This is a genomic window from Idiomarina tyrosinivorans (genome assembly GCF_003987475.1).
Classification (GTDB): Bacteria; Pseudomonadota; Gammaproteobacteria; order Enterobacterales; family Alteromonadaceae; genus Idiomarina; species Idiomarina tyrosinivorans.
In genome coordinates, this window is the sequence record NZ_PIQH01000001.1 from 1 (window position 1) to 57,671 (window position 57,671).

At 48.8% G+C, this 57,671-nt stretch carries 53 protein-coding genes (1 of these 53 running past the window's edge); 37 read left to right on the forward strand and 16 right to left on the reverse strand.

The features are described from left to right. The first annotated feature begins 271 nt into the window (after positions 1 to 271). From tyrR to CWI84_RS00030, 6 genes are all read left to right on the forward strand, one after another. Positions 272 to 1,855 carry a transcriptional regulator TyrR gene (gene tyrR / locus CWI84_RS00005; RefSeq protein WP_126840539.1) on the forward strand — a complete coding sequence of 528 codons (1,584 nt, stop codon included), beginning with the start codon at positions 272 to 274 and terminating at the stop codon, positions 1,853 to 1,855. 222 nt (positions 1,856 to 2,077) lie between these two features. Next, positions 2,078 to 3,151, forward strand: a complete 1,074-nt coding sequence (gene hppD / locus CWI84_RS00010; protein ID WP_126840540.1) for a 4-hydroxyphenylpyruvate dioxygenase — start codon at positions 2,078 to 2,080, stop codon at positions 3,149 to 3,151. Continuing rightward, positions 3,144 to 4,277 (forward strand): homogentisate 1,2-dioxygenase, encoded by a 1,134-nt coding sequence (locus CWI84_RS00015; RefSeq protein ID WP_126840541.1) that lies wholly within the window; start codon positions 3,144 to 3,146, stop codon positions 4,275 to 4,277. Before hppD ends, CWI84_RS00015 begins: the two co-directional genes overlap by 8 nt. Before the next feature lie 3 nt (positions 4,278 to 4,280). Next, a complete protein-coding gene (locus CWI84_RS00020) occupies positions 4,281 to 5,306 on the forward strand; it encodes a fumarylacetoacetate hydrolase family protein (RefSeq protein ID WP_126840542.1) in 1,026 nt (341 codons plus the stop codon). Beyond that, positions 5,303 to 5,944, forward strand: coding sequence for a maleylacetoacetate isomerase (maiA, locus tag CWI84_RS00025; RefSeq protein WP_126840543.1), 642 nt, complete (start codon positions 5,303 to 5,305; stop codon positions 5,942 to 5,944). Before CWI84_RS00020 ends, maiA begins: the two co-directional genes overlap by 4 nt. A gap of 103 nt (positions 5,945 to 6,047) precedes the next feature. Further along, positions 6,048 to 8,540, forward strand: a complete 2,493-nt coding sequence (locus CWI84_RS00030) for a S9 family peptidase (RefSeq protein WP_126840544.1) — start codon at positions 6,048 to 6,050, stop codon at positions 8,538 to 8,540. On the opposite strand, the gene CWI84_RS00035 is transcribed toward CWI84_RS00030, so the two are convergent. Beyond that, positions 8,541 to 9,122 carry a rhomboid family intramembrane serine protease gene (locus CWI84_RS00035; RefSeq protein ID WP_126840545.1) on the reverse strand — a complete coding sequence of 194 codons (582 nt, stop codon included), beginning with the start codon at positions 9,120 to 9,122 and terminating at the stop codon, positions 8,541 to 8,543. A gap of 75 nt (positions 9,123 to 9,197) precedes the next feature. Here CWI84_RS00035 and ggt point away from each other — a divergent pair, with 75 nt between their 5' ends. The 3 genes from ggt to CWI84_RS00050 are packed head-to-tail and all read left to right on the forward strand — an operon-like array spanning position 9,198 to position 12,308. Beyond that, positions 9,198 to 10,952, forward strand: coding sequence for a gamma-glutamyltransferase (gene ggt / locus CWI84_RS00040; protein WP_126840546.1), 1,755 nt, complete (start codon positions 9,198 to 9,200; stop codon positions 10,950 to 10,952). 3 nt (positions 10,953 to 10,955) lie between these two features. Continuing rightward, on the forward strand, positions 10,956 to 11,387 hold the full coding sequence (locus tag CWI84_RS00045; RefSeq protein ID WP_126840547.1) for a hypothetical protein: 432 nt from the start codon (positions 10,956 to 10,958) through the stop codon (positions 11,385 to 11,387). Then, the gene (locus tag CWI84_RS00050; protein WP_126840548.1) at positions 11,388 to 12,308 is read left to right on the forward strand and encodes an RDD family protein; all 921 of its coding nucleotides are present in this window, start codon (positions 11,388 to 11,390) and stop codon (positions 12,306 to 12,308) included. Between the two features lie 6 nt (positions 12,309 to 12,314). Here the strand turns inward: CWI84_RS00050 and CWI84_RS00055 are convergent, their stop codons facing one another. The 3 genes from CWI84_RS00055 to metG all read right to left on the reverse strand — a co-directional run bounded on the left by CWI84_RS00055 (position 12,315) and on the right by metG (position 15,196). After that, a complete protein-coding gene (locus CWI84_RS00055; RefSeq protein ID WP_126840549.1) occupies positions 12,315 to 12,680 on the reverse strand; it encodes a histidine triad nucleotide-binding protein in 366 nt (121 codons plus the stop codon). A gap of 82 nt (positions 12,681 to 12,762) precedes the next feature. After that, a complete protein-coding gene (hspQ, locus tag CWI84_RS00060) occupies positions 12,763 to 13,077 on the reverse strand; it encodes a heat shock protein HspQ (RefSeq protein ID WP_241968682.1) in 315 nt (104 codons plus the stop codon). Positions 13,078 to 13,159: 82 nt separating this feature from the next. Next, positions 13,160 to 15,196: a methionine--tRNA ligase gene (gene metG, locus CWI84_RS00065; protein WP_126840889.1), complete on the reverse strand. Its 2,037-nt coding sequence runs from the start codon at positions 15,194 to 15,196 to the stop codon at positions 13,160 to 13,162. Between the two features lie 122 nt (positions 15,197 to 15,318). On the opposite strand from metG, the gene apbC reads away from it, so the two are divergent. Then, entirely contained in the window at positions 15,319 to 16,347 is a 1,029-nt protein-coding gene (gene apbC, locus CWI84_RS00070; RefSeq protein WP_241968683.1) for an iron-sulfur cluster carrier protein ApbC, read from the forward strand. Positions 16,348 to 16,367: 20 nt separating this feature from the next. After that, a complete protein-coding gene (gene dcd, locus CWI84_RS00075; RefSeq protein WP_126840550.1) occupies positions 16,368 to 16,955 on the forward strand; it encodes a dCTP deaminase in 588 nt (195 codons plus the stop codon). Here the strand turns inward: dcd and CWI84_RS00080 are convergent. After that, a complete protein-coding gene (locus tag CWI84_RS00080; protein WP_126840551.1) occupies positions 16,952 to 17,839 on the reverse strand; it encodes a gluconeogenesis factor YvcK family protein in 888 nt (295 codons plus the stop codon). The genes dcd and CWI84_RS00080 overlap by 4 nt on opposite strands. A gap of 122 nt (positions 17,840 to 17,961) precedes the next feature. Here CWI84_RS00080 and CWI84_RS00085 point away from each other — a divergent pair, with 122 nt between their 5' ends. The 8 genes from CWI84_RS00085 (at position 17,962) to CWI84_RS00120 (ending at position 26,141) form a co-directional block, all read left to right on the forward strand. After that, a complete protein-coding gene (locus CWI84_RS00085) occupies positions 17,962 to 19,347 on the forward strand; it encodes a protein adenylyltransferase SelO family protein (protein ID WP_126840552.1) in 1,386 nt (461 codons plus the stop codon). A gap of 90 nt (positions 19,348 to 19,437) precedes the next feature. Further along, positions 19,438 to 20,433 (forward strand): DUF4382 domain-containing protein, encoded by a 996-nt coding sequence (locus CWI84_RS00090; protein WP_241968684.1) that lies wholly within the window; start codon positions 19,438 to 19,440, stop codon positions 20,431 to 20,433. A gap of 108 nt (positions 20,434 to 20,541) precedes the next feature. Then, positions 20,542 to 21,054: a DUF192 domain-containing protein gene (locus tag CWI84_RS00095; RefSeq protein WP_126840553.1), complete on the forward strand. Its 513-nt coding sequence runs from the start codon at positions 20,542 to 20,544 to the stop codon at positions 21,052 to 21,054. 19 nt (positions 21,055 to 21,073) lie between these two features. After that, positions 21,074 to 22,747 carry a M28 family metallopeptidase gene (locus tag CWI84_RS00100; protein ID WP_126840554.1) on the forward strand — a complete coding sequence of 558 codons (1,674 nt, stop codon included), beginning with the start codon at positions 21,074 to 21,076 and terminating at the stop codon, positions 22,745 to 22,747. 113 nt (positions 22,748 to 22,860) lie between these two features. Beyond that, positions 22,861 to 24,240 carry a cytochrome ubiquinol oxidase subunit I gene (locus tag CWI84_RS00105; RefSeq protein ID WP_198674469.1) on the forward strand — a complete coding sequence of 460 codons (1,380 nt, stop codon included), beginning with the start codon at positions 22,861 to 22,863 and terminating at the stop codon, positions 24,238 to 24,240. A 5-nt stretch (positions 24,241 to 24,245) separates the two neighbouring features. Further along, the gene (gene cydB / locus CWI84_RS00110; protein ID WP_126840556.1) at positions 24,246 to 25,247 is read left to right on the forward strand and encodes a cytochrome d ubiquinol oxidase subunit II; all 1,002 of its coding nucleotides are present in this window, start codon (positions 24,246 to 24,248) and stop codon (positions 25,245 to 25,247) included. A 13-nt stretch (positions 25,248 to 25,260) separates the two neighbouring features. Continuing rightward, positions 25,261 to 25,767: a YgjV family protein gene (locus tag CWI84_RS00115; protein WP_126840557.1), complete on the forward strand. Its 507-nt coding sequence runs from the start codon at positions 25,261 to 25,263 to the stop codon at positions 25,765 to 25,767. Positions 25,768 to 25,817: 50 nt separating this feature from the next. After that, on the forward strand, positions 25,818 to 26,141 hold the full coding sequence (locus tag CWI84_RS00120; protein WP_126840558.1) for a hypothetical protein: 324 nt from the start codon (positions 25,818 to 25,820) through the stop codon (positions 26,139 to 26,141). A gap of 75 nt (positions 26,142 to 26,216) precedes the next feature. Here CWI84_RS00120 and CWI84_RS00125 read toward each other — a convergent pair whose 3' ends face one another. From CWI84_RS00125 to CWI84_RS00150, 6 genes are all read right to left on the reverse strand, one after another. Beyond that, positions 26,217 to 29,318: an efflux RND transporter permease subunit gene (locus CWI84_RS00125; protein WP_126840559.1), complete on the reverse strand. Its 3,102-nt coding sequence runs from the start codon at positions 29,316 to 29,318 to the stop codon at positions 26,217 to 26,219. 11 nt (positions 29,319 to 29,329) lie between these two features. Continuing rightward, on the reverse strand, positions 29,330 to 30,493 hold the full coding sequence (locus CWI84_RS00130) for an efflux RND transporter periplasmic adaptor subunit (protein WP_126840560.1): 1,164 nt from the start codon (positions 30,491 to 30,493) through the stop codon (positions 29,330 to 29,332). A gap of 78 nt (positions 30,494 to 30,571) precedes the next feature. After that, positions 30,572 to 31,579 (reverse strand): zinc-binding alcohol dehydrogenase family protein, encoded by a 1,008-nt coding sequence (locus tag CWI84_RS00135; protein ID WP_126840561.1) that lies wholly within the window; start codon positions 31,577 to 31,579, stop codon positions 30,572 to 30,574. Positions 31,580 to 31,595: 16 nt separating this feature from the next. Beyond that, positions 31,596 to 32,609 carry an ArsA family ATPase gene (locus CWI84_RS00140; RefSeq protein ID WP_126840562.1) on the reverse strand — a complete coding sequence of 338 codons (1,014 nt, stop codon included), beginning with the start codon at positions 32,607 to 32,609 and terminating at the stop codon, positions 31,596 to 31,598. 27 nt (positions 32,610 to 32,636) lie between these two features. Further along, on the reverse strand, positions 32,637 to 32,909 hold the full coding sequence (locus tag CWI84_RS00145; RefSeq protein WP_126840563.1) for a cory-CC-star protein: 273 nt from the start codon (positions 32,907 to 32,909) through the stop codon (positions 32,637 to 32,639). A gap of 26 nt (positions 32,910 to 32,935) precedes the next feature. Continuing rightward, complete coding sequence (locus tag CWI84_RS00150) at positions 32,936 to 34,612, reverse strand: carbon starvation CstA family protein (protein ID WP_126840564.1); 1,677 nt, start codon at positions 34,610 to 34,612, stop codon at positions 32,936 to 32,938. Positions 34,613 to 34,817: 205 nt separating this feature from the next. On the opposite strand from CWI84_RS00150, the gene CWI84_RS00155 reads away from it, so the two are divergent. Genes CWI84_RS00155 through CWI84_RS00165 form a run of 3 tightly spaced genes read left to right on the forward strand, consistent with a single transcriptional unit; the run spans position 34,818 to position 37,329 of the window. Beyond that, positions 34,818 to 35,462 carry an SDR family oxidoreductase gene (locus CWI84_RS00155; RefSeq protein WP_126840565.1) on the forward strand — a complete coding sequence of 215 codons (645 nt, stop codon included), beginning with the start codon at positions 34,818 to 34,820 and terminating at the stop codon, positions 35,460 to 35,462. A 34-nt stretch (positions 35,463 to 35,496) separates the two neighbouring features. After that, positions 35,497 to 35,673, forward strand: a complete 177-nt coding sequence (locus CWI84_RS00160; protein WP_126840566.1) for a DUF1328 domain-containing protein — start codon at positions 35,497 to 35,499, stop codon at positions 35,671 to 35,673. Between the two features lie 12 nt (positions 35,674 to 35,685). Next, entirely contained in the window at positions 35,686 to 37,329 is a 1,644-nt protein-coding gene (locus CWI84_RS00165; protein ID WP_126840567.1) for a diacylglycerol kinase family protein, read from the forward strand. 24 nt (positions 37,330 to 37,353) lie between these two features. On the opposite strand, the gene CWI84_RS00170 is transcribed toward CWI84_RS00165, so the two are convergent. Beyond that, entirely contained in the window at positions 37,354 to 38,751 is a 1,398-nt protein-coding gene (locus CWI84_RS00170) for a sigma-54 interaction domain-containing protein (protein WP_198674457.1), read from the reverse strand. Positions 38,752 to 39,015: 264 nt separating this feature from the next. On the opposite strand from CWI84_RS00170, the gene CWI84_RS00175 reads away from it, so the two are divergent. Then, positions 39,016 to 39,513, forward strand: a complete 498-nt coding sequence (locus CWI84_RS00175) for a hypothetical protein (protein WP_126840568.1) — start codon at positions 39,016 to 39,018, stop codon at positions 39,511 to 39,513. Here the strand turns inward: CWI84_RS00175 and CWI84_RS00180 are convergent. After that, a complete protein-coding gene (locus CWI84_RS00180; RefSeq protein ID WP_126840569.1) occupies positions 39,503 to 40,372 on the reverse strand; it encodes a LysR family transcriptional regulator in 870 nt (289 codons plus the stop codon). The genes CWI84_RS00175 and CWI84_RS00180 overlap by 11 nt on opposite strands. Positions 40,373 to 40,472: 100 nt before the next feature. Between CWI84_RS00180 and CWI84_RS00185 the strand changes: the two genes are divergently transcribed. The 5 genes from CWI84_RS00185 to CWI84_RS00205 all read left to right on the forward strand — a co-directional run bounded on the left by CWI84_RS00185 (position 40,473) and on the right by CWI84_RS00205 (position 45,660). After that, positions 40,473 to 41,756: an NADH-quinone oxidoreductase subunit L gene (locus CWI84_RS00185; RefSeq protein ID WP_126840570.1), complete on the forward strand. Its 1,284-nt coding sequence runs from the start codon at positions 40,473 to 40,475 to the stop codon at positions 41,754 to 41,756. Further along, the gene (locus tag CWI84_RS00190) at positions 41,753 to 43,987 is read left to right on the forward strand and encodes a putative inorganic carbon transporter subunit DabA (RefSeq protein WP_157980973.1); all 2,235 of its coding nucleotides are present in this window, start codon (positions 41,753 to 41,755) and stop codon (positions 43,985 to 43,987) included. The genes CWI84_RS00185 and CWI84_RS00190 overlap by 4 nt, the downstream gene beginning before the upstream one ends. Further along, entirely contained in the window at positions 43,960 to 44,859 is a 900-nt protein-coding gene (locus CWI84_RS00195; RefSeq protein ID WP_126840572.1) for a DUF6671 family protein, read from the forward strand. The genes CWI84_RS00190 and CWI84_RS00195 overlap by 28 nt, the downstream gene beginning before the upstream one ends. 112 nt (positions 44,860 to 44,971) lie before the next feature. Further along, a complete protein-coding gene (locus CWI84_RS00200; RefSeq protein ID WP_126840573.1) occupies positions 44,972 to 45,376 on the forward strand; it encodes a DUF3224 domain-containing protein in 405 nt (134 codons plus the stop codon). A gap of 17 nt (positions 45,377 to 45,393) precedes the next feature. Next, positions 45,394 to 45,660, forward strand: a complete 267-nt coding sequence (locus CWI84_RS00205; RefSeq protein ID WP_126840574.1) for a DksA/TraR family C4-type zinc finger protein — start codon at positions 45,394 to 45,396, stop codon at positions 45,658 to 45,660. Here CWI84_RS00205 and CWI84_RS00210 read toward each other — a convergent pair. After that, a complete protein-coding gene (locus tag CWI84_RS00210; protein WP_126840575.1) occupies positions 45,657 to 46,265 on the reverse strand; it encodes a DUF502 domain-containing protein in 609 nt (202 codons plus the stop codon). The genes CWI84_RS00205 and CWI84_RS00210 overlap by 4 nt on opposite strands. Positions 46,266 to 46,345: 80 nt before the next feature. Then, positions 46,346 to 46,798 carry a YaiI/YqxD family protein gene (locus CWI84_RS00215; protein ID WP_126840576.1) on the reverse strand — a complete coding sequence of 151 codons (453 nt, stop codon included), beginning with the start codon at positions 46,796 to 46,798 and terminating at the stop codon, positions 46,346 to 46,348. A 95-nt stretch (positions 46,799 to 46,893) separates the two neighbouring features. On the opposite strand from CWI84_RS00215, the gene CWI84_RS00220 reads away from it, so the two are divergent. Continuing rightward, positions 46,894 to 47,145: a DUF4282 domain-containing protein gene (locus CWI84_RS00220; RefSeq protein ID WP_126840577.1), complete on the forward strand. Its 252-nt coding sequence runs from the start codon at positions 46,894 to 46,896 to the stop codon at positions 47,143 to 47,145. 36 nt (positions 47,146 to 47,181) lie between these two features. Further along, positions 47,182 to 48,186: a helix-turn-helix transcriptional regulator gene (locus tag CWI84_RS00225; protein ID WP_126840578.1), complete on the forward strand. Its 1,005-nt coding sequence runs from the start codon at positions 47,182 to 47,184 to the stop codon at positions 48,184 to 48,186. Between the two features lie 21 nt (positions 48,187 to 48,207). Here CWI84_RS00225 and CWI84_RS00230 read toward each other — a convergent pair whose 3' ends face one another. Then, positions 48,208 to 48,810 (reverse strand): outer membrane beta-barrel protein, encoded by a 603-nt coding sequence (locus CWI84_RS00230; protein WP_126840579.1) that lies wholly within the window; start codon positions 48,808 to 48,810, stop codon positions 48,208 to 48,210. A gap of 224 nt (positions 48,811 to 49,034) precedes the next feature. Between CWI84_RS00230 and CWI84_RS00235 the strand changes: the two genes are divergently transcribed. The 7 genes from CWI84_RS00235 to CWI84_RS00260 form a co-directional block, all read left to right on the forward strand. Further along, entirely contained in the window at positions 49,035 to 50,600 is a 1,566-nt protein-coding gene (locus CWI84_RS00235) for a type I restriction-modification system subunit M (protein WP_126840580.1), read from the forward strand. Beyond that, positions 50,597 to 51,772 carry a restriction endonuclease subunit S gene (locus CWI84_RS00240; RefSeq protein WP_126840581.1) on the forward strand — a complete coding sequence of 392 codons (1,176 nt, stop codon included), beginning with the start codon at positions 50,597 to 50,599 and terminating at the stop codon, positions 51,770 to 51,772. Before CWI84_RS00235 ends, CWI84_RS00240 begins: the two co-directional genes overlap by 4 nt. Position 51,773: 1 nt before the next feature. Next, entirely contained in the window at positions 51,774 to 51,947 is a 174-nt protein-coding gene (locus CWI84_RS11750) for a hypothetical protein (RefSeq protein ID WP_198674458.1), read from the forward strand. Then, the gene (locus tag CWI84_RS00245) at positions 51,937 to 52,926 is read left to right on the forward strand and encodes a virulence RhuM family protein/type II toxin-antitoxin system death-on-curing family toxin (protein WP_126840582.1); all 990 of its coding nucleotides are present in this window, start codon (positions 51,937 to 51,939) and stop codon (positions 52,924 to 52,926) included. Before CWI84_RS11750 ends, CWI84_RS00245 begins: the two co-directional genes overlap by 11 nt. Before the next feature lie 104 nt (positions 52,927 to 53,030). After that, positions 53,031 to 56,129 carry a type I restriction endonuclease subunit R gene (locus CWI84_RS00250; protein ID WP_126840583.1) on the forward strand — a complete coding sequence of 1,033 codons (3,099 nt, stop codon included), beginning with the start codon at positions 53,031 to 53,033 and terminating at the stop codon, positions 56,127 to 56,129. A gap of 235 nt (positions 56,130 to 56,364) precedes the next feature. Then, a protein-coding gene (locus CWI84_RS00255; protein ID WP_126840584.1) for an IS3 family transposase occupies positions 56,365 to 57,452 on the forward strand; the annotation gives its coding sequence in 2 pieces (ribosomal slippage) (positions 56,365 to 56,626 and positions 56,626 to 57,452; 1,089 coding nt in all). Between the two features lie 32 nt (positions 57,453 to 57,484). Continuing rightward, positions 57,485 to 57,671: the 5' end (the start) of a HipA family kinase gene (locus CWI84_RS00260; RefSeq protein ID WP_338034251.1), read on the forward strand. It continues 266 nt past the right edge of the window; 187 of the gene's 453 nt are visible here — the first part of the coding sequence; it begins with the start codon at positions 57,485 to 57,487; its stop codon lies off the right edge, out of view.

Sequence of the window (57,671 nt, forward strand, 5' to 3'; positions counted from 1 at the left end):
TGAATCGCGTAGCGCGCGGCTGAGAGACATAAAAAAACTCCAGTGACAGTTACTATCACTGGAGTTTGACAGCTCCACTTGATCGGTCAATGGATCGCTAAATTATTTCTTAACTGATCAGCATTGCGCTATAGCAGCGGGCTTTTTTGTAAGGTGAGTCTGCTCGCGCTGAATAGCCAAGAATCTGCGCTTACTTGAGCAGAAATGGCTATTCAAGTGGGGCGAAAACCTGTATTATTTAGTTTACATATTCATTTGTTTTGAGTGGGACATGCGTCTAGAGATCACCTGTGAAGATCGCCTGGGGCTATGTCAGGATGTACTACAAATTCTGCGAGCTCATGAAATTGACCTACGTGGCATAGAGGTCGATACCAAAGGCAAGATTTACTTAAACTTCCCCGAGTTAGCGTTTGAAGATTTTCGCCATTTAATGCCCGAAATTCGCCGTATCCCCAACGTACAAGACGTCAAAACCGTCCCTTATTTACCCTCTGAACGTGAACACTTTGAATTTAACTTGCTGTTATCGACCTTGCCCGACCCGGTGTTGTCTGTCGATAGCAAAGGGCGTATCGATATCATTAACGACGCCGCCAAAGATCTGCTGACCGGCAAACAAGAAAATATCCAAGGTGAACAGGTTAGCCAATACGTAAACGGCTTCTCCATCGCGCGTTGGTTAGAAAAGTCACCGACCGATCCAGTGGTTGAACAAGTGAGCATTGGTAGCAGCCAATATTACGCAACGCTGTTGCCGATTTGGGTGAACGACGACACCGGTAAAGATGCGTTCGCCGGTGCGGTACTAACCTGTCAGTCGGAACCCGTGACCGAGCAGTGGCAGCGTGGGGAAAACTTTGACGCCTTTAACCATCTGATTTGCGATCACCCCAGCATGCGTAACCTGCTAAAAGACGCAGCACGGATGGCGGAGCTCGATGCCGCCTTGTTAATCGAAGGTGAAACGGGCGTCGGTAAAGAGTTGCTTGCTCGTGCCTGCCATTTTGCCAGCGCGCGCCATGATTCACCGTTACTGGCGATCAACTGTGCCGCGTTACCCGATAACGTGGCAGAGAGCGAATTATTCGGCCATGCTGCTGGCAGTTTGACGCATCACAGTGAAGCAAAGAAAGGCATTCTCGAGCAAGCTGAGGGTGGCACCGTTCTACTCGACTCTGTAGGCGAAATGTCGATTGGCCTACAAGCCAAGTTATTGCGCTTTTTAGAAGACGGAATGTTTCGTCGTATTGGTGAAGAACGTGAAGTCAGCGTTGATGTGCGAATCATCTGTACAGCGCAAGGCAGCCTTTACGAGCAAGTCGAGCAGGGGCGTTTTCGCGAAGATTTATACTACCGCTTAAATGTATTGGCACTGGCTATTCCGCCGTTACGAGAGCGCAAGAGTGACATTATTTTACTGGCCGAACATTTTGTTGCGGAAGCCTGCAAGAAACTCGGGCGTAGTCAGGTTACGTTGACTCGGAGTGCCAAAGACACGATCAAACGTTATCAATGGCCGGGTAATGTGCGGCAATTAGAAAACACACTGTTCCGCTCTATTTCGATGCTTGAGGGTGACCGCTTAGAAGCGGCGCATCTGCGCCTGCCAGAATTGCCCAGCGAAGAAGATAAACTGGCGGTCGACTTAGAAGATGGCACCTTAGATGAGGCGGTCCGCAAGTTTGAGAGTACCATTTTACGACGTTTGTACCCCAGCTATCCCAGTACTCGTCAATTGGCGCGAAAATTAGGGTTATCGCATACTGCGGTCGCCAATAAACTGCGTGAGTACGGTATTGGCAAACAACGGCAGCGCAATAAGCGTAAACCTGAGCAGACAAAAAGCACCTAATGTAGTGTTTTGTTTACATAAAAATTGATGCAAAGGCCGCTAGTTAGCGGCCTTTGTTTTATCGTAGTGAAAATTTTACAGTTGCGATTGCAAGCTAGGCTCTGACTGGATGCGCAAGAAACTAGGCAGTTCAGGCGCTAACGCGCTAAATTTATAGCGATAACGAAAAACCGCGAGGCCGCAAACTAAGCAGCGGCCCGATGAACACAAGAGGAAAGTAGTATGAGCGAGCAAAATTATAACCCGTTAAACACCGACGGATTCGAATTTGTTGAATACACCGCGCCTGACCAAGCGGGTATTGATGCATTGAAAGATTTGTTCGATAAGCTGGGCTTTACTGAAGTTGCCAAGCACAAGAGCAAGCAGGCTTGGTTATTCAAACAGAATGACATTAACTTTGTGATCAACGCTGAACCTCACGGTCAAGCCGCAGAGTTTGCTAAAGCCCATGGTCCAAGTGTGTGCGGTATGGCATGGCGCGTAGCTGATGCGAAACAGGCATTGCAACATGCGGTAGATAATGGTGCGAAAGCATTCGACGCCGAACAAGGCGTGGTAGAGACCGCTCCAGCCGTGTATGGCATTGGTGAGAGCGTGTTGTACTTCATCGACAATTACAAAAATCACGATGTCTACAAAGAGACCTTCGACTTCTATGAGAACTGGGAAGCGAAGATGAAAGACCACGCTGCGGGTCTGTATGAAATTGACCACCTGACCCACAACGTTTTCCGTGGCAACATGGACACTTGGGCAGGCTTTTATGAACGTATCGGTAACTTCCGTGAAATCCGCTACTTCGACATCGAAGGTAAACTGACAGGCCTATTGAGCCGCGCAATGACCGCGCCTTGTGGCAAAATTCGCATTCCAATCAACGAATCCCACGACGATAAGTCACAAATCGAGGAATACCTGCGCGAATACAACGGCGAGGGTATCCAGCATATCGCCCTAACTAGCGATAACATCTACAAAACCGTGAAAGACTTGCGTTCAATCGGTATGGAGTTCATGGACACGCCAGAAACTTACTACGAGAAAATCGATGAGCGTGTGGAAGGCCACCAAGAAGATGTCGCGGCATTGCGTGAACAACGCATTCTGATTGACGGCGCGCCAATGAAAGATGGCATCTTGCTGCAAATCTTCACCCAAACGGTGATTGGTCCGGTGTTCTTTGAGATCATTCAGCGTAAAGGCAATGAAGGCTTTGGTGAAGGTAACTTTAAAGCCTTGTTTGAGTCGATTGAAGAAGATCAAATCCGTCGTGGAGTGTTAAGCGATGCGTAAATGGATCAGCTTTCCGAAACAGGTTGGGTCTGCCTCACGGCAGGCTCACGCCGACTTTCCGGAGCAAGCGATCTATGAACGTGAAGCGGGCCGTAGTGGTTTTTTCGGGCCCGCTACTCACTTCCATCATCAGCATGCTCCTACCGGTTGGAGCGAGTGGGAAGGGGAGTTGCGCCCACGCGCCTTCGACTTTAACCAGTTAATGGCGATCGATCTGGCTAGCCCTTGGGCGGTGCCATTGTTATTGCACAATGCACACTGCAAATTCCGCTTGTGGCACTGCAAAGAAAACATGTCCGCTTTAGTGCGCAATGCCGACGGTGATGATTTACTGTTTGTGCATGAGGGCAGTGGTCATTTGTACTGTGATTACGGGCATATTGCATTAACCAAAGGCGATTACTTCGTTATTCCACGCTCTACCATGTGGCGTTTAGAGCCTAATGGCACCATGGAATTGCTAATGATCGAGGCCACCAATGGTTCTTACCGATTGCCAGAAAAAGGCTTAGTAGGTAACCACGCGATTTTTGATCCCGCGGTGCTCGATACCCCAGAAATCGACGATGAATTCAAAGCGCAGTACAGCGAAGAGCAGTGGCAAGTGCAGGTTAAACGGCATGATACCGTTTCAACCATCACTTACCCATACAATCCGCTCGACGCGATTGGCTGGCATGGCGATTTAGCACCAGTGCGGTTGAATTGGCGAGACATCCGGCCGTTGATGAGCCACCGCTATCACTTACCACCATCGGCGCACACCACTTTTGTGGCAGAGCGCTTTGTGGTTTGTACCTTTGTGCCGCGTCCCATCGAATCTGACCCAGGCGCACTCAAAGTGCCGTTTTACCACAACAACGACGATTACGATGAAGTGCTGTTTTATCACGAAGGCGATTTCTTTAGCCGTGATAATATTGACCGTGGCATGGTAACCTTCCATCCGGCTGGATTTACCCATGGTCCGCACCCGAAAGCGTTTAAAGCAGGGCGTGAGCATAAAAAGACATTCACTGACGAAGTGGCGGTTATGTTAGATACCCGCGACGCACTGACGATGGGCGAAGCGGCATTAGCCGTGGAAAACCCAGATTACGTCTACAGTTGGCAGGAGAAAAAATAGCTTATGAAATTGGCGACTTATAGAAATGGAACACGTGACGGCCAGTTAATGGTAGTCAGTCGCGATTTACGCAAAGCCGTTGCTGTACCAGCAATTGCCTCGTGCATGCAGGAAGTGTTGGACGACTGGGATGGCTGTGCACCACAGCTTGAAAAAGTCTACAACCAATTAAATGACGGTGCGGTTAACGATGCCGTAGCGTTCGACGAAACCCTGTGTGAATCGCCGTTACCACGCGCTTACCAATGGGCTGACGGCAGCGCTTACGTGAACCACGTAGAGCTAGTTCGCAAGGCTCGTGGTGCCGAAATGCCGCCAAGTTTCTGGGAAGACCCGTTGATGTACCAAGGTGGATCGGACGACTTTTTAGGGCCGCGCGACGACATTGAAATGGGCAGCACCGACTGGGGCATCGACTTTGAGGGCGAAATTGCCGTTATTACCGATGATGTACCTATGGGCATTGATGCTAAATCGGCGGGTCAACACATTCGTTTGTTGATGTTGGTGAACGACGTTTCTCTGCGCGGTTTAATCCCAGGAGAATTGGGCAAAGGCTTTGGCTTTTTCCAGTCTAAGCCGTCTTCAGCATTTTCTCCGGTTGCGGTAACACCGGACGAGCTAGGTGCCGCATGGCAAGACAACAAAGTACATCTGCCACTGTTGTCAGAATACAACAATAAAGCCTTTGGTAAACCAAACGCGGGTGAAGACATGACCTTTGACTTTGGTCAGTTAGTTGCTCACGCGGCCAAAACTCGCCATTTAGGTGCGGGCGCTATTATTGGCTCAGGCACGGTGTCGAATAAACAGGGCACCGAACACGGTACGTCGATTGCGGAAGGTGGCGTGGGCTATAGCTGTATCGCGGAAGTGCGTATGATCGAAACGATTCGCGATGGCAAGCCGACCACCCAATTTATGCAATTTGGCGATCGTATTCGGATTGAAATGAAAGATGCCGATGGTCAATCGATTTTTGGAGCGATTGACCAAAGCGTAGTCAAATACGACGGTCCACAGTCATGAAGCTATATGGATACTGGCGCTCCAGCGCCAGTTATCGGACGCGTATCGCGCTTAATCTCAAAGGATTAGGTTACGATTACGAGCCGGTACATCTGGTTAAAGATGGTGGGCAGCAAAAGCAGCCTGCTTATCAGCAACTAAACCCGGCACAGCTGGTTCCAACCTTGGTCGACGGCGACGTGGTATTAAACCAATCGCTGGCGATCATTGAATACCTAAACGAGGAATACCCTGATCCAGCGTTGCTGCCAACTGCGGCGAAAGACAAAGCCCTAGTTCGCGCGATGGCGTACGATGTCGCTTGTGAGCTACAGCCGCTGACGAATCTACGGGTGTTGCAGTATTTAACCGGACCACTGGGGTTAGCGGAAGAGCAGAAAATCGCGTGGGTAAAAAACTGGTTTGCGACCTGTTTTAGCGGTTTAGAAAAGCGTTTACAGAAGCATTCCGGTGAATATTGCTTTGGCGATGCAGTGACGTTGGCCGATGTCTGCTTAGTGCCACAGATGTATAACGCCGAGCGTTTTCAGGTGGATTTGTCAGACTATCCATTAATTGCGACCATTAGTCAGCGCTTGAAAGCTTTGCCGGCCTTTGCCGAGGCGGCACCAGAACGCCAGCCAGACGCGCAAATCTAATTAAGTCGTTGGAATTAGACCGCTCGTCGTGTTGTGACTCGCAACCACGAGCGGTTTTTGTTTTAATGCGGATAGCATAACAACCGAATGAAGGATTATCCGCATGATCAAATCACGCCTTGTGGTTGCTGTAAGCTTAGCGCTGCTTACCGGGGCTTGTGCTTCAACCTCGACCAGCACAGCGTTGGAAAACCAGCCGCAAAACACGCCGAAACCTGCCACTGTGCAGACCGAAGCGCTAGCCTCAGCGACCGGTACTGCTGACCTAACCATTGAACAAATCATGGCTGACCAAGATTGGATTGGTCGGGAACCGCAGTCGGCGTTTTGGAGCCCTGATGGCAAAGACATCCTGTTCTACCAAAAGCAACAAGGCAGTGAGTTACGCGATCTGTATCGTATCGCTAATGCCAGCGGCGCGGCAGTAAAAGTCCCACTGAGCGAGTGGCACCAATATGCTTATGACGACATTGTACGCAATCGTGCAGCGGGGTGGGTAGCGTACACTTTCGAGGGCAACATTCTTGTGCTTGATAACGCCGGCCAACTGAAGCAGTTGACGCGTGACGATGAACGCCAGTATCAGTTAGCCTTGCTGGCTGATGGTCGCTTAGCTTACCGTGAGGGTGACGCCTTATTCGCGATGGATGTCACCACAGGCAGCCGTCAGCAGCTATTAAGTGTAAAAATGGCGGATCAGCCAAAAGCCAATAAAGCCCCAGACGACTATATTGCCGAAGAGCAACAAAAGCTCATTCAATTTATTCAAAAGCAGCGTCGCGATAGGGCTGAACGGTTTGAACGCGAGCAACAACTGCGGCAACAGAACGCGTCGATGACGGCAGCTCCATTCTATTTGGGTGATAATCAAGAGTTGGTCGCGCTGAGTTTATCGCCAAATGCAAAATATGCGCTAGCAGTAATTAGCGAACCTACCAGTTGGCGCGATGATGGCGACATCATGCCAAACTATGTGGCAGAAGATGGTCGCATTGAAATTGAGCACGTGCGTCGTCGCGTTGCAGATGCTAAACCGGTGAATCAGCAATTGGTATTGCTAGACCTTACTACGCATCAACAGACCCCGTTAACCTACAATACGCTTCCAGGCTGGAACGAAGATGTATTGGCGGCAGTCAAACGCGAAAACGCCAAAGCGCAAGGTGAGAGTTACCAGAGCCATAAAGCGCCGCGCGCTATCCAGTTAATGCAAGACTGGTATTGGGACCAAAGTGCAATTCAATGGACTGCAGATGGTAACCAGGTTGCAGTGATGCTGGAAGCTTGGGACAACAAAGACCGATGGATCGCCACGGTAGACTTTGCCGGCAAGCGCTTAGATTCGCAGCACCGCCTGCATGACGATGCGTGGATCAATTACGATCACAATCAGTTTGGTTGGTTACCCAACAGCAAAACGCTGTGGTTCCAGTCCGAGCAAGACGGCTATTCGCACCTGTATACTAAGGCCATTGGCGGTGACAGCAAGCAACTCACCAAGGGCTCGTTTGTGGTGGAAAACGCGACCTTGTCAAACGATGGCAACACGCTGTATTTCAAAGCCAATAAGCCGCACCCCGGTAACTACGAGATTTATTCGGTAGCTACCAATGGCGAGAGCGGGATCAAGGCAATTACCGATTTAGGCGGCTTTAACGATTTCCAGCTCAGCCCGGATAATCAGCGGCTCATTATCACCCATTCTGCCGCACTTCAGCCGCCTGAGCTATACAGTAAGGCGCTGAGCGATAGCGGCAAAGCCAAGCGCTTGACCCATACGGTATCGGAAAAATTTGAGAGTATTGACTGGACTGCGCCAAGTATTGTTGCAGTACCCTCTAGCCACGTTGATCGACCCATCTATTCACGCGTGTACTTCCCGAAAGATTTTGACCCCAACCGTGCACAGCAGTATCCAGCGGTGGTCTTTATTCACGGCGCGGGCTATCTGCAAAATGCCCATATGGGTTGGTCGTTGTACCAGCGTGAATTCATGTTCCACAGCTTTTTGAATAAACACGGCTATGTAGTTTTAGACCTCGATTATCGCGGTTCTAAAGGTTATGGTCGCGATTGGCGCACAGCTATTTATCGGCAAATGGGCACGCCAGAAGTTGAAGATTTGGTCGATGTAGTCGATTGGTTGGGCGACAACGCGCATGTTGACACGCAACGTGTTGGCACCTACGGCGGCTCATACGGTGGTTTCCTGACGTTTATGGCGTTATTTAAAAAGCCAGGCCTATTCCAAGCGGGTTCAGCGTTACGTCCGGTAACGGACTGGGCGCACTACAATACAGGCTATACCGCGAACATCCTTAATTTGCCGCAGAACGACCCGATTGCTTACCGTCGCTCATCACCCATTTACTTTGCCGATGGTTTGCAAGATGCGTTGTTGATCAACTCGCCGATGGTGGATGACAACGTGTTCTTCGAAGATGGTGTGCGTTTGGTTCAACGCTTGATTGAGTTGGAAAAACAAGATTGGGAAACGGCGATTTATCCTGTCGAGCCACATGGTTTCCGCCAACCGTCGAGCTGGCTTAACGAGTATCGCCGTATCTTTAAATTATTTGAAGAAAACCTTAAATAATCATTGTTGGCCAAATGCAGAGCGCAGGGTGCGCTTGCCAATAACGTAATAGGCTAGACCGGCAAGTAAACCTGCGCCATGCAACCAGCCCACTTTGTCGCCGACAAAGTGGCTGGGTTGCCAGCCTAGAATTTCTGCCAACACTTTTACGCAAATCACCGTAATGGCTGCTATCGCTATCCATCTGCGGTCGTCCGCTAAACGTAATACGCTGCAAATAAATAACCCATGCAATACCGCCGAGAGGCCGACAAAGCTAATTACCGAACCAGAAATCCAAGCCAAGCCCCAAACAATTAAGCCACTAATCGCTGAAATAATGATCAGGCCGTTGATGAGATCGCGAGCGCTCCAGTAGTCCATGGTCAGTAACACCAGCAAGCACAGTGCGGCACTGTTCATGGCAACGTGGCTCCATGAGAGGTGTACCCAGGGGGTAGTGATAAGGCTCCACACCTTAAAGCGGGCAGGGTCAGAATAAAACACCAAGACATCCTGCCATTGGTCTTGTTGTTGTAACCAAAATGCCAGAACGACTAATCCAGCCAGTAAAGCAATTAATGCAATGCGCGACCTTGTCATTATGTTATCTCGTTGCGTTCAAAGAAGAGGCTTCGTATGATAACGACAAACGCTTGCTGAACACAAAGAGGATCTATGAAGTTTCGTATTGCGAGTTTAGTGGTATTGATGCAGCTCAGTGCATGCTCTCCAGCACCGCAGCAAAGCACGCCTGAGCGTGAAGTAAGAGAACCTGAAGCAGCAACGGGTTTTGCCGACAATGAAGCGGTAGAAACCGAAAAATTTATGGTGACCGCGGCTAATCCGCATGCGGTAGAAGCCGGTTATCGTGTGCTCAAGCAGGGCGGAAGTGCGGTTGATGCCGCGATTGCGGTGCAAGCGATGTTGGGCCTTGTGGAACCGCAATCTTCCGGTATTGGTGGTGGTGCATTTATTCTCTACTGGGACAATAACGAACACAAGTTGTATACCATTGATGCGCGTGAAAAGGCGCCGAAGGCTGCGACACCCGCGTTGTTTTTGGATGAAAATGGGGTAGCACCGAAATGGATCGAAGCCGTTGTTGGCGGTCGCTCAGTGGGTGTACCTGGGGTTTTACGAGGGCTAGAATTAGCCCACAACAAATGGGGTAAGATGCCATGGGAACCCCTATTTAAAGACGCGATTGCGCTCGCTAATAAAGGCTTTGAAGTGTCCCCACGGCTGTCGAAACTCGTCTCTATGGTAATGAACCCGGGCTTACCTAAAATGCCGGTGGCCAGCGCCTACTTCTATCCCGATGGAGAGCCGTTGCAGGCGGGGGATATTCTGGTAAACAAACCCTATGCGCGTAGCTTAACCATGATTGCAGAGCAGGGGGCCGATGCGTTTTACACAGGTCCGCTGGCTAAGCAAATTGCCGATGCGGTGCAAAACAGTCCAATTCATCCAGGACTGCTCTCGGTCGAAGATTTGGCCAACTATCACGCCAAACTGCGCGAACCCGTGTGTGGTGAATATCGGCAGTATACTGTCTGCGGTATGGGACCACCGAGTTCTGGCGGCATTACCACCCTTCAGACGCTGGGAATTTTAGAGAATTTTGCAGTGCCCGACATGCCCGTCAATGGTGAACAGTTTGCTCATGTATTCACCCAAGCTTCGCGCTTAGCGTTTGCCGATCGCAACCAATGGATTGCGGATACCGACTTTGTTGATGTGCCAATCGATAAAATGCTGAATAAAGATTATCTGGCACAGCGAGCCACCCTGATCGGCGAAAAAGACATGGGCAAAGCACAGCCAGGTGAGTGGTTGGAACCAGAAAAAGCGCAAGATGTTGCCTATGAACTGCCAAACACCAGCCACATAACGATTGTCGATGCTGAAGGCAATGTGTTGTCAATGACCACCAGCATCGAGATGGGTTTTGGCTCGACGGTGATGACCGGTGGGTTCCTGCTGAATAACCAATTAACCGATTTCTCATTGAACCCGAAAATCGATGGCCATTGGATTGCCAACCGGGTTGAAAGTGAAAAACGTCCACGTAGTTCTATGTCACCTACCATTATTCTGAATAAGGATGGCAGTAAAGTATTGCATGCCCTAGGTTCGCCAGGCGGTAGCCGTATTATCAACTACGTAACGCAAACGGCGATTGGGTTGATGGACTGGAAATTAAATATGCAACAGGCCATAGACTTAGGGCATATTACTAACCGTAACGATTATACGGCGCTAGAGCAGGGTACTGACGTCGCTAAGCTGGCGGAAAAGCTCAAAGCTCGTGGTCATGATGTGAAAGTGATGGATTTAAACAGTGGCTTGCACGGTATTAGTTTGCTCAGTAATGGCAAATTGCAAGGTGGCGCCGATCCCCGCCGTGAAGGCATTGTGATGGGAGAATAATGGATGAAAAAGCTATGGACTGTATTGGCATTGGTGACGATGCTCGCCGCCTGCTCAAAGGATGAGGTTCCATTAGCACCGCAGTCGACACCATCGCTGGCTGCGGTCAATTTCTTTGATGCTCTGTATAACCAGCGCGATTTAGCTGTGGCCGAAGATTTTGCCACTGGTGAAGCCAAAGAGTTGCTCGAACATTATGGCTCGGTGAGCTCGGTGCAGCGCTATGTCATGAGTCAGTATTACGACGATGTTCATTTGGAAGTGGACGAGTCGAGTGTACAACCGTTTCAGGACAGTGGTGATAGAACCCAACTCACCATGATGTTCGATGGATACCATAATGGTGACCACATAGAAGAAATTCGTGAAATCGTCCTGATCGAATATAAAGGTAAGTGGTACGTACAAAAAATCCTGGACAAGCGATATCACTAAATGAACCCAAAACAACAACAAGAAGCGCTGGCGAGTGATGTCGATCCGCGCCATATCGTTACCGAAAAAGCCTTTCAAGTGCATCCGCGGTTGCTGGGTAAGCCCTTAGCGGGTCCTTGGCGCCGTCTTTTCGGTATCTGTATCGATGGTTTGGTGGTAGTGACGCTATCTAACTTAGGTGAGTCCTATCAGCTAACTGTTGCGGGGATTTTACTCTGGTGGTTGGGGCGAGCGCTTTATGGTCGGCATAAGCGGCCGAAGCTCAGCCGTACGCTGCGAATTATAGGCCCTATTATTTGTTTAATCGGTGCACTTGCTTTGGTTGGCGGTGACTGGCAGTGGTTTATGCCGAGCCTGCAGCAAAAATCAGAACAGCTTGAACAAGCGCTGCAACAACAACCGGTACAACAATCCGACCGCACTGAAGCCGCGCAAACGGATATTAGCAAAGATCCTTCCACAATGACTGAGGATGAGAAAAACGCTGAACTTGCGAAACAGTGGCAGCAAGCACTGAAGCAAGTTGCTGAACAGCAAAAACAAGAGGCCAATGAAAATGATGAACAGCAAGGCGCTGCGCATAGCGTTATTGCTTGGATAAAAGGTATTTTGTCCGATTTAGGCATCGGCTTTGGTTGGGCGGCGTTTTACTTCACCATTTTAACCTCGTTAACCCAAGGTCAGACGTTAGGGAAAAAATTATTGGGTATGCGTGTAATTCGCTTGGATGGCCGCTACTTAACGTTATGGGATGCGTTTGGACGATATGGTGGGTATGGTGCCGGAATTGCGACAGGTTTACTCGGCTTTCTGCAGATATTTTGGGACCCAAACCGTCAACCCATTCACGATAAAATCTCTTCGACGGTAGTGGTGTTATCTGATCGTCAGGCCAAGCAGGTTGACCTGACGGAAGAATAATGTCGATTAAACTTTCTTTTTATCGGTGTAAGGTGGCCAACCCATCGCTTTACCTGCTAATAAGTGCAGGTGAAGGTGGTAAACGGTTTGACCGCCATCTTCATTGCAATTCATCACTAACCGGTAACCATCTTTAGCAAAACCGTATTGGCTCGCAAGTTTGCTGGCAACAACGTATAAATGGCCGACAAGGTGAGCGTTGTCTTCGTTAACGTCGTTAACGGTTGCAATGGCTTGCTTTGGAATAATTAAAAGGTGAACGGGCGCTTGTGGGTTGATGTCTTTAAATGCCAGCGAGAGCTCGTCTTCGTAGACGATATCCGCAGGAATTTCGCGCCGAATAATTTTGCTGAATAAGGTGTCTTCCGCCACGGCAATATCCTTTACTGTTACCGATTAAAACGAAAGATTACCATACTATTGGAGCTGATTAATGTCATCTGCCAGAGTAGGCTTAGTTCACTTTTTCTAGCAGTTGATAGGTATCGGCTTGGCGCCCAGCAAAGATGACATCGATCAGTGGATGTTGGATGTCCGCCTGACTGCCATCATGTTCCAGCAGTTCTTCACTCACATAGGTTTGAATAGAGGAATTATTTACCAGTACCTGGTACCAAGGTTGGCTTTTGTCTGGCCGGGTGGTCGCCATTTTGTCGTACCAGTTGTCAGATAACGAAAACTCGGCATCGACGTCGATGATCACGCCACGATAGCCGTAAAGGCTGTGTCGGACCACTTCACCTATTGCATGTTTCGCATAAACCACCATCAGCTCCCCCTCATCGCGGTTTTTGGTTACTTTCGAACCTTATCGGCAATAAAGGGGGAATCTGTAGGATATTTACACGATTTTACATCACCCGCATGCCGGGTTCTGCACCATTGTGCGGATTCAAAATATAAATCTCTTCACCGCCAGGCCCTGCGGCTAACACCATGCCTTCAGACACTCCAAAGCGCATTTTCCGCGGCGCTAGGTTAGCCACCATAACGGTCAGTTGACCAATCAATTTTTCTGGTTGATAAGCCGACTTGATACCCGCAAACACTTGCCGCGTTTCGCCACCTAAGTCTAGGGTCAACTTTAATAACTTATCGGCACCTTCAACGTGTTCTGCGTTAGCAATACGAGCAACACGTAGATCCACTTTGGCGAAGCTGTCAAAATCAATAGTATCGGCAATCGGTTCTTCGCTCAGGTGTTTATTCGTTGCCACCGCTGCTTCGCTGGTGGCGGGCTGTTGTTCTTTCGATGCGTCAATCATGGCTTCAATATCTTTCATGTCGATGCGCTGCATGAGCGCTTTAAATGGATTAATCGCGTGGTTGGTGAGCACTTGTTGTGCACTTGCCCAAGTAAAGCGATCGTTTAAGAAAGCTTGTACACGTTCGGCTAGTTCCGGCACAACAGGTGTTAAGTACACCATCAGAATGCGGAATAAATGGATACCTAGTGAGCAAATGTCATGGACCTCTTGCTCTGCACCTTCTTGTTTAATCAGTTGCCAAGGCTCTTTGTCGGCTATGTATTGGTTGGCACGGTCTGCTAATGCCATGATTTCACGCATAGCTTTGGCAAATTCGCGTTGTTCGTATGCCGTAGCGATACTATCTTGGGCCTTTTGGAAGTCTTCTAACAAGGCCGAATCAGCGACATCAGCGGATAACTTACCGTTGAATTTTTTCTGAATAAAGCCGGCGCAGCGTGAGGCGATATTAATCACTTTCCCGACCAAGTCAGCATTCACGCGTTGGGCAAAGTCAGTGAGGTTGAGATCCAAATCGTCAATACGATTGGTTAACTTGGCAGCATAGTAATAGCGCAGGTATTCTGGATTTAAATGGTCCAGATAGGTCCGTGCCATAATGAAAGTGCCTTTCGACTTCGACATTTTGGTGCCGTTGACGGTGATAAAACCGTGCGCCCAAACGTTAGTGGGTTGGCGGAAGTCAGCACCTTTCAGCATCGCTGGCCAGAACAGACTATGGAAGTAAATAATGTCTTTGCCGATGATGTGGTATACCTCGGCATCGCTGTTAGGCTGCCAAAAGTCGTCCCAATTGGCTAGGCCTGTGCTATCACAGTAGTGTTTAAAGCTACTCATGTAGCCGATAGGCGCATCCAACCAGACATAAAAGTACTTGCCGGGCGCATCAGGAATCTCGAACCCAAAGTAAGGCGCGTCGCGAGAAATATCCCAACGCTGCAAACCTTGTTCAAACCATTCATTGAGTTTATTAGCCATTTCATCTTGCAGCGACCCGGAGCGAGTCCATGCCTTCAACATGTCTTCAAAGGCCGGCAAGTCGAAAAAGTAATGTTCAGACTCGCGCAGTTCTGGAGTAGCGCCTGATACTACCGAACGAGGGTTCTTCAATTCAGTGGGGGCATAAGTGGCGCCGCAAACATCACAATTGTCGCCGTATTGATCGTCAGCACCACACTCAGGACAGGTTCCTTTAACAAATCGGTCTGGTAAAAACATCGACTTTTCAGGGTCGAATAACTGCTCGATGGTTTTCGTTTTAATGTGGCCCGCATCGCGTAAGCGCGTATAAATGGTTTCGGCTAACTCGCGGTTCTCAGGACTGTGAGTAGAGTAATAATGGTCAAAGTTTACGTGGAAATCGGCGAAATCGGCCTCATGCGCTTGCTGCATGTCGGCAATCATTTGCTCCGGTTTAATCCCTAATTGCTGTGCCTTCAGCATAATTGGCGTGCCGTGAGCATCGTCGGCGCACATGTAATGGCATTCATGGCCACGCAGTTTTTGAAATCTTACCCAGATATCCGCTTGCACATAGCCTAACATGTGGCCTAAGTGGATAGGGCCGTTGGCGTATGGAAGGGCGTTGGTCACCAATATTTTTCGTTTCGTTTGGCTCATCAATTGGTCTGCTTCTTCTGATTCGCAAAAGTGATAATTTTTATGCCGTTTTTGTGCGGCGAATTGGCTATGCATGTTACCATAGCCCTGCGTAGATACGAAGCCTATGGAGGGACAAAACCGTGACATCAGTTGGTTCGACAGAGCAGCAATTCTGGCAAGCACTGAACGAGGTATCGGCACCCGAATTAGGCGGTCAAGTTGCTGCTGAATGGGTCAGTGTGGAGGGCAAGCAAGCGACCTTAACAGTGCCGTTCGCGGTCACCGACGAGAGTTTGCAACCCTTGCAACAGCACGCGGTGTTAGGCCAATGGCAATGGCAGAAGCAAATAAAGGTCGCCAAGTTACGCAATTCTCAGCCTGATCTGCCAATGACGTTTGGTAATGTCATTGTCGTTTCGTCCGGCAAGGGCGGCGTGGGGAAGTCTTCTGTTAGTGTCAATTTAGCGCTTGCATTGCAGCAAATGGGCGCTAAAGTCGGTTTGCTCGATGCCGACATCTACGGTCCTTCAATCGCCACCATGATGGGCGGCCAAGACAGTCCGTTAGAATTTACCGAAAACAATAAGATGTTGCCCAAACAGCGTTGGGACATTGCGGTTAACTCATTGGGCTATCTAGTGCAGCCCGGGGATGCCACGATTTGGCGAGGTCCCATGGCAAGTGGGGCACTGCAGCAGCTTTTCAATGATACGCGTTGGGGCAGCTTAGATTATTTGATCGTTGATATGCCGCCAGGCACGGGAGATGTGCAACTTACCTTAGCGCAGAAACTGCCGGTAACCGGTGCAATCGTTGTTACTACACCGCAAACCATTGCCTTAGCTGACGCCGAGAAAGGCATCGCCATGTTCAATAAAGTCTCGGTACCGTTAGTTGGCATCATCGAAAATATGAGTTATTTTTCTTGTCCGAGTTGTGGCCATGAAGAGCCGATATTTGGCAGTGAAGGCGGCCTAAGAGTCGCTAAAGAACATAATATCCCATTGTTAGGGCAGTGGCCGTTGCAACGGCAATTGCGCGAAAGTTTAGACGGTCAACAACCGTTTATTCGGCAACATCCTGAGCATCCGCTGGCACGCGAAATTTTTGCGACTGCGCAGCGTACCGCTCGGCACTTGTATTTTCAGCGTCAGGCCGAGAGCCAATAACGGCCGTTTTAAGGAACACCATGCGATTAACAGATAGACAAATAAAACAGCATTTAGCCGACGGCATTATTGGTGTTGAACCAAGCCCTGACGCGGCTGACATTTCTGGGGTGACTCTCGATATTCATTTAGGTAATCAATTCCGCGTATTGCAGGATCACGCTGCCCCTTATATCGATATCAGTGGTTCGCGAGAAAGCATTGAAAGCGCTATCGAAGAAGTGATGAGCGATGAAATTGTCTTAACCGATGATCGCGCGTTCTTTATTCATCCGGGTGAGTTTGCGTTAGCGGTGACGGCGGAATCCATTACCTTGCCAGACAACATGGTTGGTTGGCTAGACGGCCGTTCTTCGCTGGCGCGTTTAGGTTTGATGGTACACGTGACCGCGCACCGCATTGATCCTGGTTGGTCTGGACAAATCGTGCTGGAATTCTTCAACAGCGGAAAGTTGCCGTTGGCGTTGCGGCCAAATATGAAAATTGGCGCAATTAGCTTTGAACCGCTGAGCGAGTCTTGCGAACGGCCATACAACAAACGCTTAGATGCGAAATACAAAGGCCAGCAAGGCGCTGTTGCGTCGCGTATTTCTGCGGACGGCGCTTAGCGGTAAAGCGTCTGTACGGCACGGTCCAGCGCTTGCAACAAAGCAACGCGCTGGTGCCGATGGGGCATTCCTTCTTCGCTAACAACACCTGTAATAATCGGCAGTTTCACCGAACTATCGGCATTCGCAGAAACCACCACATCAACCAATTGATGGCCGACTTGCTGTGCCATCCAGTCGAGCCGTTCGGCCAAGGTTAAATCGCCAGCAGGGCCGTATTCGGCGACCAAATTATCCACAAAAACCACTTTCGCTTTGCTGTCAGCGATGGCTTGTGCAATTTCAGGCACCAGTAGCGGCGGCATTACCGAAGTCATAAAGCTGCCGGGTCCAAGAATGACTAAGTCACTTCGTTGCAGATGATGAATGGCTTCTGGTGTGGCTTTAACATCGCCCTGCAAACGCAATTGGTTCGGCATTTTAGTCAACGCATCAATATGGATTTCGCCGTAACACTCAAGCCCTTCGTGGGTATCCGCGATTAAATCAGTGGGAGTTTCCGACATTGGTAACAAGCGATTATCGATATTGAGTAAGCCACTGAGTAGTTTAATGCCGTCCAACGGACGCGCTGAAAGCTGATCCAACGTATATAGCAATAGGTTGCCAAAATTGTGTCCGGCCAGCGATGTTCCTTCAGCAAAGCGGTAATTTAGTACGTCGGTTGCCAGTGGCTGTTCGGCTAATTGCGACAAACAGTTGCGAATATCGCCCCAAGCTATGCAGTGATGTGATTCTCGCAACAGGCCCGTCGCACCGCCGTTATCAGTTGTTGCTACAATGCCAACCAGTTTGTGCTTCATAAATGACAGCGTCGACAATAACCGACCTAAGCCATGGCCTCCGCCAATGGCGGTTACTCGACGTAACGACTCTAATTGCATGTCAGCTCCTGCTGCAGTTTCAGGGCAAGAAGATAGCGAAGTTGAGGCTATCATGGCAAGCCTTGGTATACGCTTTGCGCTCACTATGTGACAATAAACGGAGTTTCAAGCGGAGTTAAGCTATGCAGTTGGAAAGCCAATTTGCTTCAGAGTTCCCAGAGTTGTGCGATACAGATTGTCCGCGCGATGCGGTCCCGATCGCTGAAACGGTATTGAGCAATTCCCGATTGAGTCAACAGTGGCAGCTTAGCGATATCGATTGGGCTAGCTTTTGCCAACAGCGAGTCAGTGACGGTAGCGTGATTGCACAAAAATACGCGGGGCATCAGTTCGGTCATTTCAACCCTTACCTGGGAGATGGCCGTGGGCTCTTATTGGGCGAATATAAAGCCCCATCAGGAGAGTGGTTTGACTGGCATTTAAAAGGTGCTGGAACCACCGCTTTTAGTCGCGGCGGAGATGGCCGAGCGGTATTGCGCTCCTGTATTCGTGAATGGCTGGGCAGCGAGGCCATGGCATCATTGGGCGTGGCCTCAACACGCGCCCTCGCGTTACTCAGCTCCGGTGAAGCTGTACAACGCGAGCGAGTAGAACCTGGTGCGCTGTTATTGCGAGCGACGCCTACCCATATTCGTTTTGGTCACTTTGAACATTGTTTGTATCGCAACTTAACGGACACCGCGGAGCGCCTTTATCGCTTTACTATTCGTCAGAATTGGCCTGATCTCGAAGTGGATGATCATCAGGCGTGGTTCAATAGAGTGGTTGATAACACGGCAAAAATGATCGCGGGTTGGCAGGCGTTTGGGTTTGTTCATGGGGTAATGAATACCGACAATATGAGCATTCTCGGCGAGACGTTCGATTATGGTCCTTATGCGTTTTTTGATCGCTACCTTCCCGAAAAAATCTTTAATCATACTGATCAAAACGGTCGTTACCGTTTCGATCGTCAACCCTCCGTTGCGTTGTGGAATTTACAACGCTTAGCCCAGGCATTGGCGCTATTCATGGATGGTGAGGTGTTAAGTGCTGGCTTAGCCAGTTTTGAGACACGCTTGCAACAGCACTATGCCGCTATTATGAGTCAACGTTTAGGCTTACCGAGTGAACTAGAGAGCCACGTACAGAGCAAACTGATCGCCGGATGGTTAGCATTGTTAGAGCAGCAACAGGCTGACTATACGCAAAGTTTCTGGTTGTTAGAGCACCCCTATAGCGATGCGGCACTATTTACTGATGAGTTCGGTCGTTATTGGTTATCAGAATACCAAGCTGCTGTGGGTAATGCAGAACAACCGCAGTTAGCCCAATTTAACCCCAGTGTGGTTGCGCGCACGCACCAGTTACAGCGAGTGATTAACGCTGCAGAGCAGGGCGATTACCAACCGTTAAAGGACTTTTCTGCGGCCTTGCAACAGCCGTTTGACGCTACGCTGCGTGACAGTGAATGGGCGCAAGCACCGGAAACGGAATGGCCTGAGGGGCAATTATCCTGTTCTAGTTGAGATTGATGTGTAAAGTATCGGTAAAATCATGAATGGTTGAAGGTGATCACAGTCTAGACTGAAGGGAACTAACCAACGAAGGACGATATTATGATGTTACGTAACCTTACTTATACTGCAGCTTGCTTAGGCGCGGCGACGTTATTAACCGCCTGTGGTGGCGGTGATGAAAACAGCTCAGTAGAACGGACTGCACAATTTAACTTGGCAGTGAGTGATGCACCTGTCAGTGACCTTGATGCTGTGGTTGCTTGTTTTTCTGCCGTAGAGTTAATGACTGATGGTGGACCCGTCCAATTTGATGTGGGTGTGGGTGCCGACATTGAGCCGAACGATGTGTGTACCGATGACCAAGGCAATCCGGTGGAAAACACTCGCGGCATTAACTTACTAGAATTTACCGGCTCTGACTCAACCGACTTGTTGGCCGGTGCAGAAATTGATGCCGGTGACTATTCTCAATTACGCTTAGTCATGGACAGCGCGTCATACGTGGGTCGCGATACGGATGATGACGGTACGATCGACGAAACCTTTGCGTTAACCGTGCCATCCAACGAACTCAAACTTGATGGTTTTACCGCGGATGCGGGTGGCAACTTGTTCTACACCGTAGAGTTTGATTTGCGCAGTAGTCTCGTAAATCCGGTCGGGCAAGATGGCTACTTTTTAAAACCTCGGGGTGTACGCTTAGTCAACAACGCCGAAGTGGGCACCGTTTCTGGCAACGTTGCCGAAACCATTTTAATTAACAACCAGTGCACGGTAGCACCAGAAGATACGTCAACGCCGGTTGCTAATGTCTACCTTTATCAAGGTGCGGACTTAGGATTAGACAGCCTTGCCGATATGGGTGGTGCAGAAGAGAATGCACCGTATGCTAGCACCAGCGTGTATTTTGATGGTGTCGACAGCTATGACTATGAAATTGGCTTTGTCGCGACGGGAGACTACACCGTAGCTATTACCTGTGATGACGAAGCGGATCCAGAAGCCGACGACGATGTCACGTTTTTGCAAGCGCAAAATGCAACGGTATCGAACGAAGCGACCGTTACTGTAGACTTCTCTGCACAAGCGCAGTAAAACATTTCAGCGATAAAATGAGGGTGCCAGCCGATTGCGGCTGGCATTTTTTTTTGAGTTACGACAGAATCAGACCCTCTACCTCTACATAATATCAAGAGTAAATCGATGAACGCTGCAACCATTTCAAAGTATTTGCTTGCCGGGCTGGCTGTTATTTCAGCAGCGGTAGCTGCTCAACAGTATCCTGTCCCAGAGCCACAGCAGTTTGACACCACTCAAGTATGCTTGGCTGACATTGCTGAGCCGATAACCGTTGAACTTGCGGAAACGGAAGAACAACATGCGCGTGGATTAATGGAACGGGAATCACTGCAGGATTATCACGGTATGTGGTTTAAATACCCGAGCGACCGTCCTGGTTATGCTGGATTTTGGATGTTTCACACGCTAATTCCGCTAGATATTGCTTATTTAGATAGCGACGGCAAAATCGTTGCTGCTTTCACAATGTTGCCGTGTAAGAGTGACGATCCACGCCAGTGCCGTGCATACAACCCAAACAAAACCTATCGTTCAGCCATCGAACTACCGGCGGGATTTTTATCCCGTCACGACATTCGTATGGGTGACAGACTGCGCCAGTCCAGCGATGGCAGTTGCGCGACTTCATCACAATAACAAGAAAGGACGTTAAGCCATGAAGAAGACGTTATTGAGCTTAGCGGCGATAGCACTACTCAGTGCTTGTGGAGCGGAGCAAGCAAGCTCAGGCCCAGCCGCAAAAGCTGACTTAACAGATACCGCGTTTAATCCAAATTTTAGTGATTATTTAAAGACTTTATCGTCGGATGAGTTCGGTGGCCGCGAGCCAGCCTCTAAAGGCGGCGAACTCACCGTTTCCTTCATCGAAAACTACTTCAAAGAGTGGGGACTACAGCCATATAATCAAGAAACTGGCAGTTACCGCCAAGAAGTGCCGTTAATGAAGTTAATTCCGTACAAAGTGTCTGCATTAACAGCTCAGGCTGGCGATCAGTCACTGACCTTCAACTACCGTACTGAAATGACCGCATGGACACCAAAAACCGATAAAAAGGTCACCCTAGAGGGCAGTGATATTGTCTTTGTGGGTTACGGTATTGTTGCCCCAGAATATCATTGGAACGACTACGCAGGACTTGATGTAAAAGGCAAAACGGTTGTTATGCTGGTCAATGACCCAGGTTATGCCACCGGCAACGATAAGCTATTTAACGGTAATGCCATGACCTACTATGGTCGTTGGACGTATAAATATGAAGAAGCCATGCGCCAAGGTGCAAAAGCCGCATTCGTGATTCACGAAACTGGCCCTGCAGGTTATGGCTGGGGCGTTGTTGCGGGTGGTTCACCAGTGCGCTTTGCCTTGAATAAAGGCGACCAAGCCGACGCTAATCTAGCCGTAGAGGGCTGGATTACTGCCGATGCCGCTGACCAAATGTTCAAGCATATCGGTAGCTCGCTAGCGCAAATGAAAGCGAAAGCGTTGGAAAAAGGTTTTCAAGCAACACCTCTGAATTTGACAGCAAACATGACCATTGATAACAAAGTTGAGTTTTTGTCGTCGAATAATGTGGTGGGTTTTATCAAGGGTAGTAAGCACCCTGAGCAACACGTATTGTATGTCGCGCACTGGGATCACTTAGGCACCGACCCAATCCGTGCTGATGATCCAATCTACAATGGCGCACAGGATAATGCTACCGGCACCGCAGGGTTAATGGCTATTGCGGAAAAATTCGCTAAAGCTCCGCAACCGGAACGTTCTATTGTGTTTGTGGCTGTAACGGCGGAAGAGCAGGGACTATTGGGTTCTGAGTGGTATGCGAACCATCCCATGTTGCCCCTGGGTAAAGCCGTTGCTGGCATCAACATGGATGTCTTAAATGTCTACGGCCCAATGCGAGACATGGTGATGGTTGGGTACGGTAACTCGGAGTTAGACGATATTGTGCAACCTTACTTAGCCGAACAGGGACGTTATTTGCGTCCAGAGCCGACGCCAGAGAAAGGTTTCTTCTACCGTTCAGATCATTTTAACTTTGCCAAGAAAGGTGTACCAATGCTTTATGCCGAGGGTGGTATTGAGCATGTCACTAAAGGCAAAGAGTACGGTGAGAAGATGCATGAAGAGTATATTAATGTGGCCTATCATAAGCCTGCTGACGAATACGATCCGAACTGGGATCTGCGTGGCGCGCAACAAGACTTAGCCGTTTACTATGCGGTGGGTCGTGAACTGGCAAACAGTGAAAAATGGCCGGCTTGGACACCGGGCAATGAGTTTGAAGCGATTCGCCAACAGTCAGCTGAGATGCGCGACGGCAAATAGGCAGAAAGAGTTTACACCTTGTCTTGAAAAAAAGCCGTGACTAGCTGTCACGGCTTTTTTATTTACAGTATCCTGATTGGGTCAAAAGCTAATCGTAGGGGTCTATTGCGATGTTGGATTCGTTCGATGCGCTCAGTTTGGCGAGGTTTCAGTTCGCCTTTACGGTCGCATTTCACATCATTTTTCCTGCCTTCTCTATCGGCTTAGCCAGTTTTTTGGCAGTAACCGAAGCCTTATATTTAAAAACCCGCAATCCGGTTTATCAAAAAATGTGGCGCTACTGGGTGAAGATTTTCGCTGTAGTGTTTGGTATGGGCGTGGTTTCGGGGTTGGTCATGAGCTACCAGTTTGGCACTAACTGGAGCGTATTCTCTGATAAAGCAGGACCGGTTATCGGTCCATTAATGGGCTATGAAGTGCTTACCGCGTTTTTCCTCGAAGCAGGCTTTCTTGGCGTGATGCTATTTGGCATGAACAAAGTTGGCGAAAGGCTGCATTTTTTCGCCACTATCATGGTAGCAATTGGTACAGCAATTTCGGCATTTTGGATATTGTCAGTGAATAGTTGGATGCAGACCCCGGCGGGTTGGGCGCTCAACAGTGATGGCCAATTTATTGCTAAAGATTGGTTTGCGGTTATTTTTAACCCATCGTTTCCTTACCGCCTGATGCACATGGTCGTGGCAGCTTACCTGACCACAGCAATGATGATTGGCGCAGTCGGGGCATGGCATTTATTGCGTGACTCGAGCTCTGCAGTGGCGCGTAAAATGTTTTCCATGGCGATGTGGATGGCATTGATTGTTGCACCCATTCAAGCGTTCATTGGCGATATGCATGGCCTAAACACCCTAGAGCACCAGCCAGCCAAAGTCGCGGCTATGGAAGGGCATTTTAAAACGGAGCCGGGTGCGCCCCTGTATTTATTTGGTTGGCCAAACATGGAAACGGCTGAGGTGGACTACAGCATTGCCATACCGAATGGCGCCAGCTTAATTCTGACCCATTCATTAGATGGTGAGTTCGCTGGGCTGGACCAGTTCCCACGGGAGCAATGGCCTAACGTGCCATTAGTATTTTGGAGTTTCCGCATTATGGTGGCGATGGGGCTGCTAATGATTCTGCTAGGCGTGATTTCGGCGTGGAAGCGCTGGCGTGGGCGGTTATACCAAAGCCGCTTTTTACACCGTTTTGCGCTATTGATGGCACCGAGCGGTTTTATTGCGGTTATCTCAGGTTGGGTAGTGACAGAAGCGGGTCGCCAACCGTGGACAATTTATGGGTTGTTAAAAACTCACGAATCGGCCTCGCCGATAGCTGCAGAGGGTGTAGCTGGTAGCCTGTTAGCCTTTATTGTGGTGTATTTTTTTGTTTTTGGCGCGGGAGTGTTTTATATCATCCGCAAAATGCGGCAACACCCAGACGATGTGCATGTACCCGATTACGCGGTGCATAAAGGCATAGCGTCAGAATTCTTGATGAACGAGGAGTAACGGCTATGGATTATGCATTAATCTGGGCAGCGTTAATTGCTATCGCAGTATTTGCCTACGTTGCTCTCGATGGCTTCGACCTAGGTATCGCTATCCTGTTTCCCGCGTTTCCTGAAGAGAAACATCGCGATGTAATGATGAACGCCGTTGCCCCAGTGTGGGATGGTAACGAAACTTGGCTAGTGCTTGGCGGTGGTGGCCTGTTAGCGGTATTTCCGCTGGCTTATTCGGTGTTGTTACCGGCGCTGTATATGCCCGTTATCGTTATGCTCTTGGGCTTAATTTTTCGTGGCGTGGCGTTTGAGTATCGCTTTAAAACGCGGCGTGCGAAATTTGTTTGGGACGTCTCGTTTATTGTTGGCTCATGGGCTGCAGCAATGAGTCAAGGCATTATGCTGGGTGCTATTTTGCAAGGGATTTCGGTCACTGGACGGCAATATAGTGGTGGTTGGTTTGATTGGTTGACGCCGTTTACCATTTTTTGTGGCTTAGCGGTGGTTGTAGGATATGTGCTACTAGGCGCCAGTTGGTTGATCATGAAAACCCATGGCGAAATCCAGCAACGCAGTTACCGCTATGCCAGAATTGCTGCGGTTATTTTGGTGTTAGCGATTGCGGCTGTCAGTATCTACTTGCCTGTGGTCGATGAAACTATTGCCAAGCGTTGGTTTACCTTCCCTGCCTCGGCATTGTTCTGGAGCCTGCCAACCTTGTTAGCGATTGTCGCGGTTGGCTTGTTACGATCCCTACGAAAATCGCAGCAAGGACGACCCTACCTGTGGAGTTTAGGACTGTTTTTTATTGCATTCCTCGGCTTTAGCGTAAGTATATTTCCTTATTTGGTGCCGCATGCGATTACCATTTGGGATGCTGCAGCCCCAGAGAATAGCTTGAAGTTTTTATTGGTAGGCGCGGCTTTTCTTATTCCTATCATTTTTGCCTATACCGGTTACACCTATTGGGTATTTCGTGGGAAAATAGACGAATCATCGGGCTATCACGATTAACTGAGGTGTAAGATTGGAGTGGTTAGCAGAAGGATTTGGAGCAGCTGCTCTGGTCGTAAACTTTATTGGCTATCGGCAAAATACTGCTGATCGCTACCGTATCGTCGCAGCGCTAGCTCTAGCGCTGCTTTCTACCCATTGGTTCTTATTAGATGCCATGGCCGCTGGAATTGTTTGTGCCATCGCCAGTGTGCGAAATATTGTTGCTTTGCGTTATCACGGGCGCTGGACGTTAGCGGCTTTTGTATTACTTAACGTCGGCTTTTTTATTTGGGAATGGCGTGTTTATGGCGCTGATCTGCCGCTGTTTATTGCCTATGCCTCGGCTTTTGTGTTTACCGTAGGCTCTATTGTGCTAAATAACGCGACGCAAATTCGTCGGTGGTTTATTGTTGCAGAAAGTTTGGGACTCATTTACGCCTTGTTAATTGGAAGTGTTAGCGGTTCCCTGTTTAATATTGTTAACCTTACCAGCATCTTAACCAAGCTTTGGCAGGAAAGGGGCTTTAAACGGAACTAATTCGCCCCAATCTTATCCATTAGAGACACGTATAATAAAGGTTAGTAAGCATGCAACGCGGCCCTAGAAAACAGTTTTATATTCATCAACAAGGTAATGGTAGCCTGTTAGCGCGAATTCTTAGCATCTTAATTTTGTTGGTATTTGTAGGTCTGGCAATCACGTTTGGGTTTGTCTTTTTGATCATTGGCGCCATTGTGATGATTCCCGTGCTGTGGCGTCAACGGCAGACCATCAAGCAAGTTTGGCGCATGCGTAAAGCGGCACAAGATGCTCAGCAATATGCGCAACAGCAACGCCAACAGCAGCAGCAAGATGCAAATAGTCGCGTATTTGATGGTGAGTACGAAGAAGTAAACAAAGACGATAAATAATCTTAACAGTAATAAAAAAGGCGCCCGCTGTAAAAACAGGACGCCTTTTTTGTGCCTAGCTAGCAGTGCTGGCGATTATTCTTCCCGTTGTTTGGGTGGGAAGATTTTTCGTACCACGTAGAAGAATAACGGTACGAAGAAGATAGCCAAGATTGTGCCGCCAAGCATACCGCCAATGACCGCGGTACCGATGGCATTACGGCTAGCTGCACCGGCGCCACTTGATAACGCTAATGGCAATACGCCGAAGATAAAGGCAAAAGAGGTCATCAGAATGGGACGCAGACGTAAGCGCACCGCTTCTAGCGTGGCATCCCACAAATCTTTACCTTTTTCCTGCAAGTCTTTGGCGAATTCAACAATCAATATCGCGTTCCTAGCCGAGACCCCAACCGTGGTTAATAATCCGACTTGGAAGTAAACATCGTTTTGCCCGCCGGCTAATGTTGTCAGTAATACTGCGCCTAAGACACCTAGCGGAACGACCAGCATTACCGAGAAAGGGATCGACCAGCTCTCATACAACGCCGCTAAACAGAGGAATACAACGGTTAATGATATGACATAAAGCAGTGGTGCTTGATCACCTGATAACCGTTCTTGTAACGAGGTACCCGTCCATTCAAAGCCAATGCCTTCAGGGAGTTTAGCAATGATTTTTTCAATTTCGTTCATCGCATCACCGGAACTGTAGCCAGGCGCCGCCTGACCCTGAATTTCCATGGCGGGAACGCCGTTATAGCGTTCAAGGCGTTGTGGCCCAAACTCCCAACTAATGCTCGCAAAGGCGGCAAATGGCACCATCTCGCCTTGGTTATTGCGCACATAAAGTTGCTCAATATCCTTTGGCAACATACGGTCTTCGGCTTCCGCCTGCACATACACCCGTTTTACCCGACCCCGGTCAATGAAATCATTGACGTAAGTTGAACCTAACGCAGTGGTTAGGGTGCTGTTAATGGTTGGAATAGTGAGTCCTAGTGCAGTGGCCTTTTCGTAGTCGATATCTACTTTTAACTGCGGGGCATCTTCTAAGCCGTTTGGCCTCACTTGCATCAATTTTGGGTTTTGCGCCGCCATGCCAAGCAACTGGTTTCGTGCTTGTAACAGCGCTTCATGGCCTAAATTAGCGCGGTCCTGAATAAACAGGTTGAAACCTGTAGCCGTACCCAATTCTGGAATAGGTGGCAAGTTAAAGGCAAAAACCATGGCTTCTTTAATAGTACTGAAGTAACCCATTGCTTTACCAATGATAGCATTCACTTGTGCACTCGGTTGTTGTCGCTGCTCCCAATCTTTTAAGCGCACGAAAGCGATGCCGGCGTTTTGGCTGCGTCCTGCAAAGCTAAAGCCCACCACTGAGAACACCCCTTCAACAGGATCTTGGCTCATGTAGTACTGTTCGATTTTGTCCATGGTTTGGAGTGACTGCTCCATGGTTGACCCTACAGGGAGCTGCATCTGGGTTAAAAATACACCACGGTCCTCGTCCGGCAAGAACGAGCTTGGTAAGCGTACGAAAAGCACCCCTAGAATCACGATCAAGCCGCCATAGATCAGTCCAAAACGAATGGTACGGCGCAAAATAGCTGAGACTGATTGCCGATATTTAGTCGTGGCACGCTCGAGGCTTCGGTTAAACCAACCCAGTGGACCTTTGCGTTGACTTTTATCATGATTGACTGGTTTAAGAATGGTTGCACACAGCGCTGGTGAGAACACAATCGCCACCAATACCGATAGACCCATCGCTGAGATGATGGTTAACGAGAACTGCCGATAAACGGCGCCCGTTGAGCCGGGGAAGAACGCCATTGGGGTAAATACTGCCGCCATAACTAGGGCAATCGCTACCAAGGCGCCGGTGATTTGTCCCATCGATTTAATTGTAGCTTGGCGAGGCGATAAGCCTTCTTCTTCCATCAACCGTTCAACGTTCTCGACCACCACGATGGCATCGTCTACGAGCAAGCCGATAGCCAACACCATACCGAACATCGTTAGCGTGTTAATTGAGAAGCCAGCGAGCGCCATAATGCCCATGGTGCCCAGAATAACCACAGGAATTGCAAGCGTTGGGATAATAGTCGCACGGACGTTCTGTAAAAACAGATACATTAGCAAGAATACTAAGATAATGGCTTCTACGAGGGTTTTCGCGACCTCAGAAATAGATATTTTAACGAATGGCGTGGTGTCGTAGGGGATCACCATTTCCATGCCATCAGGAAAGAACTTGCTCAGTTCTTTAACACGCTCTTTGACTGCTTGGGCAGTGTCTAACGCGTTAGCTCCCGTTGCTAACTGGATCGCTAAGCCGGTTGCAGGTTTGCCATTGTAGTTTGCGACCACACTGTAATTTTCGCCACCTAATTCGACGCGCGCAACGTCATTTAACCGAACTTGCGAGCCATCAGGTTGGACTTTTAACAGAATTTTTGAAAACTCCTCGGGACTTTCCATCAGTGTCTGCGCCACAATCATTGCGTTGATACGCTGACCATCCACCGCCGGTAAGGCGCCCAACTCACCCGCAGCAACTTGGTTGTTTTGCGAGCGAATCGCGGCAACCACTTCGTCGGTGGTTATTTTGTAGTTGGTCATTGCTTGTGCATCGAGCCATATACGCATGGCATAAGGTGCGCCAAATAACTGAACATTACCCACACCTTGGGTTCGTGCAATGGGATCTTGTACGTTGGCCGACAAGTAGTCACTTAAATCAATTTGTGAGTAACGGTCGTCGGTTGCAACCATCGCCAAGACCATCAGGAATGAGCTGCTAGATTTCGAAACGACGACCCCTTGGCGTTGCACCACTTCTGGTAACAACGGGGTGGCTTGAGACAGTTTATTTTGTACCTGTACTTGGGCGATATCTGGGTCGGTACCTGTCGCAAATGTTAAGTTTACCGTGGCGCTACCAGCATTACTTTGCGACGACATATAAAGTAAGTTGTCAACGCCGTTCATGCTTTGCTCGATAATCTGTGTCACCGTATTTTGAACGGTTTTAGCGTTTGCTCCTGGGTAGGTGACTTGCACTGATACCGCAGGAGGTGCTAGTGACGGATACTGGGCAATTGGCAATTGGCTTAACGCCAAACTACCTGACATGATGATCAGGAGTGCAATAACCCACGCAAATATTGGCCGATTAATAAAAAACTTTGCCATGCTACGTTCCCTTACTGCGCTTGCTGGTTAGCGTTAGCATCAACCGGCTTTACCGGCATGCCTGGGCGGATTTTCTGTAAACCTGCAACAATCAGCTTATCGCCGGCATTTAAGCCGTCTTCAACCAACCATTTGTTGCCCAAAGCGCGGCTGATGGTTAGTTCACGGCGTTCGACTTGACCTTTGTCGTTAACGACAAAAGCGATAGGGCGACCACGGACATCACGGCTTACGCCTTCTTGCGGCGCAACGATGGCTCCGTTTACAGTACCTTCAGTTACTTTGGCGCGAACGAACATACCCGGCAGTAGATCGTGCTCTGGGTTGGGAAATTTCGCCCGCAAAGAAATCGCGCCGGTATCTTCGTCTACGCTAACTTCCGAGAATAGCAGTTCACCAGCATGATGGTAGCCGATGTTATCGACCATTAATTGCACTACGGCATTACCGTTTTTGGTACCCTCGATGTGACCTTCTTCGATTTCTTGCTTTAACTTCAAAAATTCTCTACTCGATTGGCTGATATCGACGTAAATGGGGTCGAGTTGTTGAATGACGGCCAATGGCGCAGTTTGTGAAGCGGTGACTAACGCGCCTTCGGTAAAATTAGAACGGCCAATTTGGCCACTAATCGGTGCTTTTACCTGAGTGTATTGCATGTTAATTCTGGCGCGAGTAAGGTTGGCCTCAGCCACTGATACCGCTGCCTTTGCTTCTAAATAGTTGGCTTGCGCTTCGTCATACTCTTGTTGACTAATGGCATTGTCTTTAATCAGGTTCTGGAAGCGGCTGTAACGTAAATCAGCGGTTTTAAGCATTGCTTGGGCGCGTTCGACTTCAGCTTTCGCGCTCTCCAATTCGGCTTTGTACGGACCGGGATCGATTTGATAAAGCGATTGGCCAGCTTCTACGTGCGCACCTTCCTCGAAGTTACGCTCTAACAGAATGCCAGACACTTGCGGACGGACCTCTGCCACACGATAGGCCGCGGTGCGTCCGGGTAATTCGGTAGCAAGCTCAACAGAGCTTGGCTGCAGTGTTACTACCCCAACTTCCATGGCTTGTTGTTGACCTTGTTGTCCTGCGCCGTTTTGCGAAGCATCGCCACAGGCCACGAGAGTGGTAGCGGCAACCGCTGCTGCTATGGCGGTTGCGATCAATCTACGCTGTTGCATGCAAAAATCCTCAAATTATGGTTTTTATGAATCCGTAAATTATACATACATACATGAATGTTTGTAAATTGGATTCCATTAAAATCCTACAAGAACAATCTTGCCGATGGTTTTATGCTGTTCGATATCATGATGGGCACGGCGTAAATTTTCGGCGTTAATAGTGCCGTAATTTTTTCCCACGGTGGTTACCAGTTTACCGGCGTCAACTGCAGCGGCGACTTGTTCTAACAAACGCTGCTGTTCGATCATGTCATCAGTAGCAAACATTGAGCGGGTGAACATAAACTCCCAATGCAGGCTAACCGATTTTTGTTTCAATAAGCTGACATCAATATCCTGTTCCGGATCGTCGATGAGCGCAACACGACCCTGTGGCGCAATAATTTCTGCAACGTTACTGAAGTGCTGATCGGTATGGGTCAAACAAGCCGCATCGGTAATTGCGCCGATGTTTAGTGCGTTAATTTGCGCCGTTAAATCTTGGCTGTGGTCGATAACATGGTCGGCGCCTAACGACGTTACCCATTGCTGACTTTCTGGGCGAGAAGCGGTCGCAATAACGGTCGCTTGGCTAAACGTTTTAGCAAGCTGAATCAGAATAGAGCCTACGCCTCCAGCACCACCAATGACTAACAAGGTACGTGGTTTACCCGGTTGCTGAATCTGTAGCCTTTCGAACAGCAATTCCCACGCGGTGATTGAGGTTAGCGGCAACGCAGCGGCTTGTTCGTCGGTTAAGCTGTGGGGCGCTTTTGCCGCTATTCGGTAGTCTACGCATTGAAACTCGGCATTACAGCCAGAACGTGTCACGTCGCCGGCAAACCAAACTCGGTCACCTGTACTGAACCCTGACGCTGAGCTGCCGGTTTCTACCACGGTACCAACCGCATCCCAGCCAAGCACTTTATAGCCAGATTCTGGCTCGGTGCGCTGGCGAATTTTGGTATCCACTGGGTTGACGGCGATTGCAGAAATTTGCACGAGTAAATCGGTTGCGCCCGGGGTGGGGCGCTTGAGTTCGATATCGACTAAGGCTTTAGGATTGTCGCTGGGGAGAGATTGCTGGTAGCCGACCGCTTTCATAGTTAGTCCTCATAATCTATTGCTGTTGGATAACCCCTGTTGCTGCTAGGGTGTCTGCCAATTGTTTTAACGCTGCCATCCCGACAATATCCTGGGCTAGCCATGGAAGCCGGTATTGCGGTTGCGCTGCTAGCCGCTGCTCTGCTTCTTGCAGATACACTTGCTGCTGCTCACGGCGTTGGGTTAAGAATTCATTATTACTGTCTTGCGGCAATAAGCGATTAACGATGGTGGCAAAAACCGGTAGTTTTTCTTTGCGGAGTTGGGTAATCGCACGTTCTGTTTCTAGTATAGGCAGTTTCTCCGCCAACAGAATAAACAGCATTTGGCTGTAGTCGGGATCAATAATCTTGCGTCGGCTGCGCTGAAATAGCCGCTGCCGTTCTAACAACTTTTCGGTGATTGCTTTGGTTCGGTCGGTCATACCATCGGTGGCATGTTGCTGGGGATCACTCATCGGATTGGCGACATCCTTACCGGCCTTTGGCGATAGGTGTTTAAGCACTCCCTGCAATTCTTCGGAGCGGTCTTGTGAGCGCAGCATTCCTTGCGTCCATGCAGCCATCGCTTCTGGCAAGGTCAGTAAGCGTAAGGTATGTCCGGTCGGGGCCGTATCAAAAATGATCAAATCATAATGGCTTTCCGCAAACTCGATTAATTGGCAAATGCGCTCGAGCAGGGCGGCTTCTTGTACCCCAGGAGATTGCATGCTGAGTTCGAGTTGACGCTCAATTTCTGGATACATATCGGGCATAGCAAAGCGTTTCATTTGCGCTTTTACCTGTTCAATATGCTGTCTTGCTTGATGGTCTGGGTCGATTTCTAAGGCGTCCAACTGCTGCGCGACGCGAGTAATGTCGTCGCCAATCTGGGTTTCAAATAAATCGGATAAGTTATGCGCTGGGTCGGTAGAAACCAAAAGGGTGTTTTTATGTTCACTGGCCAGTAGCGCCAATGCGGCAGACACAGAGGTTTTGCCCACTCCACCTTTACCACCAATCAGCAGCAGGCGGTGATCGAGTAGTGACATAGTCATTCCTGTAGTTGTGGCGTTAGTTTAGCAGCAACGGAAATGATCGAGCGGAGAGTGTTCCATCCCCATGCGTTGATGCCATTGATGGAATTGCTCCAACATCAAAGGTTGTAGTTCTAGCGTGTAGAAGGCGGCAGGGTTGGGCACGCCCATTAATTCAGAAAAGACCAGTAGCATGAACAGATCATCTTGATCGCGCTTAGCTCGGGCAATGGCTGAGCGATAAGGTGCGTTGTATACCTCGGTGGCATACGCATTTACCCTACCTAGCCAGTGCTTAATTTCCTTGAGCTTCATGCTACGTCGCCTTTCTGGTTAACCGATTAATCGGTGGGTTGCTGTTTTGCTTTGCGCAGTTTAGACAGACTCGCCGTTGCTTCTAGGGCAATCCAAACCGCAGCAATCAGTACGATTAAGTCTAGCGTAAACAGGAACCAGTCTGCTTTCAAATAGAATCCTTTTAGCTGAATCAATAACGCGATTACGGTCATGATCAGCAGGAAAATAAGTGGCAACAGGGTAAAGTACATTGGCCGCCCTAAGCGCACCAACATTACCGTAATCACCATCAGCGTTAAGCCCGCTAATAGCTGGTTTGTGGTACCAAACAATGGCCAAATTAATAAGCCACCTGAACCGTCGGCGCCACCTGCACCAAACGCCAAGATTAAACAGCTAGCAACGGCGAGTAACGTTGCGGCAACGCCTTTTTGCATCCACTTGATATTGTAGATGCTTCCCCATTCTTGGAAAATATAACGTTGCAAGCGTAAGCCGGTATCCATGGTGGTTCCGGCAAAAAGCACTGCCATTACGGTTAACAGAGTCTGCGAGATTTCTTCGCCCAAGCCCACTCCGTCGTGCAGAATATTGGCTCCACCGGTGACAAACGCCGCAACACCGCCTTGACCAAACGAGGTATAGACCGACTCCCAGTCGGCTAGCGTGGCAAAACCGGCGGTGGCAGCGATGATGGTTGCCAGTGACAGTGAACCTTCACCGATAGCGCCGAAATAGCCGACAAAACGCGCGTCTGTTTCCTTATCTAACTGCTTAGACGTGGTGCCTGAAGCAACAAGGCCATGGAACCCTGAGATCGCGCCACAGGCAATGGTCACGAACAACAGTGGCAGCATTGACGGCGTGCCTTCTGGGGTGTTGTGGTTAATCGCTGGGGCAGAAATGTCCGGCGCAGCGATAAGCACAGCAAGGTAAAGCAGGATCAAGCCGATAAATAGCTGCAAACCGTTGATGTAATCACGTGGTTGCAACAACATCCATACTGGAAGCATCGACGCAATCGCGGCGTAACCGAAGAGGATCAGAATCCAACCGGCGTTATCAGAAATGCCAAGCGTCATTTCTGGTAGAGACAGTGGCATACTAGGGCCGGCTACAATGAGTGCATAAAGGGCAATGACACCAAGAATTGAGACCATGCCCAAACTCATCCACTTACGGAAAATAACTTGACCGATAATCAGGGCAACGAAAATAGCCCCCCAAACTGGCACTACCGAGGATGGGAACTTGATCAGCAAGCCGGAAATGGCGGTGGCGAATACTGCGTTGACCATTAGCAACACAAGGAAGATAACGATCATAAACAAGTTGCGCGCGCGTTTACCGACGACATCGCCAGTGAGTGCACCAATTGATTTGGCTTTATTGCGGTTACTGGCCCAGATGGCGCCTGCGTCATGCACGCCGGCGAAGAAAATGGTGCCAAACACCACCCATAGGAACGCCGGTACCCAACCCCAGATAACCGCAATGGCAGGGCCGATAATCGGCGCTGCACCAGCAACGGAGGTAAAGTGGTGTCCCCACAATACGTATTTGTTGGTCGGAACAAAGTCCACGCCATCCTCAAATTCGTGAGCAGGCGTTTTGAAATTTGGGTCTAAGCGGTAAATTTTCTCGGCAATAAACTTGGAGTAGAACAAGTAGCCGAGCAACATAGCGCCAAGACCTAGCAGCATCATTGCGATTGCATTCATGGTATAGCCTCTTCTTATGGGTCTTGTTAGTCATGGCAAAGAATAGCGTAAATTGGCGTAAATGAGACATTCGACTAAAGTCTTAGATAGGGAAACCGTTGTTTTGACAGTTACTTAGCATTGGCGATCGTTTTTTTGACAGAATGCGTAGGATTAATAAGCAAAGCAAATTTTCAATCATTGAAAATGTTAAGGAGCGAACGTTATGCAAGTGGCTGTAATAGGTGCAAACGGTAAAGTCGGGCAACAAATTGTCGAGGATATCCAGCAAAGCCCTGCTCACGAAGTCATTGCTTGCGTGCGTAAAGAATCGCAACAACAAGCGTTAGAAGAGCGCGGAGTTGAGTCGCGTTTACTCGATTTAGAACGGTCAGTTGGCGCGATTAAGCAGGCCCTCAAAGGCTGTGATGCTGTGGTTTTTAGCGCTGGTTCCGGCGGTTCCACTGGCGACGATAAAACATTGCTCATCGATCTCGATGGGGCGATTAAAGTGATTGAAGCGAGTGAAGAACTCGGCGTTAAACGCTTTGTTATGGTGAGTGCTCTACAGGCAAATAATCGAGCGAACTGGAACGACAGTTTGCGCCCATATTACGCTGCCAAGCACTACGCAGATAAAGCACTAATGGCTTCATCATTAGAGTGGACCGTCGTTCGCCCTGGTGCGCTAATTGATGAACAGGGAACCGGGAAAATTGACCTCGGCAACGAATTGCAGCGCGGTAGCATTACTCGCGCAGACGTCGCTCACATTGTAGCGCGGTGTTTAGACAGAGAAAGCACAATTTATCGAGGATTCGATGTGGTCAATGGCGATACTGCCATTGATGATGCACTTCGTTCACTGTAAGCGTGTCGCTTACTGATAAATAGGGAGGTTGCCTATGTTACGCTGGGCACTAATATTTTTTATCGTCGCGATTATTGCTGGTGTACTCGGGTTTGGTGGCATTGCAGGTGCCGCTGCTGGGATTGCAAAAATTATCTTTTTCATCTTCTTGGTACTGTTGGTGATTTCACTCATTGCTAATGCGGCAAGGGGGAGAGGCCCGAAAGTCTAGCTAGGCTTAGTTATGAAGGTCAGACAGTTACCATACTACTATTTGGCAGGGGCAATCGTCGCTTCTGCCATTGCTTTTATACCCACCTTTCTCCCGGTTCAGCTGTTTTTGGCATGGACCGCGATTTCGTTGCTTTGCGTGGCATCGGCGTATTGGCTTAACAGCGCGAGTTTATTCCGCAAAAATCAAGATGGCCGTATACCAGTGGTCATTCGTCTTGCATTCATTCCATTTTTATTGGGAGCCACGCTTTATAATGCGTGGGCTCGACATCGCGAGTCGGTCCCGGCGTTGCAGCAGATTTCTGAAGGCCTTTTTGTTGGACGCCGTTTATTTCCCTCCGACGTGGAAATGTTGAAGCAACACAAAATAGCCGCTGTGTTGGATGTCACTGCAGAATTTGATGCACTGGATTGGAGCTTGTCGGATGCGGACATCCACTACCTAAACATTCCGGTGTTGGACCATGCTTCGCCAAGCATTGAACAGATTCATCAAGCCATCCAGTGGATAGACCATCAGCGCCGCCAACACGGCGCGGTATTAGTGCATTGCGCGTTAGGGCGAGGCCGCTCGGTGCTTATGGTGGCCGCCTATTTACTCAGCCAATGTGACGATAACGATGTCGATAAAGTGATGCAGCATATTAGTGACATTCGTTCGACGGCAAAACTCAACAGCCACCAGCGCAAATGCTTGAAAAGCTATAAACAACAACACCAGTTGGCGGTAACAGAAACCGCATGGGTCATTGCTAATCCCGTGTCAGGGGGAGGTAAATGGGAAAGTTATCAGCAACCATTACAGCAGGCATTGGCACCATACTTTCAGTTAGAAATTCTGGAAACCACGCCGGAGCACGATGCTGGAGCGTGCGCCAAAGACGCATTGCAACAGGGGGCAAAATTAGTGATTGCCTGTGGCGGAGATGGAACATTAGCCGCTGTCGCCGCCGCACTCAACGGTACTGAAACGGTGATGGGGGTGGTGCCCATGGGGACCGCCAATGCCTTAAGCCAAGTGATTTGGGGGGTATCATCTAAACTCTCGCCACTCAAGGCCGCCACCCGAACTATTATCGAAGGGCGCAAGCGCGCAGTGGATATCGCCTGCGCGAATGAACACACTGTGCTGCTCTGCGTGGGCGTAGGCTTTGAGCAGCAAATGATTGAACAGGCAGACCGTGAAGCAAAAGATAGGCTCGGGCAGTTGGCTTACCTGCAAGGTTTGTGGCAAGCCTGCCAAGCCAATCAACAGCTCGAGTTACAGCTTAGGGTGGATGATGGTGAGCAAGAAACCTTAACAACGGCTAGCGTGATTGTTGCTAACGCCGCACCGTTGACCACATTATTAGCGCAAGGAAACGGTGAACCAGTGGTAGACGATGGTAAACTCGATATGACCTGGCTAACGCCGGTAGACGGCGATCAAGGCCATTGGTTAAGCCTGGCGGAGTTGCTTTACCAAGGCGTGACTGAGGAGCGTTCAGGTGAGCGCAGTAACCACCGCCAAGTGCGCTCTGTTGAATTGGCGCGGGCCGATGGTGAGGCGCTGAAGTTTGTCGTGGATGGCGAGCCTTACCAAGCGCCAAAAGTAAAAATCAGCGTGCAACCCCATGCCATTCAATTACTGGTTTCTGAACGGCTAGACTACTAGCGAAATAAAAATCACGCCTATGGGTTATTTGGCAAGCGGGCGTTTAGTCTCAGTTGCAGCGGACTGCGTTTCCTCGTGCTGATAACGCTCCAGCTTGTTGTAAAGGGTTTTTACGCTTACGCCTAACTGCTCAGCGGTTTTACTACGGTTGCCCTGGTTCATCTCTAAGGTTGCCTCAATTGCCGCCTTTTCAAGTTGCTGCAGAGGCATGCCGGCCAGCGCTTTGTCGCCATTCGCGAGTGCGGTATCCTCGTTGAGGAGTAAATGTTCGACCATAATGTGCTGCTCGGCAAGCAAGTAGGCGCGTTCGACGCAATGTTTTAGCTGCCTAACGTTACCGGGCCAAGGAAACTGCTGGATATGTTCAAGCGCCGCCTGGCTAAAACGCTTTTGCTGTTGTTGCTGTTGGTTACGGTAAGCCAGAAAATGCTGCGCTAAACCAGCAATATCCGCTTCGCGTTCGCGCAGCGGCGGCAAACTCAATGGAAATTGGTTTAAGCGGAAAAATAAGTCTTCACGCAGTTGGCCCTGCGTAATCGCCTGCTCTAGGTCGCGGTTACTGGCAGCAATAATGCGCACATCAGCGCGATGCAACTGGTTAGAGCCGACAGGCCGGTAGTCGCCAGTCTCTAAAACTCGTAGTAACTTGGCTTGGTGCTCTAACGGCATTTCGGTAATCTCATCCAAGAATAGCGTGCCGTTATGAGCTTGCGAAAATAGCCCTTGATGGGATTGGGTCGCGCCAGTGAAAGCGCCCTTCACATGGCCAAATAACTCACTCTCAACTAACTCTCTCGACAGTGCCGCACAGTTGACCGCAATAAATGGCTGTTTGGCTCTTGTTGACGCGGCGTGCAGGGTTTGCGCAGCGAGCTCTTTACCGGTGCCGCTTTCCGCTTGAATAAACACATTTTGATCGGTGGTCGCTAACCGCCTCAAGGTTTTATAAAGCTCGCGCATTACCGTTGATGAGCCCACTAGACTACCAAATTGATCTAGCTGACTTTGGCTCGGCGGTTGTGCTTGCGGTTGGCTAGGGCAAAGCTGTTGTTGTAATTCGCTAACCGAAGCAAGCAGTTCGGTTAAAGCGACCGGATGACGAAATAATTGTCCCGCACCTTGCAATATTGCTTTGTCGAGAAAGGCATTAGGAGACCCATCACTGATAAAAATCCATTCGATAGGCTGTAATAAGTGTTCTATTTTATCGAATGTCTTTTGGTCGAAATTTACGCTCTCGACAATCGCCACTTGATAGCTATTAAGCAATTCTTGTGGGCATTGCTCAAGGCTAGTGAATTGTTGGCAATTAAAAGACTGCATGGCAGGGTGCTCAAGGAGTGCATTTTTGAGCGCTAGGGTACTGATAGATAAAAGTAATCCTGGCGCTTTGTTGTTGATCGCGTTGGCTTGGTGTGACATTCGCTACAATTCCTTTTTTTCGAAGTTAGCGATGCAACAACGAAAATGATGAGAGAAAGTAATGTAGCGTTTTACGCAACTTTTTCGAAAAAAGATTACGACTTTTTCGGAAACGGTAATTTTTTCTCGACATTCCGGAAAATTCTACTGATGACGTCACTCAGAACCACTAAACATGCTCTCTAGACTCAGTAAAATAGCCGCCCACCAGTTGGCACAGCCCTTGAATAGCGCTATTACGTCATGCAAAAAATAGGTCACTTAATGGAAGCCAATACTGCAATCACGCCGTCGCAACTTCCTGAGGCAGATAAAGCGCTGTTATGTGCGGTGCAAGCGCTGCTCGATGGTAGCGCTAAGTTTTTCGCCAGTTTAGCGTTGCGTAATCAAGCCTCTGAAATGGGTAGCCGTTATGCGACTAATAGTCGTGTGGTGCGACTCGCTGAAGCACTGGTCAGCCAACAGATTCAGGGTTGGAGGGTCATGTTGGACCAACAATGGTTGTTAACCTGTTTGTGGTACCGGCATAAAGCTGAGTTGATTAATCGCCGCAATAATTACACCTTGTCGCTTGCCAGCTTGTTGGAACACGAACAACAGGTAATGACGCTACTGAGGAGTATTCCGCGACGGCTGGAAACACCAGTACTCAAGCAACACTTAGCAAGCATTATTGCAACCTTGCAGATTCAGCACGACAACTGGACAACCGGCATCAGTGATGCGCTTGAGCAAAAAAGTGACCGTAGCGTTAGCGATTAAAGCGCTGGAGTAATGCTGACACCGCCGTATTTGGAAACGGCTGCTTCACAGTGATTGCGTAAAATTGTTCATAGACGTTGGGGAGTTGCAGGTAACGTTGCAATAAACCCGATTGTAACTCGTCGCGGACAACGACATCGGGAATGGCTGCTAAAGCGCCGCTATCCCGAACTAACAGTCGTAACATCGCCATGTCATCCGCCTCTGCGATGATTTCTGGGCGCCATTGGTACTCTGTACTCAACATATCAAATGCGCCGCGAATAGGTGTGTTCTCTGGTGGCAACACCCATTGTTGACGTTTTAACTGCGGATCTTGCAGGCTACTGATCGGGTAGCCGGGCACGCCGACAATATAAATGGCTTGGCGTGCCAACAGTTTACTTTGCCAAATTTGTTGGTCACTGCTGGTCACCTCCGTATTGGCTAGCGCTACATCAATACGGTATTCGCTGAGCTCGGTAAGCAACTGGTGATGCGCCATCGAGTGCAGACGATAGCGAGCATGCGGTTGCTTCATCAATTCGCTGATCACTTGTTCGATAAAGTTACGTGACATCGTCGACGCGTGGCCAATACGAATAACGGTATCTTTACTGCTGGCCCCATTTTTTAGCTGTTCAACCAGCTGCTCGCCTTCTTTGAAAATGCGTTCAGCCGTTTGCTTGGCAATATAGCCCGCTTGGGTGAGCAAAAGCTTGCGTCCACGGCGTTCGAATAGCGGTTGTCCAAACCATTGTTCTAGCTGCTTTATCTGGCTCGACAGCGCCGATTGTGAGATATGTAGGGTCTCGGCGGTCTTAGTGAGGTGGCCTGAATCTGCGACTTTCCAAAAGTAGTAAAGATGGTGATAGTTCATTATTCTGTTAAACCGAACAATAAATTAGTAATTATCTATTTTACTTAACTTTGCGAACACTGCAAGATGCTGACATATCCGACGAAAGAGGGCGTGCGTAGTGACTGAATGGCTAACCTTGGAAGGGATTCGATCAATAATGGTCGTGCTGGTTGTGGGTTTAGCAACCATTATTTTCCGTTACGGCTGGTTTAACTTTCGCTTAGAGCCCGAACGTAAACGTTTTTTAACCTACATAACCCTGACGTCTATCGCTGTTTTGGTGGTAATTGTTGCCAATAACTTACTGTTATTCTGGCTAGGTTGGGTCAGTATCAGCCTAGGCCTGCATCAATTACTGCTATTTTATCCCGACCGACTTCGAGCCCAACTGGCGGCGCATAAAAAGTTTGTATTTTCGCGCTTAGCCGAGCTCACCCTAGGTTTAGCCTTTGCCGTTATCTACTTCGTTACTGGTGATATGGCGTTGACCAGTGCGCAACCGAGTTTCTTGGCGCAGGCGTCCAGTCTTCAACTCAACTTGGTGGCTTGTTTGTTGGCGGCTACGGCGCTATTAAAGTGTGCGCAAATGCCATTCCATGGTTGGTTGATCCAGGTTGTGGAAGCGCCAACGCCGGTGTCTGCGCTGCTGCATGCGGGCATTATTAACCTGGGTGGCTTTTTATTGTTAATTAACATTCCTATTTTGGAAGCCAGCAGCGCTGCACAATGGTTACTGTTGGTGGTTAGCGCGGTGTCGCTAGGCTTGGCGACACTGATAATGGCTACCCGCATCAGCATTAAAGTGCAGCTTGCTTGGTCGACCTGTGCCCAGATGGGCTGGATGTTGTTAGAAATTGCGCTGGGTTACTACGCCTTAGCAGCACTGCACTTGCTTGCCCATTCAGTGTACAAAGCCCATTCCTTTCTCGGCAGTGGGCAATTAGAAATGAATCCTAAGCAAGCCATGAACAGTAAAAACGTTAACGGCTGGTTACTCGCCGCTACCATTGTCGTGGTGTTCGCGCTGATGTGGCTGGTGAAAGGGCATGCGTACTTTACCGCGGCGTTGATGGTAACCGCCATGCTGGTTAGTGTATTTACCCCCAATTCACGCTACTTCGGTACGCTGCACGCGGTGTGCTTGTTTGCAATTTATCTGGTATTCAGCCTCATTAGCGAACACGGTTTGTTGGCCAGCGATGCGCCCGCATTGGCAAAAGAAGTCTTTGCCAGTATTGCGGTGTTAGCGATATTCGTCGCGCAAAGAATTTTGCTCAGCAGTGATTTTAATAACCGCTCACAAGCACTGTTTGTGTGGCTGAATGCCGGCGGTTACATCGATGAACACATTACTCGCTGGGTATTAGCGATATGGCCACAACGAGTGCGGGGAACACGATGAAACAGTTTATTGAACAAGCGAAGTCTGTCGCCAATAGCATTGCGCCAATGTGGCCGCTAGATGAGAGCATTGCTATTAACCCGTGTTGGGAGTTTACCGATCAACCGATTGAGCAAGTGGCTGCGCTGTGGCAGTTCTGCGGTGATATTAAACTGCTAATGCCGTTAAGCTTTTACCGTCAGCAGTTAGGCGAAAATGACCCGGAATTTGTGAAACAGCAGTTCAAGCTTCGCGGCACCGAGAACCGTGACTTACCGCGTTGGCGCAATGTCGCCGAACTGTTAGACCAAGTGCAAAAACGCAAACAAGCGATTCCGTGGCGTGATGAAGTGGTCGCCAATATCAGCCAAGCGTGTGGCTTGTATGCGCAATACCCCGACCGTTTTGCCGAAAAAGATTCGCTTTATCACCACTGGTTAGTGCTGGGTCGCAAAGATCAGGGCATTGAGAGCGTGATGGTCGAACCGGAGTTACATGAGCGCTTTCATGGTTTGCCTGATACCGCCGACGAACTGTTCGCGGCCTGCTTTGACAGCATGCTAAAAGACGTGCCAGAACAGGCGCGTTATTGCTACCTTTTAGCGCTACAAATGGACGTGCTGGGTTGGGCCTCGAGTTTTGCTTTGCAACGCTGGCGCCATAACGATGGCCGTTTAGTAGCAGAATTATTAGCCATACGTATGGCTTGGGATCTTATTTTGTGGCTGCATTGCGAAAATCGCCATCCCAAGCGCTTCGTCGAACTGCGCGAGTTATTCCAGCAGCAAATACAGGCGGCACCGGCGGCTATTGAAACCATTAAACAACAGCAACAACCGCTGTGGCAGCTACAACACCGCTACGAAAGCTTGCAGCTAGACCAATTTAATTGGCAACCACCAAGCACTAGCGATACTGTGGCTCCAGCGTTCCAAGCGGTGTTCTGTATTGATACTCGTTCTGAGCGGCTGCGCAAAGGGCTAGAACAGCAAAGCGATTTTCAAACCTTTGGTTTTGCCGGGTTCTTTGGTTTACCGATCAATTATCAATCGCCAGCGGATGGCCGCGTAAGAGCACAAGCGCCTGGATTGTTAAATCCCGCGTCTATGGTAACGCCTGCCACAGTCTCAAAGAAAGCAGGTAAGCTGGACATCAAAGCCTTATTCAAGCAGCCGTTAGCCAGCTTAACCGCGGTAGAAACTTTGGGTTTTTCACGCCTACCGCAACTCATAGGCCAAGGTAAGAACCCAAGGTACGATGATTTAACCGCGCTTCAAGCATTGCGGGTAGATGCTGCCGAAACCGATGTGCTGAATTGGCTAGAAGGGTTGTTAGGCGGATTGGGGATCGAGCAGTGGGCCGACGACTTTGTGTTTGTGGGGCACAGTTCGCATCACCGAAATAATGCCCAACAAGCGGCTATGAAGTGTGGTGCTTGTGGAGGCCAAAGTGGCGGCGTGAATGCGCAACTAGCAGCCGAATTGTTGAATCAACAGCCGGTTCGAGAAGGCTTAGCCGAACGTGGCTGGAATATTCCGACAACCACGACCTTCCACGCAGCCTTGCATGAGACAGTGACTGACCAACTGCACATGCTAACCCCAAATGCCCCGGAAGCGCTGCTGAAACGCTTCAGCGATGCCGCCGACTTTGCTCGACAACACCGCTATGACAGTAACGAGAGCGACAACGGTGGACTGCTGGCGTGGTTCCAACGGAAGGCCAAAAACTGGTCAGAAGTTCGCCCCGAGTGGGGGTTAGCGGATAACTGTTTATTGTTATTCGCGGACCGCAAACGCAGTCGGGAATTGAGCTTTAACGGCCGTGCATTTTTGCATGAATATAACGCCAGCAACGATAACAATGGTGAACTTTTGGCGCAGTTGCTACAAGCACCCGGCATAGTTGCACACTGGATTAACAGCCAATATTACACCTCTGTCACGGATCCTGACCGCTTGGGTAGCGGCAATAAGCTGCTGCATAACCGGGTGGCGAATAATGTCGGGGTGTTTGAGGGTAACGGCGGCGATTTACGCATCGGTCTAGCGCGGCAGTCGGTGCACGATGGTAACCAGTGGCGCCACCGCCCTGTGCGGCTGCGGGTGGTGGTTGATGCCGAAGAGCAGGTAATAGTGAGAGCCTTAGAGCAAGCACCACCGTTCCGTAATCTGGTCGATAATGGATGGTTGTTTATTCAACGCCTCAGCCCAGCAGGTGAGTTATGTCCGGTGAGCATCAACGCCGCTTAAACAAAGCAAGCGTAGTGGCGGCGGACGCGGACAAGCCAATTACCGCAGCAATTTTAACCAAACATGGTAAAGCGCAAGTGTTGGCTCCGTTGTTTCATCAGCAACTGGGCTGGCAGCTGCGTGGCAGCGATGGCTTTGATACCGATAAGTTAGGCATGTTTAGTGGTGAAATCCCGCGCACAATGACGCCACTAGAATGCGCCACCGAAAAAGCGCAATTAGCCTTGGCGCATAGTGATGCAGAGTTTGGTTTAGGTAGCGAGGGAAGCTTTAATAGCACGTATTTCGGCCTGATGGTGATGAACCAAGAGCTTTTAGTGCTGCGCCATCGGCATAGTAATTTTACCGTGGTGGCTAGCGCGCAACGGCCCGTTGCTGCGGTACAACGGCAGTGCCGAACCATAACACAGATGAACGCCTACATTGACGCGTTACCGCCAGGGCAGAAATTCATTGCCGAAATGGTCGCTCCTGAAACCGCTAAAACGCGCGTCGCAAAAGGGTTAAGCGCGTTGTCTGAGTTACTGCAACAACTACCAGAAGTGCGCGTAAGTAGCGATAATGAGCCGCTGCAGCACGCAGTCACACTCAGTTGGGATTTCCGTGCGCATAATTGCCCTGAACGCCAGCAGACTATCGCTCGTGCTGGTGAAGATCTGTTACGACGGCTACAGCATTACTGCCCACACTGCGAATGTCCTAACTTTGTCGCAGAGCCGTATGAAAAAGGGTTGCCCTGTGAGGTATGTGGCTCGCCGACACAACAATGGCGCAGCCAACGAGCCTTATGTCAGCAATGCGGATACGCGCACATTAGCGCATTAGAACCCACGACTGCGGCGCCAGATCTGTGTGATTTTTGTAACCCCTAGGTGATGCGCTTTGCTGGCTGTGTAAGCATTATGTAACTTTACAAAAAAGCGCTTGCGCAAAAGCCTGCCAGGTTAGACAGTAGCTACTGCTGAATAATCAACGGAGCTTTTGATGAAAATTTCAGGCCAGTTCGACGTAAAACTCAACCCGTTAGATACCTTCACTAAAGGTCGCGACACTATCAAGTTAGGCCGAATGGCTATAGAAAAGGTGTTTCATGGCGAGCTCACCGCATCCAGTAAAGGTGAAATGCTCAGTGCCATGACGCCAGTAAAAGGCTCGGCCGGCTATGTAGCAATAGAACAAGTCTCGGGAACCTTGTGCGAGCGTGACGGCAGCTTTGTATTGCAACACTACGGCATAATGAACCGTGGCGAAGATAAATTAGTATTAGAAGTATTACCCGACTCTGGTACAGGCCAATTGCAAGGATTGCGAGGGCAAATGGCAATCAGCGTGGAAAACGGTGAACACTATTACCAATTTGACTTCAGCCTGCCAGATCTCGCCGAATAATTACGCAGGAGGACCTTATGGCTACGGGTTGGGCGCCTGACGGCGCCGTGCAAGAGCAAATAGATGCCAGCATAGAGGATGCCGTGCAACAAGCACGGAGCAACCTACAGCAGGGTGAAAGCCTGCAATATTGTGAAGAGTGTGGCGAGGAAATTCCTGAGGCACGCCGTAAAGCGCGGCCCGGGGTGCGTTTATGTCTTGACTGCCAAGCTGAACGCGAGCAACAACAGCAATCAGCCGCTGTGGTGAACCGCCGCGGCAGTAAAGATAGCCAGCTACGTTAGTCTCTTGATTTTGGCTGGTAGCCTTTGCCAAGGCCGCCACTCATCGTCAGTTGCAAAGCCTCTGCTGGCTTCATGTCTAACGATTCAATACAGCTTTTCGGCACTATCACCATGTAACCGCCAACGTTGTAGCTCATCGGTAAAAACACGGCGACGTGTTGTTCATCCAGTTGCTTAGAGAGGGTATCGTTTTTTACCCCACTTTTTTTGGTGATAATGCCAATAACCTTCAGTTCACTGCCGGGCAGAGTGACCATGACCACCGATTCTTCGGCAAAGTTTTTCCCCGACATCATTTCAAACACATCGTTAATGGTGCCATAGACCGAGCGTAACAGCGGCATGCGATTAAGTAACTTGCCAGGTAGCTGCCAGAGGCTATTAATAATGCCCCAACGTGAGCTAAAGCCAACGAACAGCGCTAACAGCAAAAAGCTTACAAAAGCTAAGCCCGGTACATAGTATTGCTCGCCGACAATGGCCGTCCAAATAGGGCTCAACCACTTTTCAATGGTCACTAACAACCAGCGCACCACCGCAATAGTGATGATGATCGGCAGCAAAATGGCGAGGCCCTTTAAGAAGTGGTTTAATAGGCGTTTCATAGGCGTACTTGAGACCTTAATGGCAAATAGGCCACCAGCTTAGCGAGTTGTCCACTCAGTTGAAATGGCCTTGACAAAATTTAACTGGCAGGCTGTTTGGCGAGCCAACTATCCAAGTGGTTGGCGAACTGTTGTTTGTCGCGTTGTGACAGCGGTGGCGGACCGCCAGACTGAATGCCACTGGCTCTCATGGTATCCATAAAGTCGCGGATATTGAGCCGTGAACGAATATTGTCTTTGGTAAATAACTCACCGCGTGGAGAAAGCGCCGTGGCACCTTTTTCAATCACATCATTGGCGAGCGGGATATCGCTGGTAATGACCAAATCGCCCGCATTAACTCGCTGGACAATCTCGTTGTCGGCAATATCGAAGCCTTGGCTGACTTGTAGCGCCGAGATCCATTTTGATGGCGGCGTGCGCAATGGCTGATTAGCTACCAGTACCAGCGCCATAGGCTTGCGGTTAGCAGCACGGAACAGCGTTTCTTTGATCGCCGCGGGACAAGCGTCGGCATCTACCCATATGGTCAATGACTTTCCCCTTAATATTATCACTGCTGCTTGTAATTTTTATGTTAACAGAACATCATGGGGTTGGACTGATAACAATAAGCAAGGAGCATTAAATGCGTAATTTTTTCTTTTTCGACACCATGATTGTTCCAAAGATCATCACCGTGGTCTACTGGTTAATCATGCTGGCGGTTGTGGTTGCGGGTGTGGGCCAGATGTTTGCCTACCAAGGCAGCGTTATAATGGGGCTAGTGTACATTATTCTTGGAATTGTTGGCGCTCGCATTTGGTGCGAAATGGTTATCGTGATTTTCAAAATCCACGAAAACCTCAAGCGCATTGCCGACCGCAACGGCGCTGAATAAAATAATACTGTGACATAATCACAAAAAGGATTTTGTATGTCGACGACTGGAGCGCGCCAGACCTTGGCGCGCCAATGGGAATTGCTTAAATTACTGCCAACTAGGGCGCCAGGTATGACAGCTCGTGCTATTTGCCAAGTGCTTAACGAGCAAGGCTTTGACGTTTCCAAGCGCCAAGTTGAACGAGATCTTGATCAACTATCACAGTCGTTTGCGTTGGTTTGCAACGATAAGGGTAAGCCCTATGGGTGGCATTGGATGACTGGCGCGAGTATTGATTTGCCAGCGATTTCTGCGGCTGAGGCTTTATCAATCACTATGGTTGAAAAAATCCTTAAACCGTTAGTTCCAGGAACAATACTTCAGTCGATCGCGCCGCGCTTAAACCAAGCCAAGGAAAAACTGAATAAGTTACAGCAACATCAAACGTTTATTGGCTGGCAAAATAAAGTCGCTTACGTGCCGGCAACGTTACAACAACGCGCGCCAACGGTTGATGACGAGGTGCTATATAATACTCAGTTGGCGTTACTACATAACCACTGCCTTAAAGCCAATTATCAACCGGTGGGTCAGCCAGCGAAAGACTATATATTACATCCGTTAGGGCTGGTTCAGCGAGGTATCTGTACCTATTTGGTTGCGACGGTTGAACCTTATAATGATCCCCGATTATTTGCTTTACACCGCATGCATGCGGTGACAAGATGTAACGATAAGCCAGTGGTTGTGCCTCGCGGGTTCACCTTAAAACGTTATCTCGATGATGGCGCATTACAATTTACTGACGGTGTGACTTTTGTAGTAAAAGCCCGAGTGACTAATGAGCTTGCTATGCATATTAGCGAAACACCATTGAGCGAGGACCAGCGTATCAACGCAGAAGAGCATGGCAGCATCTTAACGGCGACCGTTGCTGACTCTTGGCAACTTCGCTGGTGGATTAAGTCGATGGGCGCTCAGATAGAAATTCTTGAACCCGCAACGCTGCGATCAGATATCGCAACCGAACTCGCTAAAGCCCTGAGCGCCTATCAGTAGTTATTACAACCTGCTACGCCACTAAAACGCGTAACGGAAAGATGCACTCAGCGTGTCAATGTCTAAAGCAACGCCGTTGGGGCGATACATCTCATACCCCACACCAATAGCAACGTGTTTGGTGAAATAATAAAATGCCTTGACCTGCGTTCTAAAAACGTTGTCGCTGTCGATATTCAGGTAATCAACTTTACCGCCTAATTCAAAAGACGGTGTCAGCATAGTACGAAAACCGATGCCCGCGCCAGCACCGTTTTCTGCTTCTGACGACGACAGATCACCCGATGAACCCGAGACGTCCAAGCGCTCCGCTGAAACTGTTGCAAAAATATCCGTATTGTCGGTGACACTGTGATAGTAGCCGATGCTGGCAGATAGCATGTCTAATTGCAGATTGGCGTCGTTAACATTTTTATCAACGGTTTTGTAGTTCCCAAATGCTATCCAATGGTCAGAAAAACTGAACGAACCATTTACGCCGAAGCCGTTAAACGATGCGTCTGAGCCCCCAGCACTAAGCTCGGTATCTAAGTACGTTACATCAACCTTATTCCAGTCGGGTGACTGTGCCGCTGCGGCGCCAGAAGCAAGCATTAATGAAAGTGCAATCATTGATTTTTTCATAGTGTAATTTCCCTGTGATTAGCAATCACCAAAATGGCGAAAAACGTGAGTAAAACAGGTGAGTGCGACATCTTACGTCGCAGCGAGTCATTATGTTGATAAGAGAGCCTCGTTGGGGGATTTCTGTGGTAGGCTTCTATGCGCATCCACAAGTCGTTATTGCGCTGATAAAATAAAAGTAGCCGTTAATAACCGCAAAAAATCAATAAAGCAGGGATAAAATAATGACCAGTAGCCAACAACGTGCCGCGCTGCAACGCCAAATTTGGGCCATCGCCAATGATGTTCGTGGTTCAGTAGACGGGTGGGATTTCAAACAGTACGTGCTCGGTACGCTATTTTACCGATTCATTAGCGAAAACTTCGCTGGTTACATTGAAAACGGTGACGAGAACATCAATTACGCGGTGCTTGATGACTCAATTATCACCGACGAAATAAAAGACGATGCCATTAAAACCAAAGGCTACTTTATTTACCCCAGCCAGTTGTTTGTGAACGTCGCAAAAACTGCCAATACCAATGAAAGCCTGAACACTGACCTTGCGCGTATCTTCGGTGAAATTGAAAACTCAGCTAACGGGTACGCTTCTGAACAAGACATTAAAGGCTTGTTTGCTGACTTCGACACCACCAGTAATCGCTTAGGTAACACCGTTAAAGACAAAAACACCCGTTTAGCGGCTGTATTAAAAGGCGTCGCGGGCTTGGACTTTTTTGGAAACCAAGTGGGCAACTTTGAAGACAATCAAATTGATTTGTTCGGTGATGCTTATGAGTTCCTGATTTCAAACTATGCCGCTAACGCGGGTAAATCAGGCGGTGAGTTCTTTACCCCGCAGCATGTATCCAAGCTGATTGCGTTGCTGGCCATTCATGGGCAAGACCGAATTAATAAAATCTACGACCCCGCAGCGGGATCGGGCTCGTTGCTGATGCAAGCCAGAAAGCACATTGATGTGCACCGTATTGAGGAGGGGTATTTCGGCCAAGAAATTAACCACACCACCTACAACCTTGCTCGTATGAACATGTTCCTACATAACATTAACTACGACAAGTTTGATATTCAGCTTGGTAACACGTTAACCGACCCACGCTTTGCTGATGAAAAGCCGTTTGACGCCATTGTGTCTAATCCGCCGTACTCGGTAAAATGGATTGGTAGTGACGACCCGACACTGATTAACGACGAGCGTTTTGCCCCAGCGGGTGTACTAGCCCCCAAATCAAAAGCTGACTTTGCCTTTGTGTTGCACGCACTCAGTTACCTTTCAAGTAAAGGCCGTGCAGCGATTGTTTGTTTCCCTGGTATTTTCTATCGCGGCGGTGCTGAGCAGAAAATTCGTAAGTACCTCGTGGATAACAACTACGTTGAAACCGTAATTTCGTTAGCGCCAAACTTGTTCTTTGGTACCACGATTGCCGTCAACATTTTGGTGCTCTCCAAGCATAAGCAAGACACCACAACGCAGTTTATTGACGCGAGTAACTTGTTCAAGAAGGAAACCAATAACAACGTACTGAGCGATGAGCACATCGAGCAAATTATGAAAGTTTTCGAGAGCAAGGAGGATGTTGAGCACTTTGCTAAGTCGGTACCATTCGAGAAGGTAGCAGAAAGTGACTATAACCTCTCGGTCAGTAGCTATGTTGAAGCTAAAGACAATCGCGAAGTTATCGACATTACCGAACTCAACGCCGAGCTGAAAACCACCGTTGCCAAGATTGACCAGTTGCGTGCAGATATCGATGCTATTGTGGCAGAGATTGAAGGGACTCAGGCATGAAAGCAATAAGCTATCTGGAGAAGCTACTTGGTGATATTGACATCGCTTGGAAGACACTAGGTGATATTCAGTTTTTTGAAATAGCCAATAGTGGGAGGAAACCGGTCAAAGCGTCTCTACGCGCGCCTGGTTCGATCCCTTACTATGGCGCTAACAACATTCAAGACTATGTTGAGGGTCATACTCATGACGGTGAATTCGTCTTGATTGCCGAAGATGGCTCAGCAAGTCTTGAAAACTATTCGGTTCAGCATGTTACTGGAAAGTTTTGGGCTAACAATCACGTCCATGTTGTCCGAGGTAAATCAGGGGTGAATACACGTTTTTTATATCACTTTCTTTGTACTGTTAACTTCATCCCGTTTTTATCTGGTGGAGGACGAGCTAAGCTGACCAAAGGAAAATTGGTCGATATAACAATCCCAATCCCATGCCCTGAAAACCCAGAAAAATCGCTACAAATCCAAGCGAAAATCGTCCGCATTTTGGACGCATTTACCTCCCTTACCGCCGAGCTTACCGCCGAGCTTACCGCACGCAAAAAACAATACAACTACTACCGCGATAAATTGCTCAGCTTTGAAGACAGCGAGGTTGAGTGGAAGCCTTTGGGAGAGATATCAAGGTTTATAAATGGTAGAGCATACAAAAGAACTGAATTATTGGAGTCGGGCCCTTACCCTGTACTAAGAGTCGGGAATTTTTTCACAAATGCGAATTGGTATTACTCAGACTTAGAACTGGATGACGACAAGTACTGTGATAATGGCGATCTTTTGTATGCATGGTCTGCCTCATTTGGTCCCAGAATCTGGGACGGCGGAAAAGTCATATATCATTACCACATTTGGAAAGTCGAGCCGAATCTTGATGTGATTTCAAAGAAGTATCTGTTTTATTTACTGGAGTGGGATACGGAAGCATTAAAGTCGGCATCTGGAACAGGGTCAACGATGATGCATGTAGGAAAAGGGGCTATTGAAAAAAGATTAGTACCAGTTCCGTCAATTCCGCAACAAGAGCGTATCGTAACGATACTCGACAAATTCGACGCCCTAACCAACTCTATCACCGAGGGTCTCCCTCGCGAGATTGAGCTGCGTCAAAAGCAGTACGAGTACTATCGTGACTTATTGTTAAGCTTTCCGAAACCAGATGAGCAGGCAGCTTGATATGTCGATGACGCTCGGAAATATTAATCTTTTGAGTGTTGCTTTCCGAGCAACTGAGACCCTTGCTCGCAAAGAAAGTGCGCGGCCAACCGTAACTGATAAGGATTTCTTAGCAGTTCAAATCGTTAACCTATTTAATGACATTCAAGGAAAAGGAGTTTCCGATGACCAATAGTATTGAAATTTACCAAGCCGATGACGGTAAACTAGAACTTAACGTTACCCTTGAGAACGAAACGGTTTGGCTCACCCAACTACAAATGGTAGAGCTATTTGGGCGTGACCAGTCAGTGTTATCTCGACATATTCGCAATGTATTTAAGGACGGAGAACTGTCTGAAAAAAGCAATATGCAAAAAATGCATATTGCTGGCTCCGACAAGCCGGTAGCTTTTTACTCCCTAGATGTGATCATTTCCGTAGGTTATCGGGTTAAGTCCCAGCGTGGCGTACAGTTCCGTCAATGGGCCAACAGTATCCTGAAACAGCATCTCATTGAAGGCTACACGATTAACCAACGCCGGTTGCAAGAGCGTGGTGTTGAGTTTGAGCAAGCGATTGCTTTGCTATCTCGCACACTAGCGAACCGACAACTGGTAAGTGATGAGGGCGAGGCTGTACTTGCTGTCATTAATGACTATGCACGCAGTTGGAGCTTGTTGCAGGGCTATGACGAGCAAAGCCTGAGCTCACTTACCAACAAGCAAACAGACATGCAGGCGTTGGATCTTGATCAGGTGCTAGCCGCGATCGCCGAACTCAAAAGAACGCTCATCAACAAAGGTGAAGCCACCGAGTTATTTGGTCAGCTGCGCGGCGATGGCTTAGCCTCCGCATTAGCGACCATTGAGCAAGGTTTCGCCGACGAACTGTTTTACCCGAATGTTGCAAGCCGTGCTGCACACCTGCTCTACTTTGTCATTAAGAACCACCCGCTTGCGGATGGTAATAAACGCACCGGGTCATTTTTGTTTTTATGGTATTTGCGAGTGAACCAGCACTTATTGGCAAAGCCTGTCGAACACCTGATTAACGACAATACGCTGGTTGCGTTGGCATTATTAGTTGCTGAAAGCTTGCCCGACCAGAAAGAACTAATGATTCGTTTAGTTGAGCACTTTATTATGTTGAAAACAGATGATAAAAGCGACTAGTTCCATTTTGGAACACGTCGGCTGAAAGTGGTTAGTTCCATTTTGGAAATAACCACCCAACCGCACGTAAATAAAGCGCTATTGCAGAACAAGGACACAAAGGAATGACCACCTATAAACCCATAGCCGAGTCAAACAACTTTATCGTTTTGGATAAGTATACCAAGCACTATGAAGTTGCTGAAAGCTACCAGAGCGAGAGTGATTTAGAGCGCGAGCTGATTCAAGACTTAGTGAATCAGGGCTATGAGTATGTGCCTGGCCTAAATAACCCGGTAGCGATGCTTGCCAACGTACGTGTGCAGTTACAAGCCTTGAATAACGTTGAGTTCTCAGATGGCGAATGGGCGCGATTTGTTGAAACCTACCTCGACAAACCCAGCGACAGCATCACCGATAAAACTCGCAAAATTCATGACGACTACATTGAAGACTTCGTTTTTGACGATGGCCGTATTCAAAACATTTACCTGCTTGATAAGAAAACTATTGCTCGCAACAAAGTACAGGTGATTCAACAATTCGAGCAAACCGGATCGCACGCGAATCGTTACGACGTGACGATTTTGGTGAATGGCCTGCCGCTGGTACAAATTGAACTCAAAAAACGCGGTGTGGCCATTCGTGAGGTTTTTAATCAGGTGCACCGGTATAGCAAAGAAAGCTTTAACGCCGAGAGCTCGTTGTTTAAGTATTTGCAGTTGTTTGTGATTTCAAATGGTACCGACACGCGCTACTTTGCCAACACCGTGCAGCGCAATAAAAACACCTTTGACTTCACCATGCATTGGGCGAAGTCAGATAACGGCCTGATTAAAGATCTCAAGGACTTTACCGCGACCTTCTTTCAAAAAGAGACGCTATTGAAAGTGCTGCTGCGCTATTCCGTGTTTGATGTGAGTGACACCTTGCTGGTGATGCGACCTTACCAAATTGCGGCTACAGAGCGCATATTGTGGAAGATTAAAAGTGCCTTTCAAGCCAAGCAGTGGAGTTCGACCGAGGCGGGTGGCTACATCTGGCACACCACAGGCTCGGGTAAAACCTTAACCAGCTTCAAAGCAGCGCGTTTAGCCACCGAGCTTGAATTCGTTGATAAGGTATTCTTTGTGGTCGACCGTAAAGATCTCGACTATCAAACCATGAAGGAATATCAGCGCTTTTCACCCGACAGCGTGAACGGCTCCGATAGCACCGCTGGCTTGAAACGTAATTTAGCGCTCGATGACAACAAGATTATCGTCACCACGATTCAGAAATTGAATAACCTGATGAAGACCGAGCGCGATTTGCCGGTGTATCGTCAGCAAGTAGTGTTTATTTTTGATGAGTGTCACCGCAGCCAATTCGGTGAAGCGCAGAAGAACCTACAAAAGAAATTTAAGCGTTACTATCAGTTTGGTTTTACCGGTACGCCGATATTCCCACAGAACGCGCTGGGTGCCGAAACCACCGCTAGCGTATTTGGTCGTGAGTTGCATTCGTATGTCATCACCGATGCCATTCGCGATGAAAAAGTGCTGAAGTTTAAGGTGGACTATAACGATGTTCGTCCGCAGTTTCGTGGCATTGAAACGGAGCAAGACGAACGCACGCTCAGTGCGGCTGAAAATAAGCAGGCGCTCTTGCACCCCGAGCGCATACGCGAAATCACGCAGTATATTCTGACTCATTTCCGGCAGAAAACGCACCGTTTGAAAGCCGGCGGAAAGGGATTTAACGCCATGTTTGCGGTAAGTAGCGTTGACGCGGCAAAAGCCTATTACGAAGCGTTTAAACAACTGCAGCAAGGTGCCGAACGGCCACTGCGCGTGGCAACGATTTTTTCGTTTGCAGCGAATGAAGAGCAAGATTCGATTGGCGAGATACCCGACGAAAGCTTTGAAGTATCCGCCATGAAAAGCAGCGGCAAAGAGTTTTTAAACACCGCCATTGCTGATTATAACGCAATGTTTCAGTCCAACTATGGGGTGGACAGCAACGGCTTTCAAAACTATTACCGCGACCTTGCCAAGCGCGTGAAAAGCCAGGAAATTGATTTATTGATTGTCGTGGGTATGTTCCTGACCGGCTTTGATGCACCGACAATGAACACGCTATTTGTAGATAAGAACCTGCGTTACCACGGCCTTATTCAGGCCTATTCGCGCACCAACCGCATTTATGATGCCACCAAAACCTTTGGCAACATTGTGACTTTCCGTGATTTAGAAAAGGCAACCATTGATGCCATCACCTTGTTTGGCGACAGGAATACCAAGAACGTAGTGCTCGAAAAGAGCTACAAAGAGTACATGGAAGGCTTTACCGATTTGGTCACCGGGCAAGCGCGGCGTGGATTTATGGAGGTCGTGTCTGAGCTTGAACAGCGTTTTCCGAATCCTGACGAAATTGAGCGCGAAAAAGACAAAAAGGATTTCGCTAAGCTGTTCGGTGAATACCTGCGCGTTGAAAACATCCTACAAAATTACGATGAGTTCGCTAGTTTAAAAGCCTTGCAGAAAATCGACACCAGCGACCCCGATGCCGTTGAAGCATTCAAGGTTGAACATCATTTGAACGACGATGATATTGCCGTGATGCAAACCATACGTTTACCAGCTGAGCGAAAAATACAGGACTATCGCTCAAGCTATAACGATATTCGCGACTGGATTCGTCGTGACCGCGCAGCGGAAAACCAAGCGCAATCAACCATTGACTGGGACGACGTTGAGTTTGAAATTGACCTGCTGAAATCACAGGAAATCAACCTCGATTACATTCTTGAGCTGATATTTGAACAGAACAAGAAGAACAAAAACAAAGGCGACTTGATTGAAGAAGTACGCCGCATGATTCGCGCCAGCCTCGGCAACCGCGCCAAAGAAAGCCTTGTTGTTGATTTCATTAATCAAACAGACCTCGACGAAATGCCAGATAAAGCAGGCATTATCGATGAATTCTTCAAATTCGCTCAAGCCGAACAGCAGCGCGAAGCCGAAGAACTGATTCGCTCCGAGAACTTAAATGAAGAAGCGGCCAAGCGTTACATCGCCGCCTCACTACGCCGTGAATACGCGAGCGAAAACGGCACCGAATTGAACTCAACACTGCCGAAATTAAGCCCATTGAACCCGGAATACCGCACCAAGAAACAGACCGTATTCCAGAAAATCTCGGCATTTGTTGAGAAGTTTAAAGGAGTTGGTGGGCAGCTTTAGCGATGCAACCACTTAGCAGACTTATTCCCAGTGAGTTTACCGCGGAAAAAAAAGGGTTTAGGCATTTGCCTAAACCCTTTTTTAATCCTGAATTCAGATAATAACCGCAACACTCATGTAATAGAATCGCAAACAATACTTTTCCGAATCGCTTCGCAGCGAGGTGTAATCCCCCCGAAAAATCGGAGCAGTTATAAGTAGAAAATTCCGTTAAACTAAAACGAAGGAGTTTTCTATGCGCAAATCACGATACACAGACAGTCAGATCTTAGCGATTCTGAAGCAGAACGAGAGCGGTGTACCCGTTCCAGAACTTTGCCGTGAACACGGTATGAGCTCAGCTCAATTTTATAAATGGCGTGCCAAGTTTGGCGGCATGGACGCATCCATGATGAAACGTCTCAAAGAGCTTGAGGACGAAAACAAACGCCTCAAGAAAATGTATGCCGAAGAGCGACTCAAAGCTGAGATCCGCAAGGAAGCCCTTGAGGGAAAGCTGTAAAGCCATCTCAGCGCAAGGAGATGGCGCGAGCTGCCATTCAACGCCATGGTATTAGCGTTCGTTTTGCCTGTGTTTGCATGGGCATTAGCACGAGCTGTTACCACTATCAAAGCAAACTCAGCGATGAAAATGCTGTAATTGCTGATTGGTTGCTGCGCTTAACCACTGCGCAGAAGCGCTGGGGTTTTGGTTTGTGCTTCTTGCATTTGCGTAACGTGAAAGGATTCCCATGGAACCACAAGCGCGTATATCGCATTTATCGCGAGCTAGAGCTTAACTTACGAATTAAACCCAAGCGTCGCCTGCGACGCGACAAACCAGACGCTTTAAGTGTGCCAACCGCAATGAACCAAGTCTGGTCGATGGACTTTATGTCCGACAGTTTAGCTGATGGTCGTTCACTGCGAACATTTAACGTTATCGACGATTACAATCGCGAAGGGTTAACCATTGAAGTCGATCTGTCGCTGCCAAGTGCCCGAGTTATTCGTGCCTTGGAGCAAGTGATTGAATGGCGGGGAAAACCTGCGGCGATTCGCTGCGACAATGGCCCAGAATATTTATCAAGCGAGCTGATTAACTGGGCTGAGAAGCATCAAATCACCATGCTTTACATTCAACCAGGTAAGCCAACACAGAACGCGTATGTTGAACGATTTAATCGAACAGTGCGGCATGAATGGCTCGATTTACACCTGTTTGAAAGCGTAGAACATGCACAAGAACTTGCCACTCAGTGGCTTTGGCTTTATAACAACGAACGGCCTAACACGGCCATCGGAGGCATTCCGCCCAAACAACTAACGCAAGCGGTTCATTAATTCTACGAATAACTGCTGCTTAAAATGGGGGGATTACATTTGCTTCCCAATTCATCGATGGCCTTCAAGAAGTCAACTATCAATTAATGATGAATTTTGGACAGAAACTTGCTGCAAACTTATTCATATTCGATCTATGGGTTCGTAACGGCGATCGTACGTTGTCAATGAAGGGCGGCAACCCAAACGTATTCTATCAACCTGCCGAACAGCTCTTTT

Coding starts and splice junctions, on each gene's coding strand:
- CWI84_RS00035 (WP_126840545.1), bottom strand. CDS start 9,122: ATGACAAGGTCGCGCATTGCATTAATTGCTTTACTGGCTGGATTAGTC.
- CWI84_RS00135 (WP_126840561.1), bottom strand. CDS start 31,579: ATGAAAGCGGTCGGCTACCAGCAATCTCTCCCCAGCGACAATCCTAAA.
- CWI84_RS00175 (WP_126840568.1), top strand. CDS start 39,016: ATGGAAGCCAATACTGCAATCACGCCGTCGCAACTTCCTGAGGCAGAT.
- CWI84_RS00190 (WP_157980973.1), top strand. CDS start 41,753: ATGAAACAGTTTATTGAACAAGCGAAGTCTGTCGCCAATAGCATTGCG.
- CWI84_RS00145 (WP_126840563.1), bottom strand. CDS start 32,909: ATGAAGCTCAAGGAAATTAAGCACTGGCTAGGTAGGGTAAATGCGTAT.
- ggt (WP_126840546.1), top strand. CDS start 9,198: ATGAAGTTTCGTATTGCGAGTTTAGTGGTATTGATGCAGCTCAGTGCA.
- CWI84_RS00170 (WP_198674457.1), bottom strand. CDS start 38,751: ATGTCACACCAAGCCAACGCGATCAACAACAAAGCGCCAGGATTACTT.
- CWI84_RS00100 (WP_126840554.1), top strand. CDS start 21,074: ATGAAGAAGACGTTATTGAGCTTAGCGGCGATAGCACTACTCAGTGCT.
- hppD (WP_126840540.1), top strand. CDS start 2,078: ATGAGCGAGCAAAATTATAACCCGTTAAACACCGACGGATTCGAATTT.
- CWI84_RS00045 (WP_126840547.1), top strand. CDS start 10,956: ATGAAAAAGCTATGGACTGTATTGGCATTGGTGACGATGCTCGCCGCC.
- CWI84_RS00085 (WP_126840552.1), top strand. CDS start 17,962: ATGCAGTTGGAAAGCCAATTTGCTTCAGAGTTCCCAGAGTTGTGCGAT.
- CWI84_RS00245 (WP_126840582.1), top strand. CDS start 51,937: ATGACCAATAGTATTGAAATTTACCAAGCCGATGACGGTAAACTAGAA.
- CWI84_RS00120 (WP_126840558.1), top strand. CDS start 25,818: ATGCAACGCGGCCCTAGAAAACAGTTTTATATTCATCAACAAGGTAAT.
- CWI84_RS00140 (WP_126840562.1), bottom strand. CDS start 32,609: ATGTCACTACTCGATCACCGCCTGCTGCTGATTGGTGGTAAAGGTGGA.
- CWI84_RS00095 (WP_126840553.1), top strand. CDS start 20,542: ATGAACGCTGCAACCATTTCAAAGTATTTGCTTGCCGGGCTGGCTGTT.
- CWI84_RS00090 (WP_241968684.1), top strand. CDS start 19,438: ATGATGTTACGTAACCTTACTTATACTGCAGCTTGCTTAGGCGCGGCG.
- maiA (WP_126840543.1), top strand. CDS start 5,303: ATGAAGCTATATGGATACTGGCGCTCCAGCGCCAGTTATCGGACGCGT.
- CWI84_RS00160 (WP_126840566.1), top strand. CDS start 35,497: ATGTTACGCTGGGCACTAATATTTTTTATCGTCGCGATTATTGCTGGT.
- CWI84_RS00220 (WP_126840577.1), top strand. CDS start 46,894: ATGCGTAATTTTTTCTTTTTCGACACCATGATTGTTCCAAAGATCATC.
- CWI84_RS00225 (WP_126840578.1), top strand. CDS start 47,182: ATGTCGACGACTGGAGCGCGCCAGACCTTGGCGCGCCAATGGGAATTG.
- CWI84_RS00015 (WP_126840541.1), top strand. CDS start 3,144: ATGCGTAAATGGATCAGCTTTCCGAAACAGGTTGGGTCTGCCTCACGG.
- CWI84_RS00230 (WP_126840579.1), bottom strand. CDS start 48,810: ATGAAAAAATCAATGATTGCACTTTCATTAATGCTTGCTTCTGGCGCC.
- CWI84_RS00130 (WP_126840560.1), bottom strand. CDS start 30,493: ATGCAACAGCGTAGATTGATCGCAACCGCCATAGCAGCAGCGGTTGCC.
- CWI84_RS00030 (WP_126840544.1), top strand. CDS start 6,048: ATGATCAAATCACGCCTTGTGGTTGCTGTAAGCTTAGCGCTGCTTACC.
- CWI84_RS00050 (WP_126840548.1), top strand. CDS start 11,388: ATGAACCCAAAACAACAACAAGAAGCGCTGGCGAGTGATGTCGATCCG.
- CWI84_RS00195 (WP_126840572.1), top strand. CDS start 43,960: ATGTCCGGTGAGCATCAACGCCGCTTAAACAAAGCAAGCGTAGTGGCG.
- CWI84_RS00250 (WP_126840583.1), top strand. CDS start 53,031: ATGACCACCTATAAACCCATAGCCGAGTCAAACAACTTTATCGTTTTG.
- CWI84_RS00180 (WP_126840569.1), bottom strand. CDS start 40,372: ATGAACTATCACCATCTTTACTACTTTTGGAAAGTCGCAGATTCAGGC.
- hspQ (WP_241968682.1), bottom strand. CDS start 13,077: ATGGTGGTTTATGCGAAACATGCAATAGGTGAAGTGGTCCGACACAGC.
- CWI84_RS00240 (WP_126840581.1), top strand. CDS start 50,597: ATGAAAGCAATAAGCTATCTGGAGAAGCTACTTGGTGATATTGACATC.
- tyrR (WP_126840539.1), top strand. CDS start 272: ATGCGTCTAGAGATCACCTGTGAAGATCGCCTGGGGCTATGTCAGGAT.
- CWI84_RS00165 (WP_126840567.1), top strand. CDS start 35,686: ATGAAGGTCAGACAGTTACCATACTACTATTTGGCAGGGGCAATCGTC.
- cydB (WP_126840556.1), top strand. CDS start 24,246: ATGGATTATGCATTAATCTGGGCAGCGTTAATTGCTATCGCAGTATTT.
- CWI84_RS00020 (WP_126840542.1), top strand. CDS start 4,281: ATGAAATTGGCGACTTATAGAAATGGAACACGTGACGGCCAGTTAATG.
- CWI84_RS00210 (WP_126840575.1), bottom strand. CDS start 46,265: ATGAAACGCCTATTAAACCACTTCTTAAAGGGCCTCGCCATTTTGCTG.
- metG (WP_126840889.1), bottom strand. CDS start 15,196: ATGAGCCAAACGAAACGAAAAATATTGGTGACCAACGCCCTTCCATAC.
- CWI84_RS00150 (WP_126840564.1), bottom strand. CDS start 34,612: ATGAATGCAATCGCAATGATGCTGCTAGGTCTTGGCGCTATGTTGCTC.
- CWI84_RS00125 (WP_126840559.1), bottom strand. CDS start 29,318: ATGGCAAAGTTTTTTATTAATCGGCCAATATTTGCGTGGGTTATTGCA.
- CWI84_RS00080 (WP_126840551.1), bottom strand. CDS start 17,839: ATGCAATTAGAGTCGTTACGTCGAGTAACCGCCATTGGCGGAGGCCAT.
- dcd (WP_126840550.1), top strand. CDS start 16,368: ATGCGATTAACAGATAGACAAATAAAACAGCATTTAGCCGACGGCATT.
- CWI84_RS00235 (WP_126840580.1), top strand. CDS start 49,035: ATGACCAGTAGCCAACAACGTGCCGCGCTGCAACGCCAAATTTGGGCC.
- CWI84_RS00205 (WP_126840574.1), top strand. CDS start 45,394: ATGGCTACGGGTTGGGCGCCTGACGGCGCCGTGCAAGAGCAAATAGAT.
- CWI84_RS00155 (WP_126840565.1), top strand. CDS start 34,818: ATGCAAGTGGCTGTAATAGGTGCAAACGGTAAAGTCGGGCAACAAATT.
- CWI84_RS00200 (WP_126840573.1), top strand. CDS start 44,972: ATGAAAATTTCAGGCCAGTTCGACGTAAAACTCAACCCGTTAGATACC.
- CWI84_RS11750 (WP_198674458.1), top strand. CDS start 51,774: ATGTCGATGACGCTCGGAAATATTAATCTTTTGAGTGTTGCTTTCCGA.